Raw genomic sequence first — 54,382 nt, 5'->3', positions numbered from 1 at the left:
TTGCTGGAGATGGCGACGCCTTCCGGGCCCGCGTACCCCTTGCCGAACCCGGCCTTGTCGATCAGCCACGCCGCGCTGACCTTCACCGCGCCGTCGGCGCCCGGCCAGTGCGGCGGCTGCCCCAGGTCGGCGGCGCGTTCCCGCACCTGCTCGAACACCTCGCCCGGCAGCACCGGGTTGGTGAAGAACGAGCCCACCGACCAGGTGTCCGGGTCGGCCGCGTCGAGCACCATGCCCTTGCCGGCGCGCAGCTTGCGCACCGTGGCGCGGGCGTCGGCGAGCGGCACCCGGTCACCGACCTCGACGCCGAGCGCCCGGGCCAGTTCGGCGTAGCGGACCGGGCCGGAGCGCGGGGACCGGGTGAGCCGGAAGTCGACGGTGAGCACCACCCAGCGGTCGCTGTACTTGAAGATGCTGCCCCGGTAGACGAACCCGCAGTCGGCCGCCGGGATCCGCACCACCTCGCGGCGGGTCCGGTCGTACGCCTCGACGGCGACGATCGTCTCGGCGACCTCCTGGCCGTACGCGCCGACGTTCTGGATCGGGGTCGCGCCGGCCGAGCCGGGGATGCCGGAGAGGCACTCCAGCCCGGACCAGCCGTGCTCGACGGTGGCGGCGACGAGGTCGTCCCACGGCTCGCCGGCTTCGACACGTACCGTGACGGTGTCGCCGTCCTCGGCGACGACCTGGAAGCCCCGGGAGCGGACGAGCACGACCGTGCCGGGGAAGCCCTGATCGCCGATGACGACGTTGCTGCCGCCCGCCAGCACCAGTACGGCCTGATCCCGGGCTTCCGCTTCCTGCACTTTTAGTACGATCTGGGCGGCGTTTCCGGCGATCTCCAGCCGCCCGGCGGGGCCACCGAGCCGGAGCGTGGTGTAGCGCGCCAGGGTGGCCGGGTCGGTCGGGTCACCGGCAGTCGCCGGTTCGGCGTAGACGTCTGACACGCCTTTCACCCTAGGCTGAGGGGTAGCCGGAGCACCCACTGGTGGCCCGGTCACCCCCGGGAGGATGGCGATGAGCAGACTGCACCACACGAAGGACTTCTGGATCGGCGCGCTGCGCACGGAGGGCCCCGCCTTCGCCGCGGCGGTGGCGGAGGCGCCGCCCGAGACACCCGTGCTGTCCTGTCCCGGCTGGACGGTGACCGATCTCGCTCATCACCTGACCCGCACGTACGCCTGGGCGGGCACCGTGCTGACCGCGGGCATCGCGACCCGCCCGGAACGGCACGACCCGGAGCCGCCCGCGGGCCTGACCGCGGCGCAGTGGTACACGCAGGAGTACGAGCGGATCAGCGCGCTGCTGGAGGCGACGGATCCGGAGGCGCCGGCCTGGAACTTCGCCCCCCAGCCGAAGAAGGCGGCCTTCTGGCCGCGCCGGCTCGCGCACGAGACCGCCGTGCACCGGTGGGACGCCCAGCTCGCGATCGGTGCGGGTGATCCGATCGAGGCGAAGCTCGCGGCCGACGGGGTGAGCGAGGTGCTGGACACGTGGTTGCCGGCGGGACGGCGGGTGCATCCCGGGCAGTGGCGCGGCGTGGTGCAGCTGAACGCGACCGATGCCGCGCAGGAGTGGTACCTGCGGTTGCGGGGCGAGGGGGTCGCGCTGCTGGACACCGCGACGATCCTCGACCACGACGACCACCACGCGCGGGCGCAGGTGGCCGGCACGGCGAGCGATCTGCTGCTGGCGCTGATGGGCCGGATCAGCTTCGACACGCTGGACGTGGCGGGCGACCGTTCCCTGCTGGGCGGCCTGCGGGTCGGCTGACGAACGGCACCGGACGGAGAGGGGCGGCCACCGCCCCTCTCCTTCTTTTCGGACACCTCTGAGAGCGCTCTCTTGACAAGGTCCACGCCCCTCCACCACGCTGTCGTGAGAGCGCTCTCTCAGTTCCGGAACCGCCTTCCACCACCCGTTACGACGACCCGAGAGGTCAGGACAGCATGCTCACCTTCACGCGCCGCCGCCTGGCGGCGGTTGCAGTGGTCGCCGCCACCGCGCTGCTCGGCACCACCGCCTGCGGCGGCGGCGACGATGCCGCCGCCGACGGTCCGATAACGCTCACCGTCGACGTCTTCGGCCAGTTCGGTTACGCCGATCTCTACCAGGAGTACATGGCCAGCCACCCCGGCGTGAAGATCGTCGAGCGCGGCACCGGCGGCAACCTCGACGAGTACTCCCCGAAGCTCACCCAGTGGCTCGCCGCGGGCAAGGGCGCCGGTGACGTGGTCGCCATCGAGGAGGGCCTGCTCGTCGAGTACAAGGCCAACCCGCAGAACTTCGTCAACCTGCTCGACCACGGCGCGGCCGACCTGAAGGGCAACTTCCTCGACTGGAAGTGGAACCAGGGGCTCACCGCCGACGGCAAGCAGCTCATCGGCCTCGGCACGGACGTCGGCGGCATGGCGATGTGCTACCGGACCGACCTGTTCGCGAAGGCCGGTCTGCCCACCGACCGGGAGGCCGTGTCCAAGCTCTGGCCCACCTGGCAGGACTACATCAAGGTCGGCGAGCAGTTCACCGCGAAGAAGACCGGCGCCTCGTTCCTGGACGCGGCGACGAACACCTTCAACACGATCCTGCTGCAGACCGCCGGCAACAGCAGCGGCTACAGCTACTACGACACCAGTAACAACCTGGTCGTGGGCAGCAACCCGGCGGTGAAGGAGGCGTACGACACCACGATGGACATCATCGACTCGGGGCTGTCCGGCAAGTACGGCTCCTGGTCCGAGGAGTGGGTGTCGGCGTTCAAGCAGTCGAAGTTCGCCACCATCGCCTGCCCGGCCTGGATGACCGGCGTGATCGAGGGCAACGCCGGCGCGGGTGCCAAGGGCAAGTGGGACATCGCCCAGATCCCCGGCAACGGCGGCAACTGGGGTGGCTCGTTCCTCGCCGTGCCGAAGCAGAGCAAGCACCAGGCCGAGGCGATCGAGCTGGCCAAGTTCCTGACCAGCGCCAAGGGTCAGATCGGCGCGTTCAAGGCGAAGGGCCCGCTGCCGTCGTCCCCGCAGGCGCTGGAGGACCCGGCCATCACCGACTCGAAGAACGCCTACTTCTCGGAGGCGCCGGTCGGGAAGATCTTCGCCGAGGGCGCCAAGAGCCTGAAGCCGGTCTACATGGGACCGAAGAACCAGGCCGTACGCACCGAGGTCGAGAACGCCGTCCGCTCGGTGGAGCTGGGCAAGCGCTCACCGGAGCAGGGCTGGACCGACGCGGTCGCCAACGCCGAGAAGGCCGCCGCCAAGTAACCCGAGCAGCGCGTGCGGGCGGCCACCCGGCCACGGGGGCCGCCCGCACGGCGGAAAGGAGTCCCGGGTCATGGCCGTCCAGCTCGACGCCCGCCCGCCGGTCGCACCGGCACCCCGCCCCACCCGTCCCGGCCTGGGCAACCGGCTCAGCCGGATCGACACCAAGTACTCGCCGTACCTCTTCATCGCCCCGTTCTTCCTGCTGTTCGGCGTCTTCGGGGCGTACCCGCTGGCGTACACGTTCTGGGTCTCGCTGCACGACTGGGACCTGCTCGGCGCCGAGCACCCGTTCATCGGCTTCGACAACTACACCCAGTTGCTCGCCGACTCCGACTTCTGGCACTCGGTGGTCAACACGCTGGGCATCTTCGTGATCTCCACGGTCCCCCAACTGCTCGCCGCGCTCTGGCTGGCCAACCTGCTGAACCGGCAGCTCCGCGCCCGTACCACCTGGCGGATGGCGGTGCTGATCCCGAACGTCACCTCGACCGCCGCGGTGGCGATCGTGTTCGCGGTGCTGTTCGGCCGCGACTTCGGCATGATCAACTGGCTGCTCGACCACGTCGGGATCAACGCGATCGACTGGAAGGCGAACCGGTTCGCCGCCTGGGTCGCCATCTCCACCATGGTCGACTGGCGCTGGACCGGCTACAACGCGCTGATCTTCCTGGCCGCCATGCAGGCCATCCCCCGCGACCTGTACGAGTCGGCGGCGATCGACGGCGCCGGCCGGGCCCGGCAGTTCTGGTCCATCACGGTGCCGCTGCTCAAGCCGACGATCATCTTCGCGGTCATCATCTCCACCATCGGCGGCCTCCAGCTCTTCACCGAGCCGCGGATGTTCAACTCCGGCACCAACGCGATCCGCGGCGGACCGCTGCGGGAGTCGCAGACGGTGACCATGTACATGTTCGAGAACGCCTTCGCGCCGCACTACAACTTCGGCTACGGCTCGGCGGTCGCCTGGCTGCTGTTCGCCCTGATCGCCGTGGTCGCCGCGATAAACGTCCTGCTCCTGCGCCGGCTCGGCGGCGGCTCCCGCAAGGAGGTCTCCCGATGACCCGCCTCTGGTCGGCCAGCCGGCTCACCTACCTGGCGCTGACGCTCTCGGCCGTCCTGTCGATCTTCCCGATCTACTGGATGTTCGTGGTGGCCAGCCGGACCAGCGACACGATGGGACAGGTGCCGCCGCCGCTCACCCCCGGCGGCAACCTCGGCGCCAACATCGCCCGGCTGTTCGACAACACCGACGCGTACTTCCTGACCGGCCTGATCAACTCGGCGATCGTGGCCACCACGGTGACGATCTCGGTGGTGTTCTTCTCCACGCTGGCCGGGTTCGCGTTCGCCAAGCTGCGCTTCCGTGGACGCAACGCGCTGCTGCTGGTCATCGTCGCCACCATGATGGTCCCCACCCAGCTCGGCGTGATCCCGCTCTACCTGCTGATGACGAAGCTGAACTGGAACGATCGGCTGCCCGCCGTGATCGTGCCGGCGCTGGTCACCGGCTTCGGCGTGTTCATGATGCGCCAGTACGCGGGCCAGGCGGTCAGCACCGAGCTGATCGAGGCGGCCCGGATGGACGGCTGCAACACCGCGCGGATCTACTGGAACGTGGTGCTGCCCGCGCTGCGCCCGGCCGCCGCCGTCCTCGGCCTGCTCACGTTCATGACCACCTGGAACGACTTCCTGTGGCCGTACGCGGTGCTGAACGACCCGGAGAACCCGACGGTGCAGCTGTCGCTGCGGGCCCTCTCCGACGGGTACTACCAGGACATGTCGCAGGTGTTCACCGGCACGGCCATCGCCACGCTGCCGCTGCTGCTGGTGTTCGTCGTCTTCGGCCGCCAGATCATCGGCGGCATCATGGAAGGTGCGGTCAAGGCATGAGCAACGTCCGATTCCCGGAGGGCTTCGTCTGGGGCGGGGCCACCGCCGCGTACCAGATCGAGGGCGCCGCCCGCGAGGACGGTCGCGGCCCGTCGATCTGGGACACCTTCAGCCGTACGCCGGGCGCGGTGTTCCAGGGACACACCGGCGACGTGGCCTGCGACCATTACCACCGGTACGCCGAGGACGTCGCGCTGATGGCCGAGCTGGGACTGCGGGCGTACCGGTTCTCGGTGTCCTGGCCCCGCGTGCGGCCGGACGGCACCGGCCCGGTCGAGCCGCGCGGGCTCGACTTCTACGACCGGCTGACCGACGCGCTGCTGGCCGCCGGCATCGACCCGATCGTCACGCTCTACCACTGGGACCTGCCGCAGGCGCTGGAGGACCGGGGCGGCTGGACGGTCCGGGAGACCGCCGAACACTTCGCCGAGTACGCGCTCGCCGTGCACGGCCGGCTCGGCGACCGGGTCCGCACCTGGACCACGCTCAACGAGCCGTGGTGCTCGGCCTACCTCGGGTACGGCTCCGGGGTGCACGCGCCGGGGCGCCGCGACGCCGGTGACGCGTTCCGGGCCGTACACCATCTGCTGCTCGCTCACGGCCTGGCGGCGCGGGCGCTGCGCGCGGCCGGCGCGGAGACGCTCGGGATCACGCTCAACCTGGCCGACGTGCAGCCGGCGGACGCGGGCAGCGCCGCGGACGCCGAGGCGGTCCGGCTGGTCGACGGCCTGCACAACCGGATCTTCCTGGACCCGCTCACCGGCGGCGGCTACCCGGCGGACGTGCTGGCCCACGTCAGCCGGATCGTCGCGCCGGACTTCGTCAGGGACGGGGACGAGAAGCTGATCGCCGCGCCGCTGGACCTGCTCGGCCTGAACTACTACGCGCCCACCTACGTGGCCGGGCGGGCCGACGGCGCGGGCGGCGGCGCGTACCCGGGCACCGCCGGGGCGGTCGAGTTCCTGCCGCCGGCCGGGCCGCTGACCGAGATGGGCTGGTCGATCGAGCCGGCCGGGCTGACCCGGCTGCTGGAACGCGTGGCGGCCGACCATCCCGGGCTGCCGTTGATGATCACCGAGAACGGCGGGGCGTTCCCGGACACCGGCCTCGACGAGCGGGGCGAGGTGGCCGACGCGGACCGGGTCGCCTACCTCGACGGGCACCTGCGCGCGGCGCACGAAGCCATCGCCCGCGGCGTGGACCTGCGCGGTTATCTCGTATGGTCGGTGCTGGACAACTTCGAATGGGCCGAGGGTTACCGGAAGCGGTTCGGGATCGTCCACGTCGACTACCTGACCCAGCGGCGCACACCCAAGCGCAGCGCCCGCTGGTACCAGGAGGTGATCGCCCGGAACGGGCTGTGACGAGGTGGTGGTTACGGGGATGACGACGGCACAGCGACCGACCCTGGAGGCGGTGGCCCGGCTGGCCGGCGTGTCCCGGGCCACCGTCTCCCGGGTGGTGAACGGCTCGACCACAGTCGCGGAGCCGATCCGGCAGGCGGTACGCCGGGCGGTCGAGGAACTCGGGTACGTCCCGAACCTCGCCGCCCGCAGCCTGGTCACCCAGCGGACCGACTCGGTCGCGCTGGTGCTGCCCGAGGCGGCCACCCGGGTCTTCTCCGACGACCAGGTGTTCCCGGGCATCATCCGGGGCGCGGCGCAGGAACTGGAGGCGGCGGACAAGCAGCTCGTACTGATGCTCGCCGGTTCGCCGGCCGGGCACGAACGGGTCGAGCGGTACACCACCGGCCGGCACGTCGACGGCGTGCTGTTCGCCTCGCTGCACGGCGAGGACCCGCTGCCCGGCCGGCTCGCCCGGCTCGGCATCCCGGTGGTGTGCAGCGGACGGCCGCTCGACGGCGCCGACGTGCCGTACGTCGACGTCGACCACACCGGCGGCGTGAGCACAGCGGTCCAGCACCTGATCGCGAGCGGACGGCGGCGGATCGCCACCATCGCCGGCCCGCAGGACATGGTCGCCGGGATCGAGCGGCTGATCGGCTACCGCAGCGCGATCACCGGCGCCGGGCTGCCGGAGCTGGTCGCGTACGGCGACTTCACCCGGGAGTCCGGCACCGCGGCGATGCGCGAACTGCTCGCCGCCGACCCGGAACTGGACGCCGTCTTCGCCGCCTCCGACCTGATGGCCCACGCCGCCCTGCGGACGCTGCGGGAGGCCGGGCGGCGGGTGCCCGAGGACGTGGCGGTGATCGGGTTCGACGACATCGAGACCGCCGCGTACACCGAGCCGCCGCTGACCACGGTGCGGCAGCCGATAGTGGAGCTGGGCCGGTCGATGACCCGGCAACTGCTGCGGATCGCGGCGGGCGAGGAGGTCGAGCAGGCGCTGGTGCTGCCGACCGAGCTGGTGCTGCGCGAGTCCGCCTGACAACCGGTCGCGCTGATTATCCGGTCGCGGCGCGGGCGGCGACGGGTCTAGGGTCCGCCGAATGAGTGGATCCGTGATCCGTCCTGCCCGTGCCGAGGACGCGCCCGCCGTGGTGGCGTTGCGCGCGCTCGTCTACCCCTACCTGGTGCGCGGCGTCGAGTCGACCCGCCGCATGATCGCCGAACCGCCGCCCGGCGAGGACTGGGCGGCCTGGGTCGCCGAGACGGACGGGCAGGTCGTGGGCTGGGTGTCGGCGTACCGCAACACACAGACGTCGACGCCCGGCGTGGGCGAGATCGCCACGCTGCACGTGCACCCGGAGCACCGGCGCCGGGGCACCGGCACCGCGCTGTTCGACACCGCGCTCGGTCACCTGCGGACGCTCGGGACCACCCGGGTGCTCACCCACGCGCGTACCGAGTCGCTGCCGTTCGCACAGCGGCACGGCTTCACGCCCAGCCGGGAGGTGCGCTACTCGGCGCTGGACCTGAGCACGCCCCCGCCGATGCCGCAGCCGCCGCCGGGCGTACGGCTGGTGTCCGCCGCCGGGCTCGACCCGCGTCTGGTGCACCGCGTCGACGCCGAGTCGTCCCGGGACGAGCCGGGGGACGTGCCGACGGACTCGCTCGGCTTCGACCTGTGGCGGCACGAGTGCTGGGACAACCCGGGGCTGGACCGGGAGGCGAGCACGCTCGCCGAGGTGGACGGCGAACTGGTCGCGCTCAGCCTGGTGAAGCGCGACGGCGACCGGATGTGGTCGGACTTCACCGGCACGCTTCCCGCGTACCGGGGGCGAGGGCTGGCCCGGCTGGCCAAGCAGGCCGCGCTGCACGCCGCCGCGGCACGTGGGGTACGCACCGCGTACACCTCGAACGACGAGGCGAACGCGCCGATGCTGGCGGTGAACGAGCGGCTCGGCTACCGGCCGGTGGACAGCCAGTGGTCGTGCCGGCGCAAGCTCAGTTGAGCCCGGCGGCGACCCGCACCGCCGTGGCGTACGTGTCCGCGCCGAACAGCACCAGCCGGGCCTCGGTGACGTGCGCCGGGGTGGCCGCGTGCAGCACGGTGAGCGCCTGCGCCACCGCGTCGTCGACCGGCCAGCCGTAGATCCCGGCGGAGATCAGCGGGAACGCGATCCCGGTCGCGCCCAGCCCGTCGGCGACACGCAGGCTGTTGGCGTAGCAGTCGCGCAGCAGCGCCGAGCGGTCCTCGCGCGGCGAGAAGACCGGCCCGACGGTGTGCACCACCCAGCGCGCGGGCAGGTTGCCTGCGGTGGTGGCGACCGCCTGGCCGGTGGGCAGCCCGCGCCCGTAGCGGGAGGCGCGCAGCGCCCGGCACTCCTCCAGGATCGCCGGGCCGCCGCGCCGGTGGATCGCGCCGTCCACTCCCCCGCCGCCCAGCAGCGACGAGTTGGCGGCGTTGACGATCGCGTCGACCTGCTGCGCGGTGATGTCCCCCTCGATCAGGACGGTGTCCATCTCAGCTCTCCTCGATCGGCTGGCCCAGCGAGCGGCGGGCCAGCAGCGCGGCCCCGGCGACGGCGGCCGGCATGACCAGCACCGCGCCGAGCGGGATCAGGAAGCACAGGAAGACCGCCACCCCGAAACCGAGCGCGGCCGGCCGGTCGGCCCGCAGCCGCGCCCGCCGGTCCGGCAGCCGCATTCCCCGCCGGTAGAACGGCGCGCCGACCAGCTCCAGCGCCAGGAACCAGCCACCCACTCCGGCGCCGACCACCGGCACCACCGTCTGTCCCACCACCGGGATGAAACCGGCCGCGAACAGGGGTACGCCGATCAGCGCGGACAGCGCCACCAGGCGCAGCGAGTCGGCGAGGCTGCGCCGCAGCGACGACCAGAACGGCACGTCCACGGCGCCGGGGGTGCCGCCCAGGCGGTCCTCGACCCGCTCGGAGATCGCCTCGTAGAACGGGTCACCGATGACCAGCGTGACGGCGGTGAAGGTGAGCACCCCGACCAGCCCGGCGACCCCGACCACCGCCAGCCCGGCGGCGACCCGCAGCAGCCCGCGCCAGGGCGACGACCAGTCGTCGGCGAACGGGGTGAGCCAGGCGGCCAGGTCGTCCACGAAGTAGAGCAGGGCGGCGAACAGGGCCACGTAGAGCGCGCCGGTGATCAGCGCCGGGATCACGCCGAGCAGCATCAGTTTCGGGCTGCGGACGTACATGCCGAAGCCGCGCAGCAGCAGCCCGGCGCCGCCGAGGAAGCGGGTGGCCGCGCCGGTGACCGGCGCGACGGTACGGGAGGCGTTCACGACGGCACAGCCTAATCTCCCGGTGCACCACAATGGGCCTGTGCGTGCGTCCCGGCTGATCTCGCTTGTGCTGCTGCTCCAGTCCCGGGAGACGATGACCGCCGCCGAACTGGCCCGCGAGCTTGAGGTGTCCGAGCGCACCGTCTACCGGGACGTGCTGGCGCTCTCCGCCGCCGGTGTCCCGGTGTACGCGGACCGGGGCCGGGCCGGCGGCTACCGGCTGCTCGGCGGCTACCGCACCCGGCTGACCGGGCTGAGCCGGGACGAGGCCGAGGCGCTGTTCCTGGCCGGGCTGCCCGGGCCGGCCGGGGACATGGGACTGGCCGACTCGGTGGCCGCCGCCGAGCTGAAGGTGCTCGCCGCGCTGCCGCCGAGCCTGCGGGACGCGCCCGCCCGTACCGGGCAGCGGTTCCACCTGGACGTGCCCGGCTGGTTCCGGGAGACCGCGCCGCCGCCGGCGCTCGCCGAGCTGGCCCGGGCGGTCTGGCGCGACCGGATGGTGGAGCTGCGCTACCGGCGCGGGGACCGGGAGGTGACCCGCACGCTGGCGCCGTACGGGCTGGTGCTGAAGAACGGGGTCTGGTACCTGGTGGGCCGGGTCGGCGACGCGTGGCGGACGTACCGGGTGGACCGGGTGGTCGCGGTCGACGTGGGCGCCGACGGCTTCGACCGGGACGAGGACTTCGACCTCGGGGCGTACTGGCGGGAGCAGGCGGGCGCGTTCCTTCGCGGGCTGCTGCGGGAGCGGGTGACAGTGCGGCTCGGGCCGGCCGGGCTGCGAGGGCTGCGGCACCTGGTGGACGCGCCGTTCGTCTACACCGAGGCGGTGGACGCGGCGGGGCCGCCGGACGAGCAGGGGCGGCTGGTGCTGCGGCTGCCGGTCGAGTCGGTGGACGTCGCGTACACCCAGTTGCTGGCGCTCGGCCCGGAGGTGGAGGTGCTGGCGCCGCCGCGGTTGCGGGCACGCTTCGCCGAGGCGGCCCGCCGCGCGGCGGCGCTCTACACCGATCCGCCGTCGGGTCAGCGGTAGCCGTCGGGGTCGGCCGGCTTGCCCGGCTTGACCACCTCCTCGTAGTAGCGGGCCCAGTGCGGGCGGCTGCCGTCGACATCGGTGAAGCCGTACACCTGGGCCAGGCCGCCGCTGTCGAGCGACTGCCCGTTCCAGCGGGCCCGGTCCGGGTCGGCGGCCAGGGCGGCCACCGCGCGCCCGACGAGCGCCGGCGTCTCCGACATGACGAAGTGCGGCTCGGTCTTCGCGGCGTCGCGCCAGGTGGCCTCGGTGACGCCGTAGTGTTCGAGCATCGCCTCCGAGCGCAGCCAGCCGGGCGTCAGCGAGACGGCGGTGCAGCCGTGCGGGGCCAGTTCGTGCGCCTGGCTGAAGCCGAGCCGGTTCACCGACACCTTGGCCAGGTCGTAGAAGACCGACAGGCGGTACTCCCGGTCGTTGTGCTCCTTGGTGCCGTCGCCGATCTCGACCACCAGGCCGCCCGGGTTGCGGATCAGCAGTGGCAACGCGAAGTGGCTGGTGATGATGTGCGTGTCGACCGCCAGCCGCAGCATGCGGAAACCGGCGTCGAGCGGCTGCTCCCAGACCGGCTTCTCCCAGGTGATCAGCGGATCGCCACCCCAGACGTCGTTCACCAGCACGTCGAGGCGGCCCTGCTCGGCGTCGATCCGCTCGACCAGGCCGCGCACCTGCTCGGGGTCGAGGTGGTCGACAGCGACGGCGATCCCGGTGCCCCCGGCGGCGGTGACCAGCTCGGCGGTCTCCTCGATGGTCTCCGGCCGGTCCATCTCGGAGCGGCGCTCGCGGGTGGTGCGGCCGGTGGCGTAGACGGTGGCCCCGGCGGCGCCGAGCTGCACGGCGATCTGCCGGCCGGCGCCCCGGGTCGCGCCCGCGACGAGCGCGACAGTTCCGGTCAGTGGTGAGTTCATGGGATCACCGTGTCACCGATACCTGACAGTGGAAGTCCGGTTTCCCGGAAGATCCGGATGGGCGATCATCACCGGTATGCACCTGCTGCTGTCCGGGATCGTCGGCTCGGTCGCGTACGGGCTGGCCGGACCCGGCTCGGACACCGACCGGATCGGCGTGTTCGCCGCGCCCACGGTCGCCTTCCACGGCCTGCGCCCGCCCCGCGAGTCGGTGGTCACCACCGACCCGGACGTCACGCTGCACGAGGCCCGCAAGTACGCGCTGCTGGCGCTGAGCGGCAACCCGACCGCCGCCGAGCTGATGTGGCTGCCCGACGACTGCTACGAGACCCGTACCCGGTTCGGCGAGGAGCTGATCGCCGTCAGGTCGGCGTTCCTCAGCGCGCCCCGGGTCCGCGACGCCTACCTCGGGTACGCCTCGCAGCAGTTCCGCAAGCTCGCCGCCGCACCCGCCGACAGTGGCGGGCGGCGGCGCTCGGCGAAGCACGCCCGGCATCTGGCCCGGCTGCTGCACCAGGGCCGGGTCCTGTACGCCACGGGCGTGCTGGAGATCCGCCTCGCCGACCCGGACTGGTTTCGCGCGTTCGGCGAGCGGGTCGCCGGTGGCGCGCTGGACGAGGCGCAGGCCCTGGTGGCGACCGCCGAGGCGGAGTTCGGCCGGACCCGCTCGCCGCTGCCGGAACGCCCGGACGAGGAGACAGTGGAACGCTGGCTGCTCGCCGTCCGGGCGGCCCACCTGCCGCGCTGATCGGGGGTCACTGCACGTCGAACTCGTTGCCCTCCGGGTCGGCCATCGTGGTGTGCTCGCTGCCCCGGTCGGCGACCTCGGCCAGCACCGTCGCGCCGAGCGCGGTCAGCCGCTTCACCTCGGCCGCCCGCCCCTCCGGCCCGACGTGCAGGTCGACGTGGAGGCGGTTCTTCACCCGCTTGGGCTCGGGGACGGCCTGGAACAGGAACCGCCGGCCCAGCCCGGTGCCGCTGGCCGGGTCGACCGGGTCGTCCGGGTGGCGTACCGCCGCCAGCTCGCGCCACGCCTTGCGGCCGTCCAGCTCGACGTACGCCTCCGGCGGCACCGCACCGGCGGCGGCCAGCCGCTCGATCAGCACGCTGTTGTCCTCGACCTGGTAGCCGAGCGCCTCGGCCCAGAAGCGGGCCAGCCCGATCGGGTCCGCACAGTCGATGACGAGTTTCCAGTCCCGCGCCATATGTCCTCCGTGGTCAGCTGGTGTAACCACTTATAGTGGTTACGTGACGAACGGCGCAAGCGGACTCACCCTGATCAGTCCCGAAGGCACCCGGTACCGCTTCGACCCGGGGGCGCTCTGCCTGGAGCTGCTGACCACCGGCGGCCCGGGGGCGTTCGCCCGCTACGAGGTGCTGCACCGCCCGGACGACCTGGCGGACTGGCTGGCCGCGTCCCGGCTGCGGCTCGACCCCGCCGCCGTCACCGTCGACGCGGACGACCTGGCCGCCGCCCGTCGACTGCGCGACGCGCTCTGGCGGGTGGCGCGGGCGCGTACCCGTGACGAGACCCCACCCACCGCGGACCTGGCGGTGGTGAACGACGCGGCGGCCGGGCTGCCGCTGATCCCCCAGGCCGGCCGCGACGGCAGCCGGTCCTGGCGTACGCCGCTGACCGGCGCGCAGGTGGTCGCGACGTTCGCCCGGGACGCGGTCGACCTGCTCACCGGCCCGTACACGGCCCGGATCCGGGAGTGCGGTGCGCACGACTGCCACCTGGTCTTCGTGGACACCTCGCGGCCTGGGCAGCGCCGCTGGTGCGCGATGGAGCGCTGCGGCAACCGGCAGAAGGCGCGCGCGCTGAGGTCCCGGCGCGCGCCCGGGTGACTCAGTCCGCCAGGCGCACGCGTACCCGGCGGTTGGCCCGTCCCTTGCTCTCCACCTTGACCACCTGGACCTTGCCGATCTGGGCGGTGGAGGCGACGTGCGTGCCGCCGTCGGCCTGCACGTCCAGCCCGACGATGTCGACGATCCGCACCTCCTGCTCCTCCGGCGGGATCAGGTTCGACTGGATACGGATGATGTCCGGCAGCGCGAGCGCCTCGGCGCGCGGCAGCACCCGTACGGCCACCGAGCGGTCGGCGGCCACCTCGGCGTTCACCAGCTCCTCGATGCGGGTCTTGAAGTCCGGCGGCACCTCGGGGAGGTTGAAGTCCATCCGCGCCTCGCCCGGCTCCATGTTGCCGCCGGTGACGAGCGCGCCGAAGTCGCGGAACACCACGCCGCAGAGCACGTGCAGCCCGGAGTGGGTCCGCATCAGCATGCTCCGGCGGGCGTCCTCCACCGCGCCGACCACCTCGGTGCCGACCGGCGGCACCGGGTCACCCTCGGCCGGGATCAGCCACAGGTCGTCGCTCTTGCGGGTGCCGACGATCCGGGTCTGTACGCCCTGCCAGAGCAGCACCCCGTGATCCGGCGGCTGCCCGCCGCCGCCGGGGTAGAACGCGGACCGGTCCAGCACGATGCCCTGCTCGGGATCGGCCGCCAGCACCCGGCACGTCCACTCGCGCAGGGTCGGGTCGGCGAGGTCGAGCCGGTGCGTACGGCCGTGGTGTGTGACGCCCATGGACGGCGACGTTACCCGTTCAGGAACTCCGAGACGCGCTCCCGCAGGTCGGCGCGCTCGGTCCAGAGCACGCCGGGCCGGTCGTACACGTGCAGTGTGGCGTTCGGGAGCACGGCGGCGAGCCGTTCGGCGACGGCGACCGGGTGCAGGTCGTCGTCGGCGGCGGCGATGACCAGGGCCGGCGCGGTGACGGTGGCGAGTGACCCGGCGTCGTCGAGCGCGACCTGGCCGGGCAGGTCGGCCAGCCCCGGCGCGAGCCCGTCGCGCAGCAGCTGGTCGAGCCGCTGCCGCAGGTACGCCCAGCCGGCCGGGGTGTTGCGCACCGACGGCGGCAGCTCCAGCGACACCGCGTCGGCCAGCGCCGACGCGTCGCCCTCGGCCACCGCGTCGAGCAGGCCGGTGAGCCGGGCGCGCGCCACCTCGCCGCGCGGCGTGTCCAGCGCGGCGGGCAGGAAGAAGACGAGTTTCTCGAAGCGTTCCGGGCTCTCCGCGAGCAGCCGGCAGAGCGCGCCCGCGCCGAGGCTGGCGCCGAACGCCCGGGTCGCGCCGCTCAGGTCCGCCATCGCGCGCAGGTCACGGGCGAGGTCCAGGTAGCTCCACGGGCCGGGCGGGGAGTCGGAGCGGCCGTGCCCGCGGAACTGGAAGAAGATGCGCCGCCCGGTGACGCCGCTGCCGAACGGGCGGGTGGTGGCGATGCCGCTGCCGAGCCCGTGCGCGAACACGGTGACCGGGTCACCGGTGCCGGTGACCAGCCGTTCCAGGCTCACCCCGTGCGGGGTGGCGACCAGCTCCGTCTCCGGCTCGGGCAGCGCGGGACGCCCGGTGCGGGGCGCGCCGGGGCCAGGGCCCCAGGTGCGGGGACCGCCGTCCGGTGGCGGAGGCCAGCGGAAACCTCTCACCAGGACCCTCGGCCGTCGTGCAGGTCCCGCAGGCCGGGCCGCACGTCGAGCAGGTAGATGAGACCGGCCGCGATGCCGATCAGTCCGAACAGGCTGATCGGACCGAAGCCGAGCAGGGTCAGCAGCAGGCAGACCGCCAGGATGGCGACCCAGCCGCCCTTGGGCAGCGTGCCGAGCGCGGCGAAACCGTCGCCGCGCTGGGTGACCGCGTGCACCAGCGCCACTCCCTGTACGACCAGGGCGAAGACGAGCAGGATCAGCTGGATCACGTCTTGGACTGCGAACGCGAAGATCGGCGCGGCGATGGCCATGGGGGCAAGCTTATGCCGAGACCCCGGAAACGTCCGACAAGACGTTGTCCGGGGTCTCGGTGGAGCTTCGGGTCACTCGGCGGCCGGGCGGGTCCGCTTCGTGGTCTTCGGCAGCTTCGCGGACGGGGTGGCCGGCTTGGCGGCGGTCGTCTTCGTGGCGGCCTTGGTCGCGGTCGCCTTGGTGGCGCGGGTGCGCTTCACCGCGGCCGGCTTGGCGGCCACCGCCTCGGCCACCTCGGCCGGGGTGGGCACCTCGGTCGTCGCGGCGGCGGTCTCCGGCTTCGGGGTCACCTCGGTCGTCGGGGCGACCTCGGTGCCGGTGGCCTCGGTGGCCTCGATGTCCGCGTTCACCGTGTCGGCGGCCTCCAGCACGCCGGCGCCGACGACGCGCTCACCACGGGCGACCAGCTCGGCGTACGCGGCCAGCGCGCGCTCCTGCGCGGCGTGCGCCCCGGCCACCACGACGGCGGCGTTGCGGGTGGCGGCCTCGCGGAGCTTGTCCAGGGTGGCGGCCTCGCGCAGCTTCTCCAGGTTGGCGGCCTCGCGGAGCTGGTCGAGGTCGGTGGCGACGGCCCGCTCGCGCAGCCCGGTGGCGGTCTGGTTGGCGGTCTTCAGCGTCTCGGTGGCCTTCTGGCGCAGCTCGAAGCCGGTGACGACGGCCTTGCCGCCGAGGTCGGTCACCACGGTCGGCAGCTTGCGCAGCTGCTCCAGGGCCAGCTCACCGGCGCCGGCGGCGGCGTAGAGGGGTGCGGGGATGCGGTTGGTCTTCGGCTGGGTGGTCATGACTGCTCCTCCTCGGCCGCACCGGCGGCCTTCCGGGCCGCCCGGCGGGCGGCCGTCTGCTCAGGGGCGGCGGTGGTCGGGGCGGGCGCGCCGCCCGCTTCGGTGACGGCTACGGATTCGAGGACCGCCTCGGTCGGGGTGCCCTCGGGCGTCACCGGACCGGTGGCGGCCGGCGCGACGGTGGCCGGGGCCTCAGTCGCGGTGGCCGTCCCGGTGGTCTCGGCCGTGGCGGCTGCTTCCGTCGTGGTGGCTGCCTCGGTGGCCTCGGCCAGGCGGGCGTTCTCGCGCCGGAACGTCTCGTAGATCTGGGTGAGTGACTGCTTCTGGGCCATGGTCAGCTCGGAGTCGACGGCGATCGCCGCGAGCACGCCCTGACCCTCCTTGTCGTCCAGCAGCCCGGCACGCAGGTACATCGCCGGGGTGGAGACGCGCAGCGCGCTGGCGAGCTGCTGGAGCACCTCGGCACTCGGCTTGCGCAGCCCGCGCTCGATCTGGCTCAGGTAGGGATTGCTGACGCCCGCCTGCTCGGCGAGCTGGCGCAGTGAGATCTTCGCGTTGCGCCGCAGGTCGCGAATGAACCCGCCGACATCGGGAAGGTCCTTGCTGGTGGCCATGACTCAACGCTAGCTCGGGCCGCTAGCTCCTGCAAGCAAAACGCTAGCCAGAGTTAGCAGGGTCACTGAAGCAGGTTGCGGAGCCCATGTCCGGTCCGTACCGTTCTCCCCCGTGACCAAGATCGATATCAACGGCGCCCAGCTCGCGTACGACGAGAGCGGCACCGGCACCGCCGTGGTGTTGCTGCACGCGGGCATCGCCGACCGGCGGATGTGGCGCGGGCAGATCCCGGCGCTCGCGCAGCGACACCGGGTGATCGCGCTGGACCTGCGCGGCTACGGCGACTCGGAGCTGCCGCCCGCGCCGTTCGCCCACCACGACGACGTGATCGGACTGCTCGACGCGCTGGGCATCGAGCGGGCCGCGCTCGTCGGGTGCTCGTTCGGTGGCCGGGTCGCGGTGGACACCGCACTCGCCCACCCGGAGCGGGTCTCGGCGCTGGCGCTGTTCGGCGCGCCGGTCTCCGGCAACGAGTGGTCCGAGGAGACCGAGCAGCTCTGGGAGGAGCTGGTCGGTGACGTGGACCCGGAGGACTTCACCGCCACCGCCGCCGGCGAGGTGCGGTTCTGGGTGGTCGGCCCGACCCGCCGTCCGGAGGACGTCGACCCGGAGCTGATCCGGTTCGCCGAGGAGATGGACCGCCGGGCGCTCGCCGCCGAGCAGGCGCTGAGCGCGATCGAGGTGGGCGAGCTGGACCCGCCGGCCATCGACCGGCTGGGCGAGCTGCGCGTACCGGTGCTCGTCGGCACCGGCGCGGACGACCTGGCCGACATCCGCCGCCTGGCCGAACGCATCGCCGACGAAGCCCCGAACGGCAAACGCCTCCCCGACGTCCCCGACGCGGCACACCTGCTCCCCCTGGAGCGCCCCGCCGAGGTCAACACCGCCCTCCTGTCCTTCCTCCCCTGACCCACCCTCCCCCCTCCCCCCTCCCCTCCCTTCGCGATCTTGCGGTTGCGGCCCTCGGCACGCCTGGAATGCGCGCTTTGTCAGGGCGGTAAGTGCAAGATCGCCGGGGGTTCGAGCGAGGGCGGAGGGGCCGGGGCGGGGTTACCAGGTGGGGCGGACGGCGCCTACCGGGAGGCCGCCGCCGAGCAGGGGTGGCTCGGCGTACTCGGTGAGGATGGGGGCGCGCACGTTCAGGCGTGCCAGGGCCGAGGTCAGGACCGGTGTGCGGGCTCTGGCGGCGCCGTCGTCGATCTTCAGGGCCACGGCGCCGACCTCCGGGACCGCCGCCGCGATCACGCCCTCCGCGCCGATCTTGGCGAGCAGACCGGGTACGCCGCGCATCAGCCGCGTGTCCTCCGCCTGGGTGCCGCCGACCAGTTCCGGGTACGCCCGCATCGCGTCCGCCACCGTCCGCTCGACGGTCCCCGGCTCGGCGCCGACCATCCGCAGGAACGCCCGGGCCAGCCCGGTCAGCGAGACGGCGAGCACCGGCGCGCCGCAGCCGTCCACCCCGACCGCCGCCGCCCGCTCGCCGGTGAACTCCTCGATCGTGGCGGTCAGGCACTGCTGGAGCGGGTGCTCCGGGCGCCAGTAGCCGTCCAGCGGCCAGCCGGCGGCCAGGCAGGTGCGCACCATGCCGGCGTGCTTGCCGGAGCAGTTCATCAGCACCCGGGCCGGGCCGCCGCCGGCCCGCAGCACCGCCTCCCGGGCGGCCTCGCCGAACGGCAGGTCCGGCGGGCAGTGCAACGCCTCCTCGGTCAGGCCGGCGTCGCGCAGCAGCGCGGTCACCCGCTCGACGTGGAATTCCTCGCCCGCGTGGCTGGCCGCGACCAGCGCCACGTCGGCCGGATCGGTGAGCGGCAGCCCGGCCCGGAGCATCCCGATCGCCTGCATCGGCTTGTTCGACGAGCGGGGGAAGATCGGCGAGGTCACGTCACCGGCCCCGGCGACCGGCTCACCGGCGGCGTCGAGCACCACCACGGAACCCCGGTGGACGCCCTCCACGAAACCGGACCGGACCACCTCGGCGAGCGGCACGCCGCCCTCGTACGTTGTTCCCACGGTATGGACCGTACCGAGGGGACGGACCCGGTCGGCGGCGGGGTGACCTGCGACGTCGACCGAGTCGGTACGGGGTCGCCGCCGGGTGCGCCGCTTACCGGGCGGTACCCGGGACGCCGAGCAGCGTACGGGCCTCGGCGGTGGTCAGCGGAGGACGCTGGGCCAGCTGGGCGAAGCCGACCGCCCGCGCGACGAGCTGCATGTTGGACTCCACCGGGCGCCCCTTGGCGTACGTGACCGTGTCCTCCATGCCGACGCGCAGGTGACCGCCGGCCGACAGCGAGGCGAGCATCACCGGGATGGTGCTGCGCCCGATGCCGGTGGCCGAGAACGTGGTGCCCTCGGGCAGGTCGCGCACCATCTGCTGGGCCGCCACGAGCGTGGCCGTGGTGCCCGGCATGCCGCCCGGCACGCCCATCACGAAGTCGACGTGCACGTGTCCGCCGTGCGGCAGGCCGTACTTGCCGAGCAGCCGCTGCAACGCGGTGAGGTGGCCCAGGTCGAAGATCTCGTACTCGGGGACGACGCCGCGCTCCTGCATCCGGGTGTGCAGGTCGACGATGAACTCCCACCGGTTGAGGAACACGTCGTCGCCGAAGTTGACGGTGCCCATGGTGCAGGAGGCCATGTCCGGCGCGGCGTCGAGCACCGCCAGCCGGGCGGACTCCGGGTCGGTCACCGCGCCGCCGGAGGAGAGTTGGACGATCAGGTCGGTGTTCTCCCGCAGCGCGGCCACGGTGTCGCGCAGCCGCCCCTGGTCGAGCGTGGGCCGCGCGTCGTCGTCCCGGATGTGGACGTGGATCACGGCGGCGCCGAGCGCCTCGCACTCCTTGGCGGTCAGCAGCAGCTCGTCGAGCGTCACCGGCAGCGCCGGCACCTCCGCCTTCGCCGACTCCGCGCCGGTGGGGGCAACCGTGATCAACGTCCCTGTCGTCATGCCCCGGATCCTAGACCGGTCCCCGGCACCGGGTCGACCGGAGAATTTCCGGTGCGAGCGGCATAAGGAAGGGATCCTTCCGCCGACGGAGGCGTTGCGAAGGGGCCCTTCCTTACACGTCGATCGCGGCGGCGCTGTCACCGACCAGCAGGCGGGCGTCGTCGGGCGTGTTGCGCTTCAGGACGGCGAGCGCCACCTGGCCCAGCTCGTAGTGCTGCACGGCGGTGCCCACGAAGCCGACGGTCCGGCCGTCGAGCGTCACCGGCGTACCGGCGACGGGCGGCTGGTCGCTCGCCACGCCGTCGAGGTGCAGCAGGACGAGCCGGCGGGGCGGCTTGCCCAGGTTGTGCACCCGGGCCACCGTCTCCTGCCCCCGGTAGCAGCCCTTGTCCAGGTGCACGGCCGGTGCGATCAGGTCCACCTCGGCCGGGATCGTCCGGTGGTCGGTGTCCACACCGGCCCGGGCCCGCTTGGCGGCCACCCGGATCGCCTCGTACGCCCACAGCCCGGCCACCGGCACCCCGGCGCCGCGCAGCTCCGCCGCCACCTCGTCCATCGCGGCCCGGGGCACCAGCAGGTCGACGCCGAGCGCCACCCGCCGGGCCCAGCCGCCGACCGGGAGCGGCTTGACGTCGTACACCACCGAGGGCCGCGCGGGCAGCTCGCCGGAACGGAACTTCGGACCCGGCACCGCGGCCACGTCGGGAGCGGCCAGCCCGGTGACGCCGAGCGTGTCCAGCGCGCTTGCCGCCTCCGGCCCGACCAGCGACAGCAGCGCGTGGTCGGCGGTGGCGTCGCGCGGGTCGACCTTGCTGAAGAACCGCATCTTCTCCAGGTATGACAAGAGGCCCTCGGTCATCCCCGGCTCGGTGTCCAGCCAGGTGGTCTCGCCGTCGTCGGCGACCATCGCGTGCTGCTCGACGTGCCCGTGCGGGGAGAGCACCAGCAGCTCGGTGCCCTGCCACGGTGCCAGCGCGGCCAGGTGCTGGCTGGTGAGCGTGTGCAGCCAGCCGATCCGCTCCTCACCGGGCACCGCGACCACGCCCCGGTGCGAGCGGTCGACCAGGCCCACGCCGGTGGCCAGGAGCCGCTGCTCGCGCATCGGGTCGCCGTAGTGGGCGGCCACCGGGCCGACCCCGGCCGCCCGGTGGGCCGGCTCCGGCTGGTCCCGGGTCTGCTCGTCGATGGCGTCGGTGGTCACCGCGCCCGCGATGTCGATCATGTGCGTTCCCCGTTCTGTGCGCAGCGGCCGCAGACCCCGAAGAGCGCGACATGCCCGATGTCGACCTTGAACCCGCGCTGCTCGTCCAACTGGTCGGCGAGCGGGCGAAGCATCTCCGGGGCGATCTCGTCGATCGCCCCGCATTCCCGGCACACCAGGTGGACGTGCTGGTGCTCACCCGCCGCGTGGTAGGTCGGCGAACCGTGCGACAGGTGCGTGTGCGTCACCAGGCCGAGCCGTTCCAGCAGCTCCAGCGTGCGGTAGATGGTGGTGATGTTGACTCCGGCCGCCACCTCGCGGACCGCGGTGTGCACCTGCTCCGGGGTGGCGTGCCCCAGATCCAGGACGGCCTGGAGCACCAGCTGCCGCTGCGCCGTCAGCCGCAGCCCGCGCGAGCGGAGCATTTCCGCGAGGGAGGATTCGGACACCCTTCGATCATAGTTCGGCCGCCGCGCCGGCCGGTCCGCCGCCGGGGTACGCCACTACGCTGCGCCGGTGGGTACGACACGGGTGGCGATGCTCGGCCGGGGCCTCGTGCCGGCGGGTGAGCCGGTGCTGCGCGGCGACGACCGGGGCGTCCTGCACGGCGACGGCCTGTTCGAGACGCTGCACCTGCGCGACGGCCGCCCCTGGCTGCGCGAGGCCCACCTGGCCCGGCTGCGGGCCGGCGCGGCGGCGATCGACCTGCCGCTGCCACCGGACGCCGCGCTCGTCGAGCTGCTGGACGCGGTCTGCGCCGGCTGGCCCGCGCAGACCGAGGGCGCGTTGCGGCTGGTCTGCACCCGGGGGCCGGAGAGCGGTGGGCCGCCCACGGTGTACGCCACGCTCGGCGAGGTGCCCGCGTCCGCCCGCCTGGCCCGCCGGGACGGGGTGACTGTGGCCACGCTGCCGCTCGGGGTGGCCGCCCGGTCCCGCCCGGAGCTGGGGTGGCTGCCGAGCGGCGTGAAGTCCACCTCGTACGCGCTCAGCACCGCCGCCCGGCGGTGGGCGCAGCGGACCGGCGTGGACGACGTGCTCTGGGTCTCGACCGACGGCTACGTGCTGGAGGGGCCCACCGCGAACGTGGTGTGGCTGCAGGACGGCACCCTCGCCGCGGTCCCGGCGGCCCAGACCGGCATCCTGCCCGGCGTGACCGCGAACCACCTGCTGGAACGGGCGGCAGAGCTCGGCCTGACCACCGCCGAACACCTGCCCACCGTGACCGACCTGCACGAGGCCGAGGCCGTCTGGCTGACCAGCTCCCTACGCGGCGTAGCCGAGATCACGGCCCTCAACGGAACCCCCCGTCCCGGATCCCCGCTCACTCCCCGCCTGCAGACCCTCCTGAACTTCCCCCCACCCTCACCGTCACCCCCACCCCGTCGACCATGAAGTTGGCGGCGTCGGGTGCCCGATTTGTCGCCGCCAACTTCATGATCGACGAGAACAGGAGGCCGGGTCAGCCGGCTACGCGGGTCAGGCGGGCGGAGAGGTGCGGGCTCAGGGGCTGGCCCACGGCGGCCATCTCCTGGGCGTAGAGCAGGGCACCCTCGACGATGCCGAACAGGCGGGCACCGGCGGTGACCTCCTTCGCCGTCGCGGTACGCACGACCGCGTCGGTGGCGAACTCGATCTGGGTGCCCTTGCGCTTGCCGATGTGCAGCTCCATCACGCCGGTCGGCGTGGTCATCAGCGCCTCCAGCTCGTCGGTCACCCGCTCACCGTCGAGCACCGGACGCCACCAGCCCACCTCACGGCCGGCGGGGCGGACCGGGCGGCTCTGCTCGTCCAGGATCCAGGCCCGCGACTCGTAGAACAGGAACGGCCGGCCGTCGTGGCTGATCCGGATCTCCTGCGCGTAGTCGAAGTCCTCGATCGTCGGGAACCCACCCCGGCCCCGGCCACGCCACACCCCGACGTACGGCAGCAGGCCGTCCAGGCTCGGGTGCAGCTTCGGGCCGACGCGCAGGTCGTGGCTCTCCTCGTACGGGTACGGGTCGACCGGCGGCGCGTTCAACCACGGCGGCTGAAGCGGATTCTCACTCACAGATTCACCTTCGTTCGCGACTGCGGGGCTCGCAAAACCGGCTCACTCCTCGCGCTCACCAGGGCCACCTTCGTTCGCGACTGCGGGGCTCGCAAAACCGGCTCACTCCTCGCGCTCACCATTTACCTCTAGCTATGCGGACCGCGACGTACACCAGGCCACCGGCGAGCGCGCCCAGGCCGGCGACCAGCAGGCTGACGAACCCGATCTCGGTAACCATCCGGGCCATCCTATGCTGGCGTCATGGCGCGCACTCTCGTCGTCAAGGCCACCGCCGGCGCGGACTCCCCGGAACGCTGCGCCCAGGCGTTCACAGTCGCCTCCACCGCGGCCGCGGCCGGGGTGGACGTCTCGCTCTGGCTCACCGGCGAGTCCACCTGGTTCGCGCTCCCCGGACGGGCGGAGACGTTCGAGCTGCCGCACTCCGCGCCGCTCGGCGAACTGCTGCACGTGGTCCTGACCACGGGCCGGGTGACCGCCTGCACCCAGTGCGCGGCCCGGCGGGACATCGGCCCGGACGACGTCATCCCGGGCGTACGCATCGCGGGTGCCGCGGTGTTCGTCGAGGAAGCGATGGCCGAGGGCGCGCAGGCGCTGGTCTACTGAGCAACCCGCACGGGCTGTCCACTCTGCCCGGTGCGCCGATCCTGGCTCGACATGTCCGGATTGCGCCTACCATGTGAACGTGAGTGAGGCCATCCGACAGTTCTTCGCGTCGCTGCCGGCGCGCGCCGCGTCAGTGCTGAACAGCCCGATCGGCGGCACGCTCCAGATCGACCTGGCCGACGGCAACCGCACCGAACACTGGTACGTGACGCTGGCCCCCGGATCGGCCCAGGTGACCCAGGAGGAGCAGCGGCAGGCCGACGGCGTGCTCACGCTCTCCAGCGAACTGTTCGAGAAACTGGTCACCGGCCGGGAGGCCGGCATGGCCGCGGTGCTGCGCAACGAGGCCACGTTCAGCGGGCACGTGGTGCTGTTCCTGGCGTTCCGCCGGTTCCTGCCGGCCCGGCCCGACGTACGGGATCCGCGGGACGCCGCCCGCGAACACGTCCGGCGGCTGGCGTGAAGGACCGGGTCAGCATCCTCGACGGCAACACGTTCCTGGTCAGCGACGATCGCGGCAACATCCAGCCGTCGTACGACTTCCCCACCGGGCTGTTCTCCTTCGACACCCGGTTCCTGTCCACCTGGATCCTCACCCTCGACGGGGAACCCCTGCACGCGCTCTCCATCGACGACTCGCTGTCGTACAAGACGCGGTTCTTCCTGGTCCCCGGCGAGCCGACGCACTACCTGGACGCGAAGGTCTCGGTCATCCGCAGCCGCGCGATCGGCGGCAGCCTGGACGAGGAACTGACCCTGCTCAACCACTCCGAGCAGGAGACGGAGTTCCGGCTCCGGCTGGAGATCGGGTCCGACTTCGCCGACCTCCTGGAGATCAAGAACCAGCGCGACAAGAAGGGACACACGCTGCCCACGGTGGAGACGAACGCGCTGCGGCTGACCTACCGCCGGCAGGCGTTCCACCGCGAGACGCTGGTGACCAGCAGCGCGCCGGCCGAGGTCGACGAGAGCGGGATGACGTTCCGGGTCCGGGTCGGCCCGCACGGCGAGTGGACCAACCGGCTGCACGTCGACACGGTCATCTACGGCGCCCGGGGCGAGGACATCCGGGCCATCCTGCCGCTGGGCGGCCAGCGCACGGCGGCCGACATCGAGGCGGAGCAGAGCGAGCTGATCAGCCGCGCGCCGAAGCTGGGCTGCGACTGCGAGCCGCTGGCCGGGGCGTACCGGCGCAGCCTCAACGACCTGGCCGCCCTCCGGTACGAGTCGATCACGCTCGGCGTCCGGCTGCTCGCCGCCGGCCTGCCCTGGTTCATGACACTGTTCGGCCGGGACAGCATCTTCACCTCGCTCCAGGTGCTGCCGTTCCTGCCCGAGCTGGTCAAGCCCACTATCGTCATGCTCGCCGGCCTCCAGGGCAGCCGGGTCGACGACTTCCGGGACGAGGAACCCGGGAAGATCCTGCACGAGCTGCGCTACGGCGAGAGCGCCGGGTTCGAGGAGCAGCCGCACTCGCCGTACTACGGCGCGGCCGACACCACACCGCTGTTCGTGATCCTGCTCGACGAGTACGAGAGGTGGACCGGTGACGCCGACCTGGTCCGCAAGCTGGAACACGAGACCCGGGCAGCGCTGACCTGGCTGGACACGTACGGCGATCTGCTCGGCACCGGTTACGTCTGGTACATGTCCCGCAACCCGGAGACCGGGCTGCCCAACCAGTGCTGGAAGGACTCGCCGGACGCCATCTCCTACGCCGACGGGCGACTGCCCGAGTTCCCCCGGGCCACGTGCGAACTCCAGGGGTACGCGTACGACGCGAAGCTGCGCGGCGCCCGCCTGGCCCGCACCTACTGGAACGACCCGACGTACGCCGACCGGCTGGAACACGAGGCGGCGGCGCTGAAGGAGCGGTTCAACCGCGACTTCTGGATCCCGGACCGGGAGTACTACGCGCTGGCGCTCGACCCGAGGGGCCGCCAGGTGGACGCGCTCACCTCCAACATCGGCCACCTGCTGTGGAGCGGCATCGTCGACGAGTCCCGGGCCCCCGCCGTCGCCGCCCACCTGCTCGGCCCGCGCCTGTTCTCCGGCTGGGGCGTGCGGACGCTCGCCGACGACCAGGGCCGGTACAACCCGGTCGGCTACCACGTCGGCACGGTGTGGCCGTTCGACAACTCGATCATCGCCTGGGGCCTGTGGCGGTACGGCTTCCGGCAGGAGGCCGGCCGGATCTGCAACGCCCTGCTCAGCGCGTCGCACTACTTCGACGGTCGGCTGCCCGAGGTGTTCGCCGGCTACGAACGCGCCCTCACCGACTACCCGGTGGAGTACCCCACCGCGTGCAGCCCGCAGGCGTGGTCCGCCGGCACACCGCTGCTGCTGCTACGGGTGATCCTGGGCCTGGAACCGCAGGGCGATCACCTGATCATCGACCCGGCCGTGCCGCCCGGGATGGGCCGGGTGGAACTGCTCGACATCCCGGGCCGCTGGGGCCGGGTGGACGCGCTGGGCCGCAGCCGGGGGCCGCACGATGAACAGCCGGCGCCACCGGCGCTCACCCTGCCCGCCGGCTGACGTCAAGCAGGGCAGGGCTTGGTCACCGCGACCCGGACCCGCTCCCCGGCCCGCTGCGCCAGCACCGCCGGGTCGCCCGGGCGCGCGTACGCGTCTGCCGAGTCCACCACCGGCGCGGCGCCGCCGCCGAACGCGGCGGCCAGCGACTGATCGGCCGGCGCGGCCGCCTCGGACCGGGCGGTGCGGGCGGTCCCGCCGCCCGGGCAGGGCGCGGCGAGCACCTGGACCGGCCCGGTGGCCCCGCCCCACCGGCCCAGCGCCGACGCCAGCACCGCCGACTCGGCGGCGGCGTCGGCGGACGGTGCCCGGTAGCCGGAACCCGTCGGGCGGCAGCCGGTGGCCGCGGTGAGCAGCACCCGGCCCGGGCCACCGGAGCGGCCCTCGACCGTGACGAACTCACCCGCGTCGGCGCGCAGCAGCGGCTCGCCGTCGAGCGTCGACACGCCGGCCCGCCAGCCCGGCGGCAGCCGGTCGGCGATGCCGCGCAGCACCTCGCGTACGTCGTCGCCGCCGATCGCCACCTCGACGCCGCGCTCCAGCGTGGCGCCGTCGTCCATCGGCGTGATCCGGCAGCCGCGCTCCAGACGGTCCGGCAGGAGCGCCGGTACGCCCGCGGCGCCGACCGCGGCGGTCAGCTCACCGATCGCCCGGTCCACCACCGGGCCGGCCTGGTCCAGCGACCGCTGCTCCTTGACCGTCGGCGCGTCGGTGCGTACCGACCACCAGGTCAGACCCGCGAGCAGCACGGCCCACGCCGCGGTGGCGGCCGTCAGCCGGCGCAGCCGGCGTCGGCCACCGGGGCCGGGCCGGCCGGGCGGGGTGGGCGGGGCGTAGCCCGTCTCGACGGCAGTCACCCGGCCATGGTGTCACGGACCGGCGAGCTTCCAGGCCGCGCCTCGGCACCCTCGCTCAGACCGGCACCGACCGGCGGGACAGCAGCCACAGGAGGTAGAAGGGGCGCTGCCGTAGCTCGCCGCGACGGTCGGCGTACTGGTCGGCGGCGAGCACGGCGGAGAAGAACCCGCCCGCGCCCAGCATGCCGAGCACCGGCGCCAGATGCGTGCCCTCGACCGCCACCAGGGTCGCCGCGACCGTCGCCACCGCCGCTCCGGCGGCCTGCACAGCCGAGCGCCGGGACACCCGGGCGACCTCGGCGCGGGCCGCCCGCACCCCCTCCTGGATCTCCGCGTCGAGCTTTGCGAGCTGCACGAGCGCTCGGTCCGGATCGGTGTCGACCTCCAGCATCCGGCCCCGCAGGTACGCCTGGGTCGCGGCGAGCGCGTCGCTCTCCTGGGTCAGGATGGCGCAGTAGTCCCGCAGCGAGGTGCCCTCCAGCATCGGCAGGTCGAGCTGGAGCAGCGGGGTCACCAGCCGCGCCTTCACCGGATCCCCGCTCGGCACGTCGACGACCCGGTGCCCCTTGACGATCAGGTCGAGCGTGCGGTCCGGGTTGTCGCCCAGCTCGATCCGGCCCGCTGTGTCGAACAGCGAGGAGGTGGACTGGGCGTCCGGCGCGCGCGACTCCAGGTGGCTGCGGCGGAAGGTCTGCGGGAAGTAGACGAGCTGACCCAGCTCCAGCAGCGGCGCGCAGTCCCGCAGGTACGCGCCGAGGCGGCCCAGGTCGTCGCATTCGGCGTAGAGCTCGTCGATCCGGATGTCCCCGTACCGGCAGCCCGGGCCGCAGTGATCCGGATCCTTGCCGCACCTCTTGCAGATCTCCCGGTGGGCCAGATAGCAGCGCTCGCCGCCCGGCTGGGAGAGGATCAGCTTGGCGGTGACGAGCGTGGCCCGCTTGGTGAGGAACGACAGGTCGGTGTCGAGGCCGGCGACCGAGACGTCGAACGGGCGCGACCGGCCGGGCCCGCCCGTGCGCCGGAGTTCGCGGACGATCTCCTCGCCCCGGTTGCCGTCGATGAAGTCGACCAGATAGCGGCGGGCGTGGGCAGCGGCGTCGTCGGGCACCTGATCCCCCTCCGGCGCGTCCGGGGCGCGCCGCCGTCCAGCCTGCCAGTCACGGGCAAGCCGCACAGTCGCCGGAACGGCTCGTGGCCCGCCACCCGGGTGGGGCGGCGGGCCACGATCTCCAGCGTGGGTCAGGCGGCGACCGAGACGGTCACCTCGTTGATCCCGCGGGACGCGGCCACGGCGGTGTCGCCGTTGCCGTGGCGGGACAGCGCCCGCAGCGTCCACGAGCCCGGCGCGGCGAAGAACCGGAACTGCCCGGCCGCCGACGTCACCACCTCGGCGGTGAACTCGCCGGTCGAGTCGAGCAGCCGCACGTACGCGCCCGGCACGACCTCACCGGACTCGGCCAGCACGCGGCCGGTGATCACGGTTTCCTTCTCCAGGTCCAGGCTCGCCGGGAGGGGGGCGGACTGGTCCGGCGCGGCGCAGCCGGCGGCAGCCGTCGAGGCGGCGGAGGCGGCGGTCATCAGGCCTCCCCCGGCTCGTCGCCGAGCGCCACCGGCACGCCGACGAGCGAGCCGTACTCGGTCCAGGAACCGTCGTAGTTCTTCACGTTGCGGTGCCCGAGCAGCTCCTGGAGCACGAACCAGCTGTGCGAGGAGCGCTCGCCGATCCGGCAGTACGCGATCGTCTCCTTGCCGTCGTCCAGCCCGGCGTCGGCGTAGATCTTGCGCAGTTCGTCGTCGGACTTGAACGTGCCGTCCTCGTTGGCCGCCTTCGACCACGGGACGCTGATCGCGGTCGGGATGTGGCCGGCCCGCTGCGCCTGCTCCTGCGGCAGGTGGGCGGGGGCGAGCAGCCGACCGGCGAACTCGTCGGGGCTGCGCACGTCGACCAGGTTCTTGGTGCCGATGGCGGCGACCACCTCGTCGCGGAACGCGCGGATCGAGGTGTCCGGCTCCTGCGCGACGTACTGCGTCTTCGGCCGCTCCACCGTGTCGGTGACGAGCGGGCGGGCGTCCAGCTCCCACTTCTTGCGGCCACCGTCGAGCAGCTTGACGTCGCCGTGGCCGTAGAGCTTGAAGTACCAGTACGCGTACGCGGCGAACCAGTTGTTGTTGCCGCCGTACAGGATCACGGTGTCGTCGTTGGCGATGCCCCGGTCGGACAGCAGCGCCTCGAACTGGCTCTTGTTCACGAAGTCCCGGCGGACCTGGTCCTGGAGGTCGGTGCGCCAGTCGAGCTTGACGGCGCCGGCGATGTGCCCGGTCTCGTAGGCCGAGGTGTCCTCGTCGACCTCGACGAAGACGACGCCCGGGGCGCCGAGGTTCTTCTCGGCCCACTCGGCCGAGACGAGTGCGGTGTCGCGACTCATCAGATCACTCCCTGGTGAGGATGGTTTGGTGAGTCTGCGCGTGGAAATCGATGCCGATGGTTGTCGCACCACACGCGGACCCTGAGCTAGGAACGGATCACGGGTACGTGCGACGGCGCCGCTGCCGGGCGTTGGGGAGGGGGAACCGGGGAAGGTTCGTGGACCCTGGTGACCGCCGTTCAGGCGGCCGGAGACAGCCCCGCCGTCAGATGACGGGGCGACACAGGCAGGTGGCCACGCGGCACAGGTCGACCGCGCGCCGTTTGGTGAGGAGGGTCCCCATGGGCAGGGAGATTACCAGCCGGGACGACAGCTGCCACCAGGCCGACCAGCATCCGGGACGGCCGGTCCGCCTTCCGGCCGGCAGGCCGGCCTGTCAGCCGGCGGAGTTGACGGCAGGCCGGCCTGTCAGCCGGCGGAGTTGACGGCAGGCCGGCCTGTCAGCCGGCGGAGTTGACGGCAGGCCGGCCTGTCAGCCGGCGGAGTTGACGGCAGGCCGGCCTGTCAGCCGGCGGAGTTGACGGCAGGCCGGCCTGTCAGCCGGCGGAGTTGATCGGCACGTTCGCCGCATCCGCCGTGACCACCAGACCCTCCGGCTTCGGCTCCACCTTGCGCAGGTTGAGCTGGAACGGCAGCTCCGGCAGCGGCACGTCGATCGAGATGCCCTGCGCGTACCGGGTCAGCGCGGCCCGGGCCAGCGGCACGTTCGGCAGACCGTCGGCGGTGAGGTCGTTGAAGCGCAACGCCACCTTGTTGCCGGCCACCGTGACGTCGGCCGTGCCGTTGACGGTGAGCTTGATGCCGAGGACGTCCACCGGGGCGGTGACGGCGAGCTTGCCGTTGCGCTCGCCCAGCGTCAGCCCGGGACGGTCCAGCAGCTTGGCCAGGCTCTCGTAGGTGACGGTGCCCCGCCCGTCCACGCTCTCGGCCACCACGTCGCCCCGGCCGGAGCGCAGCGTGTCCAGCGAGGCGGTCACGTTGCGCGCGTCCACGTCCAGCCTCGGCACCTCGACCGCGTCGCCCTGCACGTCGCCGCGCACGTCGGTGAGCTGGATCGAGATGCGCTCGTACCGGCCGTCGAGCACCTGGGTGAGGAACGGGAAGCCACCCACCTCGACCTGCGGCGCGGCGGACTGCGCGTCCTGCTTGGCGATCTCCTGCCGGACCTGGTCGGCGATGGCGCGCTCGGCCACGCCGGCCGCGACCCGGTCGGCGACGACGAGCAGACCGGCCAGAACCAGCAGCAGGACGAGGAAGCCGATCAGCACCTTCCGGCCCCGTCGCCGGGGTCGGCCCTCCGCCGGATACGCCTCTGCCACGCCGCCTCCAGTCCTCGCCGCCGTCACCGCGCCTCGCGGCGCAACCGTACTTACCCGAGGCGAATCCTCCCCAACCGCGTCAGAGGAACAGCACGCACATGGCGTACGCGGCGGGCGCGGCCAGCGCGAACCCGCCCAGCGGACCCTGCATGTGCCGGGCCACCCACATCGTCGGCGGTTCACCGGCCATCAGCCGGCCCGCCTCGGCGTACCCCACCGCGAGGTCGGCCAGGACGGCGGTGGCCGCGCTGACCACTCCGACCAGGGCGGCGCTCGTCGGGGTGAAACCGACCAGGTAGCTGCCGAGCACGGCGCTGGTGAGCGTGCCGAGCATGGCGCCGACGACCACGCCCGCCGCGCCGCGCGGCACCTGCGGGGCGAGCCGGGGCCACGGCGCCACCGCGTCGGTGAGCCGGGCGACGAGCAACGCCACCCCGGCGGCGGTGAGGCAGACCGTGATCGCCTGGGTGCCCTTGGGGATCCGGCTGAGCACGACGAGCGTGCCGAAGGCGACCACGCCCACCACGATGAGCAGGGTGCCGCCGAGCGAGTCGGTCACCCGGACCCGGTCCACCCGCCGGACGAGCTGCCCCAGCACGGCGAGCAGGAATCCGGCTGCGGCGGCGTAGCCGAGCGGGGCCAGGCCGGCGATGTCCGACTGCACGGCGGCGACGTCGGCGATCGCCGCCGTCGCGGCGCTGACGAGCGCGACGACGAGCAGCGCGGGCGGCCGCATGGCCATCGTCCAGGCCAGCACGAACAGCAGTTGTACGCCGAAGATGATCGCGGCGAACGGCAGCCGGTGCCCCGGGCCCGAGGTCTGCGCGCCGAGCACCAGGCCGACGCCGAGCAGCGCGGCGAAGCCGGCGACGGTGAGCGCCAGCGGGCGGCGGACCGGGACCGGAGGCACCTCCTCCTCGGGCTCCTCGTCGGACTCGTCGTCGGGACGCCGGCCGGGGCCGCCCTTGCGCAGCCGGCGCGGACCCTTGCGTTCCGGCCGGTCACCCTCCTCGTCCGCGGGGCCGGTGCGCGGGGCGGGCGGGTGGCCACGGGCGGGGGCGGACGACCCGGTGGGCGGCTCGTCGGCCCACGAGTCACGACCGGTGTCGCGCGAGGTGGAGGGAAACACGCCCCGATCGTGCCAGACCCGGGCGGCTCGGCGGAGGTCCCGGTTTCGGCGACGTTAAAACCTGCGCCGCGATCGAGGGCAGAAAGGGCAAACGGTAAATCGCACGAAGGTGACGGCCGGTCCATCGGTTACGCTCAGGCCGTTACCCGCCCGTCGACGACGCCGGGACCCACGCAAGTTCACAGTGCCGCCCGCACCCGGGCGTGTCGCTGGTCGCGCGCGGCCGGAGGGCCGCCGGGACGGAGGTGATCGTGGAGCTCCTGCTGCTCGTGACCGCGCGGGCCGGCGAGCCGTCGGCGGTGCTGCCGGCACTCGACCTGCTGCCGCACTCGGTTCGCACCGCACCCCGCGACGTCCGCACGCTGGTCTCCGGCCCGACCCCGGACGCCGTCCTGGTCGACGCCCGTTCCGAGCTGAGCGAGGCGCGCGCCACCTGCCGGATGCTGCACGCCACCGGGCTCGGTGTGCCGCTCGTCGCGGTCGTCACCGAGGCCGGGCTGATCGCGCTCAACGCGGACTGGGGCGTCGACGACGTGATCCTGGCCGGCGCCGGGCCGGCCGAGGTGGAGGCCCGGCTGCGGCTCGCCGTGGGCCGGCTCAGCAACGCCACCGCGGGCGCCGGCGGCTCGATCCGGGCCGGCGAGCTGAACATCGACCCGGACACGTACGCCGCCAAGCTGAAGGGCCGGCCGCTCGACCTCACGTACAAGGAGTTCGAGCTGTTGAAGTTCCTGGCCCAGCACCCGGGGCGGGTGTTCACCCGGGACCAACTGCTGCGCGAGGTCTGGGGCTACGACTACTTCGGCGGCACCCGCACGGTGGACGTGCACGTGCGGCGGCTGCGCGCCAAGCTCGGCTCGGAGTACGAGTCGATGATCGGCACCGTCCGCCAGGTGGGCTACAAGTTCGTCGTCCCGCCGTCGCGCTCACTGCCGGAGTCGGAGCCCGCCCCGCTCCCGGTCTGACCGCCCCCACCCCACCCCGCTAGAGGGCATTTCTCGCGTATGCCCTTTTTGCCCGATCAGTCAGCCATATCCTGGCTGCCGGAATTGTCGGGCTAAGGGGGCGACGGTGCGCGCGGTGAACACGGGGGCGACGAACGGCCGGTGCCGCTGATGCGAGGCTCGACGCTACGCGCCGCCGGGCTCGTGACCGTCGTACTGGCCGGTCTGCTCGGTTCGGCGTTCGCGCTGGGCCGCAGCCTGGTGCCGGAACAGCCCCCGTCGAACGCCGGCGCCACCACGGCGCTCAACGGGCCCCGCTACGCCGACCAACCGCCCAGCACGGACTTCCCCGGGGGCCGGGCCAGCGCCCGGCCGAGCCCCGACGCCGCGCCGGACGCCGCCCCGGTCGAGCCCGACGGAGACGGTCCGTACGGCAGCCTGGTCGTCACCGGCTCGTCCCGGGTCGCGCTGACCTTCGACGACGGACCCGATCCCCGCTGGACGCCGCAGGTGCTCGCGCTGCTGGCGCAGTACGGCGTGAAGGCGACGTTCTGCGTCGTCGGCGAGAACGCCGAAGCCCATCCGGACCTGGTCCGGTCGATCGTTGCCGAGGGCCACACCCTGTGCAACCACTCCTGGGAGCACGACGTCGACCTGGGCAAGCGGTCCCCCGCGACGATCCGGGCCGACATCCTGCGCACGAACGACGCGATCCTGGCCGCCGCGCCGGACGCGCGGATCGCGTACTACCGCCAGCCGGGCGGGGCCTGGACGCGCCCGGTGATCTCGGCCTGCGCCGACCTGGGCCTCACCCCGCTGCACTGGAGCGTGGACCCGTCGGACTGGCGGGCGCCGGGCGCGCTCGCCATCGAGACGAGGATCCGCACCCAGATGGGGCCGGGGGCGATCGTCCTCATGCACGACGCGGGCGGGGACCGTTCCGGCACCGTCAGCGCGTTGCAGCAACTCCTGCCCGAACTGCTGACCCGGTTCGAGTTGGAGCCGATGCCCGTCGGCACCCCGTGACGAGCGCCACCGATCGCCGTCGCCGTCCGGCGCGAACCGGGGCCCGCCGACCGCTACCGTGACTCAGATGAGCAGCACCGAGCCGACGAGTGGTCCCGCGGCCGACGGGATCGACCGGGCGGACCGGCTGACGCCGGGCGAGGTCGCCGAGGTGCTGGCGCTGGCCCGCGCCGCCGGAGACGCCGACGGCGCCGACCCGCTCGACGAGCACGTGCTGCTGCGGCTGCGCGACCCCGAGGCGCCCGCCGTGCACCTCACCGCCCGGACCACCGAGGGCACTCTCACCGGGTACGCGCACCTCGACACCACCGCCCCGGCCGAGGGCGTCGGCGTGGAGATGGTCGTGCACCCGGCGTACCGGCGGCGGGGTTCCGGCCGTGCGCTGGCCCGTGACGTGGTGGCCGCCGCGCCCGGACCGCTGCGCGCCTGGGCGCACGGCGACCACCCGTCGGCCGCCGCGCTCGCCGTCGACCTGGGCTTCTCCCGGGCGCGCGTGCTCTGGCAGATGCGCCGTCCACTCACCGCCGAACTGCCGGCGCCGGTCGTGCCGGACGGCGTGACGCTGCGCGCGTTCCGTCCCGGCGAGGACGACGAGGCCTGGCTGGCGGTGAACAACGCCGCCTTCGCCCAGCATCCCGAGCAGGGCAGGTGGACGCTGGACGATCTGCGGGTCCGCATCGCCGAACCGTGGTTCGACCCGGCCGGGTTCCTGCTCGCCGTCGACTCCGCCACCGGGCGGCTGCTCGGCTTCCACTGGACCAAGGTGCACGAACGGCCGGGCTCGGCCGGCATCGGCGAGGTCTACGTGCTCGGTGTCGACCCGTCCGCGCACCGGGGCGGCCTCGGCCGGGTGCTCACCGCCGCCGGCCTGACCCACCTGCGCGACCAGCGCGGGCTGGACCGGGTGATGCTCTACGTGGACGAGAGCAACAGCGCCGCGGTCGCGCTCTACGAGCGGCTGGGCTTCGCACGCTGGTCCGCGCACGTCAACTACCAGCTCGGCTGAGCGCTCACCTACCCGGGAAAATCGCCACAAAGGCGATGCCGGGCTGCTAGTTCACGAAATGGACAGCCCTTCCTCAGCGTACGGCCACCTCGTCGGCTGAACGTGTTCACCGCGCGTTCACTTGCGTCCGGCGAACCGTCCACCTGGCCCTCCTACCTTTCGTGTCAGCCGGTCAGCGCCGGCCCCCGGCACTCCGGGCGACCTGACCAAAGACGTGAAGGGAAACCCCTGAAGTGAAGCTCCAGCGGCACGGCGCCATCGCCTGTCTCGCTCTTACCGCGGTTCTCGGTCTCAGCGCCTGCGGCTCGGACAACAACGAGCCGGCCGGCGCCTCCGGTTCCACCGCCGCGGTGGACTGCGCGACAGGCACGCTGAACGCGCAGGGCTCCTCCGCCCAGAAGAACGCCATGGCCGAGTGGATCAAGGCGTACCAGCAGAAGTGCGCCGGCACCACGATCAACTACGAGCCCAGCGGCTCGGGCGCCGGCATCCAGGCGTTCATCGCCGGCACCGCCGACTTCGCCGGCTCGGACTCCGCCCTCAAGCCGGAGGAGCAGCCGCAGGCCGACACCAAGTGCACCGGCGGCCAGGCGCTCAACCTGCCCATGGTCATCGGCCCGGTCGCTGTCGTCTACAACGTCAGCGGCGCGGACAACCTCCAGTTCAGCCCGGCCACCCTGGCGAAGATCTTCGCCGGCAAGGTGACCAAGTGGGACGACCCGGCGATCAAGGCCGACAACCCGGACGCCAAGCTGCCGTCGACCGCGATCCAGGCGGTGCACCGCTCCGACGAGTCGGGCACCACCGACAACTTCACCAAGTACCTCTCCAAGACCGCCGAGGCGGACTGGACGCTCGGCAACTCCAAGGCGTGGAAGGCCCCGGGCGGCGTCGGCGCTGCCAAGTCCGACGGTGTGGCCAGCAAGGTCAAGAGCACCGACGGCACCATCAGCTACGTCGAGTGGTCGTACGCCGAGAACTCCGACCTGAAGATGGCGAAGATCAAGAACGGCAACGGCGAGTTCGTCGAGCTGACCGGCGACTCGGCCGGCAAGACCATCGCCGGCGCCAAGTTCGAGGGTCAGGGCAACGACCTGAAGATGTCGATCGACTACAACACCAAGGAGGCCGGGGCGTACCCGATCGTCCTGGCGACCTACGAGATCGTCTGCAGCAAGGGCCTCGCCGCCGACAAGCTGCCGCTGGTCAAGGGCCTGCTCGGCCACGCCGCCAGCGCCGAGGGGCAGCAGGAGCTCGTCGAGCTGGGCTACGCGCCGCTGCCCGAGACCGTCCGCACCAAGGTCGAGGCCGCGGTCAAGAGCCTCTCCTGACGCTCTGACCGACACCTCCTCAACACGAAGCGAGCGAGCAGATGGGTGACACCCCTCACCGCTCGGCCCACGCCGGCACCGGCGGGAACCCCGTGACCACGAGTCACGAGCGACCCGCCGGTGCCTCGGCGCGTGTGGCCGAGCGCCCCGGTAACCCGGGCCGCCCCGACGGTGGCCTCGGCGGCGGCGGTGCCCTCCCCCGGGCCCGCGCCTTCGGCGCGGAACGGGCGTTCCGCGGCCTGACCCTGGCGGCCGGCACCACGGTCCTGGTGGTCATCGCGGCCATCGCGATCTTCCTGATCGCCAAGGCCGTCCCGGCGCTGCGGGCCAACACCGAGTCGTTCTGGACGTTCGAGGGCTGGTTCCCGAACGACGACCCGCCGCAGTTCGGCATCGGCGCGCTCGCCTTCGGCACCGTCCTGAGCTCGCTGCTGGCGTTGCTCATGGCGGTGCCGGTCGCGCTGGGCATCGCCCTGTACCTGTCGCACTACGCGCCCCGGCGGCTCGGCAACGCCCTGGGCTTCCTGATCGACCTGCTCGCAGCCGTGCCGAGCGTGGTCTTCGGCCTCTGGGGCCGGGACTACTTCGCCCAGCCGGTGGCCGACCTGTCCGCCTGGCTGAACAGGTACTTCGGCTGGATCCCGATCTTCGGCGACGGCCCGTACGGCAACTCGATCCTGCTCGGCTCGGTGGTGCTCGCCATCATGGTGCTGCCGATCGTCACCTCGCTGTCCCGCGAGGTGTTCCGGCAGACCCCGACCGCGAACGAGGAGGCAGCGCTCGCGCTCGGCGCCACCCGCTGGGAGATGATCCGCACCGCGGTCCTGCCGTACGGGCGGCCGGGAGTCATCGCCGCGGTGATGCTCGGCCTGGGCCGGGCACTGGGCGAGACCATCGCGCTGGCGCTCACGCTCGGCTCGACGTACGCCATCTCGTTCAACATCCTGCAGAGTGGCGGCAACTCGATCGCCGCCAACATCGCCAACCGGTTCGCCGAGGCGAACGACACCGGCCGGGGCGCACTCATCGCCTCCGGCCTGGTGCTGTTCGCGATCACGCTGATCGTCAACATCACCGCGCGGGCGATCATCTACCGGCGGCGCGAGTTCACGGAGTCGGCCGCATGACCACCACCCACACCCCCCGCCGCCCGCGCCCGCCGGCCCAGCCGGCCACGCTGCGGGCGAGGCGACTTCCCGCGTACGCCGCTCCGGTCATCGCCGTCGCGGCGCTGCTGATCGCGGCGGCCCTGGTGTACGGCGCCGGCATCGGCGGCCCGGTCCTGGTCGTGGTGGTCGGCGCGTTGCTCTACCTGGCCGGTCTCTTCGTCGCGGCGAACGCGGTGGAGGGCCGCCGGTCGGCCCGCAACCGCACCTGGAGCGCGCTGATCCACTCCGCGTTCGTGCTCGCCGTGCTGCCGCTCGCGTCGGTGGTCTGGACGCTGGTCAGCAAGGGCTCCGAGCGACTGGACGCGAACTTCTTCGGCACCTCGATGAACAACATCGGGTCGCGGGACGCCAACGGCGGCGCGTACCACGCGATCGTCGGCACGTTGCAGCAGGTCGGCATCGCCACGCTGATCACGGTGCCGCTGGGCGTGCTCTGCGCGATCTACATCGTCGAGTACGGCCGGGGCCGGTTCGCGTTCACCATCCGCTTCTTCGTGGACGTCATGACCGGCATCCCGTCGATCGTCACCGGCCTGTTCGTGCTGGCCTTCTGGGTGCTGATCGTGTCGCCGTGGTTCAACGACGGCCGACCGGGCTTCTCCGGCTTCGCCGCCGCGCTGGCGCTGAGCGTGCTGATGCTGCCCACAGTGGTCCGCTCCACCGAGGAGATGCTCCGGCTGGTGCCCGCACCGCTGCGCGAGGGCGCGTACGCCCTGGGCGTACCGAAGTGGAAGACCATCCTGCGGGTCGTGCTGCCGACCGCGCTGCCCGGCATCGTCACCGGCATCATGCTCGCCATCGCGCGGGCCGCCGGTGAGACGGCGCCGGTGCTGCTCGTCGCCGGCGGCGGCGCGGCGATCAACTTCAACCCGTTCGAGAACAACCAGTCGTCGCTGGCCCTCTTCGTCTACCAGCAGGCCGGTGAGGCGTCGAAGTACTCGCCGGCACGGGCGTGGACCGCGGCGCTGACCCTGGTCGCCCTCGTCCTCGTCCTCACCGTCGCGGCGAAGCTGCTGGCCCGTCGTAACCGGCTCGCCCGATGAACCCCGGAGGTACCGCCACCATGGCCAAGCGCATCGAAGCCACGAACGTGACCGCCTACTACGGCGGGTTCAAGGCGATCGAGAACATCAACCTGACCGTCGAGCCGAAGACCGTCACCGCCCTGATCGGGCCGTCCGGCTGCGGCAAGTCCACGTTCCTGCGGTCGATCAACCGGATGCACGAGGTGCTGCCCGGCGCCCGGGTCGAGGGCAGCCTCACCATCGACGACCAGGACATCTACGACCGCGACGTGGACGTCACGGCGGTCCGCCGGATGATCGGCATGGTCTTCCAGCGGCCGAACCCGTTCCCCACCATGAGCATCTTCGAGAACGTGGTGGCGGGCCTGCGACTCAACGGCGTCCGGCGCAAGACGATCCTGGAGGAGGCGGCCGAGAAGGCGCTCCGCTCGGCGAACCTGTGGGACGAGGTGAAGGACCGCCTCGGCAAGCCCGGCGCGGGTCTGTCCGGCGGTCAGCAACAGCGGCTCTGCATCGCCCGCACCATCGCTGTCGAGCCGCAGGTGGTGCTGATGGACGAGCCGTGCTCAGCGCTGGACCCGATCTCGACGCTGGCCATCGAGGATCTGATGTTCCAGCTCAAGGACAAGTTCACCATCATCATCGTCACGCACAACATGCAGCAGGCCGCCCGTGTGTCGGACCGGACCGCCTTCTTCTCGATCGAGAAGACCGGTGACCCGGGCCGCCTGATCGAGTACGACAACACTCAGAAGATCTTCAGCAACCCGGCCCAGAAGAAGACCGAGGACTACATCACCGGCCGCTTCGGCTGAGCGGCGTCAGCGCAGCAGGAAGCGCGGCTCGGCGCCGTCCAGTCCCTCGATGTACGGCAGGATCGGCGTACCCGGGTCGCGCTCTGCCGCATCCCGCGCCACGCCGTCGAGGTCGCCCGCGGCGGCGACCTCGGCGAGCGTCACCATGGTCGGCGGCAGCATGGTCAGCTCGCCGGCCTCCGCGCGGGCCAGCGCGTCCGCCGGGCGCAGCCACAGCGTGTGGTCGGCCTCGCCGGAGACGTCCCGGGTCCGCTGCCCCTCGGGCAGCAGGGCGACGAAGAAGTACGTGTCGAAGCGGCGCGGCTCGAACTCCGGGGTGATCCACCGGCTCCACGGCAGCAGCAGGTCGGACCGGAGCGTGAGGCCCCTCCCGGCCAGCAGGTCCGCGAAGCCGACGCGCCGTCCCTCCAGATCCTGCCGGGCCGTCTCCCAGTCGTAGCCGCTCACGTCGCCGACCACCGTGCCGGGGTCCGGGCCGGCGAGCAGCACGCCCGCCTCCTCGAAGACCTCGCGGGCGGCGGCGCAGACCACCGCCTGCGCGGCGGCCGGGTCGAGCCGGAGCCGCTCCCCCCACGCCGCCGGGTCCGGGCCGGCCCAGCCGAGATGCGCCTCCGAGTCGGAGCGGTCCACCCCGCCGCCGGGGAATGCGTACATGCCGCCGAAGGTCATCGCCGCCACCCGGCGGATCATGTAGACCTCGAACCCGTCGCCGGCCGGGCGGAGCAGGAGCACGGTGGCGGCGACCCGGGGCACGGCCGGTACGGCGCCCTCGGACCGGAATCGGCGGGCGTGCTCCACCAGGGCGGGGGGTGCGGCGAAGCCGTCGATCGTCATGCGCCCGAGCCTAGTGCCGTAACGGGCGACGCCGCCCCGCCGCCCGATGCCGCCGCCCTCCTCCGGGATGGCGTGCCGGGCATGGAGACGGTCGGCAGTCCGGTCGTGCTCGCCGGCACACGCGGGATCCGCGCCCCACAAGCGGGCGGTCGATCACCCTGTGTAGTTTTCTCGCCCGACCAGGAGACACTCCTCCGCCGCCTTTGCTCTGCAGCCGAATCCGCAACGGTCACCCTCCGCAGGCGGTGCGCCAGAGGCTGCAGAGCAAAGGGGGCCGAGGGGAACCCATTGAGCCGAGAGCAGGGCGGGCTTATGTCCGGTTAGTCCCTTATGGACACTTGACTCTGACGAGTGGACGGACAACCGCCGTGACGGTGTGCAATCTGCACACTCCGTGTTCGCCGTCCGACGTCAGGTGGACGGTTCGAAGGGATCAGCGGCAGGGACCGTGGGAGGCACCCCTCCCCGCACGGGGCTACGGCGGCCGGCCACGCCTGGCAGGGTGGTGACCTGTGATCGACGACTTCGCGAAGCAGTATCTGCACAACGACCTGCGCCAGATCCGCGAGGCGATGCTGTGGAAGCTCGACGGACTGTCCGAGTACGACGTGCGCCGTCCCCTGACCGCGTCCGGCACCAACCTGCTCGGCCTGGTCAAGCACCTGTCGTTCGGCGAGGCCCGGTACTTCGGCGAGGTGTTCGGCAGGCCGTTCCCGGAGCCGCTGCCCCGGTGGGACGACCCGGATCCGGACGGCACCGACATGTGGGCGACCGAGCACGAGACCCGCGAGGAGGTGATCGGCCGCTACCGGCGGGCGGCCGAGCACGCGGACGCGACGATCGACGCCCTCGCCATCGACGCTCCCGGCCACGTGCCGTGGTGGCCCCGCCCGGACGTCAAGCTGTTCAACGTCATGGTCCACGTGCTGACCGAAACCAGCCGGCACGCGGGGCACGCCGACGTCCTACGGGAGGAGCTCGACGGCTCGACCGGGGCCTGGGCAGAGTACGCGCACCTGGAACCCGACCAGCCGACGCTGACGGCGCGGCGGGCGATGATCGAGCGGGCCGCCCGCGCCGCCGGGGCGTACCGCTGAGTCGTCCCGACGGGTGGATCACCCTGCCGGTCCCGAAGCGGCAGGGGATAGCGTGCCGGGCATGACGCGTTGGGGAATCCTGGCCACCGGAAACATCGCCGCCCGCTTCGCCGAGGACCTGCGGCTGGTGCCGGACGCCGAACTGGTCGCCGTCGGCTCGCGTACCCGGGAGAGCGCCGAACTGTTCGCGCGCCGGCACGACGTGCCGCGGGCGTACGCCTCGTGGGCGGACCTGGCCGCGGACCCGGACCTGGACGCGATCTACGTGGCCACCCCGCACGCGGCGCACCACGAGGCGGCGCTGGCGTGCCTGGCCGGTGACAAGGCCGTGCTGGTGGAGAAGCCGTGCACGCTGGACCTGCCGACCACCACCGAACTGGTGGAGACAGCCCGCGCCCGGGGTCTGTTCCTCATGGAGGCCATGTGGATGCGGACGAACCCGCTGATCCTGCGGGTGCTGGAGCTGATCCGGGACGGCGCGATCGGTGAGGTGACGCACGTACGGGCGGACTTCGGCGTGGCCGGGCCGTTCCCGCCGGAGCACCGGATGCGGGCTCGTACGCTCGGCGGCGGCGCGCTGCTCGACCTCGGCGTCTATCCGCTGAGCCTGGCCCACCTGGTGCTGGGCGTGCCGCAGCACGTGCAGGCGTGGGCGAAGCTGACCCCGGAGGCGGTGGACGAGAACACCGGCATGGTGCTCGGATGGGACTCCGGCGCGGTGGCGACGCTCAGCTGCGGCATGGTCGGCGCAACCGCGATCACCGCGTCGACCACCGGCACGACCGGCCGGATCGACCTGCCCGAGCTGTTCTTCCGGCCCGCGCACGTGGTGCTGCACCGGGCCGGCGCCGAGCCGGAGACCATCCCGGCGGACCTGACCGGCGGCGGCTACCAGTACGAGGCGATCGAGGTGCAGCGCTGCCTGGCGGCCGGGCTGACCGAGAGCCCGCTGGTGCCGCACGCCGCCACGCTCGAGGTGATGGGCCTGATCGACGACATCAAGGCCCGGATCGGCGTCTCCTACGCGTGAGGGGTTCCCCGCCGCGGCGGGGAACCCCTCGACGTCAGCGCGCGGAGATCAGAACAGGGGCCGGACCAGCAGGTACGCGAGGCAGGCGATCGCGGCGGCGGCCGGGAACGTGATGATCCAGGCGATCACGATGTTGCCCGCCACGTTCCACCGCACCGCGGAGAGCCGTTTCGTCGCGCCCACACCCATGATCGCCGAGGTGATCGTGTGCGTGGTGGAGATCGGCGCCTTCAGCACCAGCGCGTTGAAGTAGAGCACCGCGCTGGCCACGGTCTCGGCCGCGAAGCCCTCCGCCGGGCCGAGGTCGATGATCTTCCGGCCGAGCGTCCGGATGATCCGCCAGCCGCCCGCGTACGTGCCCGCCGCCAGCATCGCGGCGGAGGTCCAGAAGACCCAGCCCGGGATGTGCGTCTTGCTCTCCTGGAAACCGCCCGTGTAGAGCGCGAGCACGATGATGCCCATGGTCTTGGCGGCGTCCTGCATGCCGTGGCCGACCGACATGGCGGCGGCGGACGCGGTCTGCGCCCACCGGAAGCCGCGGCTGAGCTTGCCGGGCTGCCCCTTCCGGAACAGCCACATGATCGCCAGCATCACCAGGAAGCCGAGGATCAGGCCGACCACCGGCGAGAGCACCATCGGGACGAGGACCTTCTCGATGATGGTGCCCCACTGGACGATGCCGTCGGCGGCGAACAGGGTCGCGCCGACCAGGCCGCCGAAGAGGGCGTGCGAGGACGAGGACGGCAGGCCGAAGTACCAGGTGATCAGGTTCCAGATGATCGCGCCGAGCACGCCGGCGAAGACCACGCCGAGGCTCTCCACCCCGGTCGGCAACGTCACCAGCCCGTCGCCGACCGTCTTGGCCACCCCGGCGCCGAAGTGCGCGCCGACGAAGTTGCCGACGGCGGCCAGCGCGAGCGCGATCCGGGGGGTCAGCGCCCGCGTCGAGATGCTGGTGGCGATCGCGTTGGCCGCGTCATGGAAGCCGTTCGTGTAGTCGAACGCCATGGCGACCGCGATCACCGCCAGCACGGCGATGAGTTCGGGTGTCACTGGATCAGGACTCCTTGACCGCGATGGTCTCGACGGTGTTGGCCACGTGCTCGAAGGCGTCGCAGGCGGCCTCCAGCTCGTCGGCCACCTCCTTCATCTTCAGCACCGTGAGCGCGTCGTACTCACCGGAGAAGAGGCGTACCAGCAGCATCCGGTACGCCTGGTCGCCGTCGTTCTCGAGCCGGTTGCACTCGATCCAGTAGTCCTCGAGATCCTTCATCGACTTCAGCCGGGGCATCGCCTCGGCGGTGAGCTTGGCCTGCAGGTCGAGCACGTTCACCAGCTCGTGCAGCTCACGGGGCAGCGACGGGAGCTTGGTCAGGCCGTACAGGTAGAGCAGGTTGCCGACCGCCTCCAGGTGGTCCATCACGTCGTCGAGCAGCGAGCCCAGCCGGTAGATGTCCTCCCGGTCGAACGGCGTGATGAAGGTGGAGTTGATCTTCTTGTACAGCTCGTGCGTGATCTGGTCGCTGTCGTGCTCGATGTCGGTCAGCCGCTCGCTGATCGACTGCACGTCGGCGCCGGGCAGACCCAGCTCGTTGAGCAGGTCGGTCCCCTTCACCAGGTTCTGCGCAGCCCTGGTGAAGAGCTCGTAGAAGGCGCCCTCGGTGGGACGGAAGGAAAACTTCACAGCACGGACCTCGTCGTGTCGGTGGAAGGGTGGCCGTCGCCCCCCGGGCGTCTGCTCTGCGCATGCTAGGGACCGCGCCGAACCCACTTTCGATCGGCCCACCCCTGGTCAGGCCCGATTCACCGCTCGTTCACCTTCCGTTCACCTGATCACTGACGGCGCTGGCTCCGTAACCGGTCACGCTCCCGTTCGACGTCGAAATCGGCAGGCGGATACCCCAGATCCAACCCGTCGAACGTCTCCCGCAGCAGGTGGGCGACCGCCCAGTCCCGGTACCACTTGCGGTCCGCCGGCACCACGAACCAGGGCGCGGCGTCCGTGCCGCAACGCTCCAGAGCCTCGGCGTACGCGGCCTGGTAGTCGCCCCAGCGTCCCCGGGTGTCCAGATCGCTCACGTTGTACTTCCAGAACTTCGTCGGGTCGGTGAGCCGCTCCATCAGTCGCTCGCCCTGCTCGTCGTACGAGATGTGCAGCATGACCTTCACCACTGTGACCGCCTGCTCGGTCAGTTCCCGCTCGAAGTCGTTGATGATCGCGTACCGGGATCGCCAGGTCGCCTCGTCGACCAGCCCTTCGACGCGGGCGATCAGCACGTCCTCATAGTGCGAGCGGTTGAACACGCCCACGTACCCGGGTGGCGGCAGCGCACGGCGTACCCGCCACAGGAAGTCGTGCCGCAACTCCTCCTCGGTCGGCGGCCCGAACGAGCGGATGTGCAGCCCGAGCGGGTTCATCGCGCCGGCCACCCGCTTGACCGTGCCGTCCTTGCCGCCGCAGTCCATCGCCTGGAGCACCAGCAGCACCCGGCGCGGCCGGTCACCGCCGAGCCCGGCGTCCGCCTGCGCCGGCGCGCTGGTGGCGCTGCCCGGTCCGGCGGCGCCCTGCGCCGAGGCGTACAGCATCTCCTGCTGTCGCCCCAGTTCCGCGCCGACCAGCTCGACCTGGGCCCGCGCCCACTCCTTACGCGCCGGCCCGCGCCCGGCCGCCGCCGGCAGCCCTGGCGTCGACCGGGGGTCGATCGCCTCCAGATCCACCGCCCCGGACGCCACCCGAAGCAACTCGCGCATCGACCCGCCCGCGGGCCCCACCACCTCACTCATCCCCCGATCCTCACCCCCGGAGCCCGTCCCCGCTCGCCCCGCCGTCCCACCTCGGCCCGCTGATCTTGCGGTTCCGGTCCCCGGTACGCCCGGAAAGCACCGTTCGCCGGGGCGGCAAGTGCAAGATCAGCGAGGGTGGGCGGGGTGCCGTGACGGGCTCGGGGGCGGGAGAATGGGTGAGTGGAGGAGCTTGCGGGGGAGTTCGAGGCGGAACGAGGGCGTCTCCTGGCGGTGGCGCAGCGGATGCTGGGCAGCCGCAGCGAGGCCGAGGACGCGGTGCAGGAGACCTGGCTGCGCTTCTCCGGCGCGCTGAGCGACCCGGGGGAGCGCGCCCGCGTACGCGATCTGCGGGGCTGGCTCATCACCACCTGCTCCCGGATCTGCCTGGACGTGCTCCGCTCCGCGCGGGTGCGCCGGGAGGCGTACCCCGGTCAGTGGCTCCCCGAGCCGATGGTGACCGCGGTGCCGGCGGCGGACGGGTTCGCGCCCGACCCGGCCGAGCGGGCGGTACGGGCCGATCAGCTCGGCACCGCGCTGCTGGTGGTGCTGGAACGGCTGACGCCGGAGCAGCGGGTCGCGTTCGTGCTGCACGACGTGTTCGCGGTGCCGTTCTCCGACGTGGCCGACGTGCTCGCGGTGACGCCGGAGGCGGCCCGTCAGCTGGCGTCGCGCGCCCGCCGGGCGGTGCACGGGCCGGACGCGCCCCGGCACAGCGCCGACGTCGCCGAGCAGCGGCGGGTGCTCGCCGCGTTCGCCGCCGCGGTGGAGTCGGGTGAGCTGGAGCAGTTGGTCCGCGTGCTCGCCCCGGACGTCGTGTCGATCGGCGACGCCGGCGGTCACTTCCCGGCCGGGCGCCGGCCGGTGGTCGGCGTCGACTCGGTCGCCCGCCTGCTCCTCGGCCTGTACGGCCAGGCCCGGCAGCGGGGTGGCCTGCGCGGCCGGCCGGTCCTGGTGGACGGGACGCTGGGATGGCAGACGGAGTTCTTCCACCGGGACGGACGGGCCATCCGCATGGTCACCTCGTTCGCGGTCCACGAGGGGCGGGTCACCGGCGTGTTCAACCAGCTCAACCCGGACAAGGTGAGCGACCTGCCGCCGCTGGGGCCGGAGGCCGTCTGGCCGCCGCGCTGGTGAGGCCGGCTCAGACCACCAGCGCCAGCCACTTCCGGTACGACGTGGCGAACGGCTCGGTGCCGTCGCCGAGCGCGCCGAGCAGCCAGCGGGACGCGGCCTCGGCCTCGGTGACCACGTCCTCCGGGTAGCCCCAGCGGGCCCGGTGCACGGCGAACTCGTCCTCGTCGCGCAGCTCGACCAGGCCGGTCTCGCGGCGGCGCACCACGTCCAGGTCGAGGTCGATCAGGTGGACGGTCTCCTCGCCGTCCCAGCGGGCCGGGGTGGCGATGTCGCAGTAGACCTCGCTGGTGCGCGGCGGCGGGTTGAACATGCCGGTCCACCAGCCGTGGTGCGGCACCAGCAGGACGAACGGGATCTGCTCGACCGACGGGCGGCCGTGGTAGACGGATTCGGTGCCGGCGGGGACGCCGAGCCAGACGCCGAGGTCGTCCTCGGCGAGCCGGCGGGCCGGGTAGTCGCGGTGGGCGCTGCCGTCGTACTTGCGGTAGATCACGCGGACCACGTCGCTCGGCATGCCTGGCACCCTAACCGATTCCGGCCACGCCACGCGATCGGGAGGTAACCGGACGCGACCCGCCGTCCCGCCACGCCGCCGGAGCGGCCGGACCCCCGTCGGTGCCGGCGGGTACGGTCGCACGGTGACACCGTCCCGCACCGCCACCGGCCCGGCCGTCCCGAAGAAGCGCCGCAGTGGCCGCGCCGGTGCCGGGGAGCTGCTGACCGCCGCGGTGGGCGCGGTACCGGGCGGCGCGGCCCGGCCGGGTCAGCAGCAGATGGCCGAGGCGATCGAGCGCAGCATCGCCACCGGTGAGCACCTGCTGGTGCAGGCCGGTACGGGCACCGGCAAGTCCCTGGCCTACCTCGCTCCGGCCCTGACCGTGGACGGGCCGGTGGTGGTCTCCACCGCCACGCTGGCGTTGCAGTCCCAGCTCGTCGAGCACGACCTGCCGAGGCTGGCCGACGCGGTCGAGCCGGTGCTGGGCCGCCGTCCCACCTTCGCCGTGCTGAAGGGGCGCCACCACTACCTGTGCCTGGCCCGGCTGGACAGCTCGGTCGAGGACGAGCCGGACGACGCGCTGTTCGACGCGCCCCGCTCCGGCAACGGGGGCACCAAGTGGCTCGGCGAGGCGGGCCGCCTGGGCAAGCAGGTGCAGCGGCTGCGCGACTGGGCCGAGGAGACCGCCACCGGCGACCGCGACGAGCTGGATCCGGGCGTGGACGACCAGGTGTGGCGCAGCGTGTCCATGCCGGCGCGGGAGTGCGTCGGCGCGAGCCGCTGCCCGTTCGGGCAGGAGTGCTTCGCGGAGGCGTCCCGGGCCCGCGCCCGCGAGGCCGACATCGTGGTCACCAACCACAGCCTGCTCGCCGTCGACATGCTCGCCGGGCGGCACATCGTGCCGCCGCACAAGCTGCTCGTGGTGGACGAGGCGCACGAGCTGGCCGACCGGGTCTCGTCGGCCGCCCAGGCCGAGCTGGTGCCGGAGCTGATCGACAGGTCCACCCGGCGGGCCCGGCCGCTGCTGCGCCCCGACGTGGCCGAACGGCTCACCGAGGCCGGTGACGCGCTCGCCGTGGGGCTGGCCGAGGCGCCGGCCGGTCGGCTCACCGCCGGTCTGCCACCCGCGCTGCGCGAGGCGTGCACGCTGCTGGACTCGGCGACCCGGGCCGCGCTGGAGGCGATCGGCGACGTGAAGGCCGACGACCCCGACCCGGTACGCAAGCAGCAGGCCAAGGCGGTGCTGGACGAGCTGTCCACCACCGCCCAGCGGCTGCTGGAGGAGGCCGACCACGACGTCGCCTGGGTCGAGAAGCCGGACAACGGCAGTCGCCGGGCGCTCGTGGTGGCGCCGCTGTCGGTGGCGGGCACGCTCGCCACCCATCTGTACGACGAGCGCACGGTGGTCGCCACCTCGGCGACGCTGGCGCTGGGCGGGCGCTTCGACACGGTGGCCCGGGCGCTGGGGCTGGACGCGCCGCCGCCCGCCCCGCCGTCCCCGGCCGCCGCCGCGCTGGCCACCGCTGCCGCCGCGGGCCGCGCCCCGGTCACGCCGGTGGCCGCCACCGAGGGCAGCCGGGCGGCGATCGGCACCGTGCCGGCGACCGAGGGGCCGGGCTGGAGCTCGCTCGACGTCGGCTCGCCGTTCGACTACGCCCGGCAGGGCATCCTGTACGTGGCGGCGCACCTGCCCCGCCCCAGCGTCTCCGGGCTGCCCGGACCGGCCGGTGAGGAGCTGCTGGCGCTGGTCGGGGCGCTCGGTGGTCGTACCCTCGGGCTCTTCTCGTCGCGACGGGCCGCGCAGCAGGCGGCGGAGCTGGTCCGCGCGCGGACCGACCTGCCGGTGCTGCTCCAGGGCGAGGAGGCGCTGCCGCTGCTGGTGCGCCGGTTCCGCGAGGTACGGGAGAGCTGCCTGTTCGGGGTGATGTCGCTCTGGCAGGGGGTGGACGTGCCGGGCGACGCCTGCCAGCTCGTGGTGATCGACAGGTTGCCGTTCCCCCGCCCGGACGAGCCGCTCGCGGCGGCGCGGGCGGCGGCGGTGGACGCCGGTGGCGGCTCGGGTTTCGCGGCGGTGAGCGTCCCCATCGCGGCGGTCCGGCTGGCCCAGGGCGTCGGCCGGCTGATCCGGGCCACCGGCGACCGGGGCGTGGTGGCGGTGCTCGACTCGCGGCTGGAGACGGCCCGCGGGTACGGCCCGTTCCTGCGCCGTTCGCTGCCGCCGTTCTGGTACACCACCCGGCCGGAGGTGGCCCGGGGCGCGCTGGAACGGCTCGCCAAGAGCTGACGCCCGCGCCTCCCCGGGCGGGGTGACGCGGGCGCCGGCGGTCCTGCCGGGTCAGGGCGCCTGGGAGGCGACCACCACCGCGTCCGGCGGGGTGTCCGGCACGGTACGCGCGGCGAGCCGCCGCACCGCGGTGTTGAGTACGGCGATCAGCGGCACCGCGACGAGCGCGCCGGCGATGCCGGCGAGCACCACGCCGGCGGCGATGCCGATGATCACGGCGAGCGGGTGGATGGCCACCGCGCGGCCCATGATCAGCGGCTGGAGCACGTGGCCCTCGACCTGCTGTACGCCGATCACCGCGCCCAGGATGATCAGGGCGGTCACCGGGCCGCTGTCGACCAGCGCCACCAGCACGGCCACCACGCCGGACAGGAACGCGCCGACGATCGGGATGAACGCGCCCAGGAAGACCAGTGCGGCCAGCGGGAACGCGAACGGGATGTCGAACAGCACCAGGAAGATGCCGATGCCGACCGCGTCGATGAAGGCCACGAGCACTGTGGCCCGCACGTAGGCACCGAGCGTCGCCCAGGACGCGCGACCGGCGTCGTCGACCTTCCAGCGGGCGGCCACCGGCAGCAGCCGGACCAGGAACCGCCAGATGTTGTTGCCGTCGCGCAGGAAGAAGAACGTGGCGAACAGGACCAGCACGGTGCCGGTGAGCACCTCGGCGAGCGTGGCGGCGGTGCTGATCGCACCGCTGGTGAACCGCTCGGTGTTGCCGTTGATCCAGTTCTGCGCCTCGTTGATGTAGCGGTCGAGCTGGCTGTCGGACAGGTGCAGCGGCCCGGTCTTGAACCAGTCCTGGATCTGCCGGACGCCCTCGGAGGACTTCTGGCTCAGCTCCGGTACGCCCTTGATGAACTCGTTCACCACGAGCGTCAGCGTGCCGACCACCGCGGCCAGGCCGCCGACCAGCACCACGGCGGTCGCCAGCGAGCGGGGAAGCCGGGCCCTGAGCAGCCAGCCGACCGCCGGTGCGAGCAGCGCGGAGAGCAGCAGCGCGACGGTCAGCGGGATGATCACGATGCTGATCGTGCCGATTATCTTGAGCAGGGCCCAGGTGACGATGCCGATCACGATCAGGCGCCAGCACCACGCGGCGGCGATCCGCAGCGCGTGCGGCACCTCCGTGTCGTCCCGGCTCACCGTCGAGGAGTGCAACGCCGCCGGCGACCCGGCGCCCACCACCATCGCCTCCGGCGACGCGGGCGGCCCCGGCGCGGCGGGCGAGGCCACTCCGGCGTCCTCCGCCTCCGCGGTGGCCCGCCGGGTCCGGGCCGTCTCCCGGCCCGACTCGTACGCGCGGCGGAGCCGTCCGCGCATCCGCTCGAAGCGGCTCAAGCGCACCTCCGGCAAAATCAGCCCCACCAGGTCGCAGGGGGCACAGGATACGTCCGTACGCCCCACCCTAGGGCGACTCGGCCACACATTGCCCGCCCGCCGCTCTCGCCAACCACACCGGGATCGACCGACGGCCACGCGGTAGCGTCTTCGCGTGACCGCCGACCAGAGTCTCGACGCCGGGCTGCCGATCCGCCTGCTGCACGACCGCGTGCTGGTGCGTACCGAGGGTGGCGAGGGGGAACGCCGCTCCACCGCCGGCATCGTGATCCCCGCGACGGCAGCCGTGGGCAAGCGGCTGGCCTGGGCCACAGCGGTGGGTGTCGGGCCGAACGTCCGCGCGATCGTGGCCGGCGACCGGGTGCTGTTCGACCCGGACGACCGCTCCGAGGTCGAGTTGCACGGGCGGGCGTACGTGCTGCTGCGCGAGCGGGACGTGCACGCCGTGGCGGCCGAGCGGGTGGAGACCGCCGCCGCCGGCTCCACCGGTCTCTACCTGTAGCTGCGCGGCGGCACCGGCAGCTCTGCGGCGGCGCCGTTTGCGGCGCTGCCCGGCGGGAAGCCCAGGCACCTCAGCGCGCCCTGGGGAGGGACACCATGCCGGTAGTGATCAAGAAGATCCTCGCCTGGGGATTCCTCGCGTTCCTGATCTACTTCATGGCGTTCCGGCCGGACGGTGCGGCGCAGGTGTTCAAGGGCATCGGGGCCGCGCTGATGGCCATCGCCCAGGGGCTCGGCGACTTCCTGACCGGCTTGATGAGCTGACCGGGCCGCGCACGAGCCCCCGCCGGCGTCAGCGTCCGGGGTGCCAGGGCGCGCCCGGGTCGTGCCAGCCGCCCGGGCCGTGCCCGGCACCCGGTCCCCCGTGCCAGCCACCCGGCCCGTGACCGCTCGGGCCGTAGCCGACCTGCGGGAAGGCGGGTGGCGGGGCCAGCACCACCGGGATGGGCACCACCGGGTCGTCCGGCGCCTCGACCGGGCGCTGCGAACCGTCCGGGAACCGCAGGTGGTAGCGCTGACCGTCCCAGACCCCGACCGGCGACTGCGGGTCACGACCGGTGAAGAACGACCGGTACGCGGTGATCGCGTCCAGCAACTCCCGTTCCTCCCGCGCCGTCCGCTCCCGCTCGGCGGGCTTGTGATCGAGTCCCCGGCGCATCCCGTCGCGCAGCAGAGCCAGCCGGGTCGCGGCGAACTGGTAGCCGCGCATCGCGCGTACCCCGCCCTCACCGGCGACCCGCCGGGCCCAGGTACGCGCCGCGTGCCGCCGGCCCAGGCTGCCCAGCGCCGCCACCTCGGGCGGGGTGAGCCAGCCCGCGCGTACGTAGTCGGGCAGCGTCCGCTCGGTGAGCCGGCCCTCCCAGGCGCGCAGCCAGATCGCCAGCCCCACCATCGCGAAGAAGATCGGCATCATCAGGCCGATGAAGCCGTAGAGCGCGATCACCGGCTGCCCGATGGCCTGGGCCAGCGTCGGCAGCAGGTTCCAGGTGCCGTGCAGGATCATCGCCACGAGCAGCCCGGCGAGCGGCGCGAGCACCCGTACCCGCCGGTCGGCGGTACGCGCCGCGATACCGAGCCCGACGCCGGTCATCGAGGTGAACAGCGGGTGGGCGAAGCCGAACAGCAGGATCCGGCCGATGAACAACGCGATCACCAGCTGCGTGCCGGTGGCCGGGCCGTACTGCTCCACGCCGGTGCGGTAGCCGTAGCCACCCAGGTAGAGGATGTTCTCCACCATGGCGAAGCCGACCGCGGAGAGCCCGCAGTAGACCAGGCCGTCGGTGATCCCGGAGAACTCGCGGCGCCGGAAGATCAGCAGCAGGAGCGGGCCGGCCGCCTTGGTCAGCTCCTCGATGAACGGGGCGACGAGCACCGCGGTGAGCGCGGCGGGCAACCCCAGGTCGTCGAAGATCTGCGCGCCGGTCTGGTTGACCTTCAGCGAGATGGCGGTGGAGACGAAGGCGCCCCAGGCGAAGCAGAAGACCAGGTAGGGCAGCGGCTCGGGCTCGTATCGGTCGAGCCACAGGAGGCACGCGACCAGCACCGGCACCGGCAGGACCGCCGCCACCGCGCCCACCAGGAGCGCCTCCGCGCCCAGGCTCTCACTCAGCTGGTAGACCATGTAGAGCGCGCCGGCCGCGATCAGCAGCACCACCCCGGCCAGCACCAGCGCCCGTCGCCAGCCGAACCGGCGCGACGGCATCCCGGGCGTCGGCGCCCCCGCGGGCGGGGCGGCGGGCGCGTGCGGTGGCGGCGGTGCTGCGCCGGGCGGGGTGTCGGCCATGCGGTCAGCGTAGTCACCCGCGACCCACTGGTCCGGTCGCATCGTCACGGCTATGCTCCGGACAGGTCACGAGCGCCAGCGTCAAGCCCCGGCTTGCTGGCCGGCAACCCTCGTCGAGGTTCGCGGTGGGGTGCCCCGGGTGATGACCGGGCCCGGTGCCGCTCCGCGTGCCGGGCAAGCGCGGACCCCGTCCACGGCACCACCTGGGGTCCCCTGTGACCCGGAGGCTCCGGCATGACCGTCACTCTCGTACCCCCGCTGCCCGTGCTGCCCGCGCCGGCCCGGCCCGACCCGCTCGGGGTGCTCGGCGTACCGGGGCAGATCAACCTGGACCACGCCGCCAGCGCGCCGTGCACGCGGGCCGCGGCCGACGCGGTGGCCGAGCTTCTTCCCTGGTACGCGAGTGTGCACCGCGGCGCGGGAGCGCTGTCGCGGCGCTGCACGCTGGCCTACGAGCGGGCCCGGCAGACCGTCGGTGACTTCCTCGGCGCCCGCCCCGACGATCACGTGATCTTCACCCGGAACACCACCGACGCGCTGAACCTGCTGGCCCGGGCGCTGCCCGCCGGGACCACGGTGATCACGTTCGGCGGCGAGCACCACGCCAACCTGCTGCCCTGGCCGCGCGGCTCGGTACGGCTGCCGGTGCCGGACAGCCCGGCCGGGGCGGTCCGCTCCCTCGCGGCGGCGCTCGGCGAACTCGCCCGCGACGCCCGGCCGGGCCTGCCCGTGCTGGTCGCGGTCACCGGCGCCGGCAACGTCACCGGCGAGTGCTGGCCGGTCGCCGAGCTGGCCCGGGTGGCACACCGGCACGGCGCCCGCATCCTGGTCGACGCCGCACAGCTCGCCCCGCACGCACCGGTCGACCTGACCGCGCTGGACGTGGACTACGTGGCGCTGTCCGGGCACAAGCTGTACGCCCCGTTCGGCGCGGGCGTGCTGGCCGGGCGCGCGGACTGGCTGGACGCGGCCCCGCCGTACCTGGCCGGAGGCGGCGCCACCAGCCACGTCGGCGCCGCGACGCACGAGGTGCGCTGGACGACCGGCCCGGCCCGGCACGAGGCTGGCACCCCGAACCTGCTCGGCGCGGTGGCGCTCGCCGCGGTCTGCGGGGCGCTCGGCGCGGCCGACCGGGACGCGCTGCACGCCCGGGAACAGGCGCTGCTGGCCCGGCTGCGTACCGGGCTGGCCGCGCTGCCGGACGTGGTGGAGCTGCGCGTGTTCGGCCCGGACGCGCCCCGGGTGGGCATCGTCAGCTTCGTGGTCGCCGGGCGGGACTCCGCCGAGGTGGCCGCCCACCTGGCGAGCCGGCACCGGATCGGGGTACGCGACGGCCTGTTCTGTGCGCACCCGCTGACCCGGCGCCTGCTGGCCGAGGCCGCCGCCCGTACCGGCCGCACCGACCTGCCCCCGACGGCCCTACGAGCCAGCCTCGGCCTCGGCACCACCGAGGCGCAGGTGGACACCCTCCTGACCGCCCTGACCCACCTCCCCTAGCCCTCTCCCTTTCCCTCCCCGGCCCCGCACCCTCCCTCGCCCCGTCGATCATGAAGTTGACCGCCCCGCAAAGCGCTTCCCCGCCCGCCAACTTCATGATCACCGCACCAGGACCCGATCCAGCACACCTCGAGCGGTGATCAAGGAGTTTGCGCACTAGTTGATCTCCTCGGAGTCCGCTAATTCCTTGATCAACGCGGCAGGGCGGGGGGCGGGGGGGTGTCCCTATGGGTTTCGTCAAGCGGGGACGGGGCTGGTGGGGCGTGGTTGGTAGGG

Annotated in this window: 59 protein-coding genes and 1 riboswitch (1 of these 60 cut by a window edge); of the genes, 29 read left to right on the top strand and 30 right to left on the bottom strand. The window is 72.9% G+C overall.

Annotation, left to right across the window (positions count from 1 at the left end; genetic code table 11):
* On the bottom strand, positions 1–947 hold the 5' portion of the coding sequence (locus V6U82_RS27085; RefSeq protein WP_334465968.1) for a UDP-N-acetylmuramate dehydrogenase. 145 nt of this gene lie to the left of the window's left edge; only the first 947 of its 1,092 coding nucleotides appear in the window; the start codon lies at positions 945–947; the stop codon falls past the left edge of the window.
* A 70-nt stretch (positions 948–1,017) separates the two neighbouring features.
* On the opposite strand from V6U82_RS27085, the gene V6U82_RS27080 reads away from it, so the two are divergent.
* The 7 genes from V6U82_RS27080 to V6U82_RS27050 all read left to right on the top strand — a co-directional run bounded on the left by V6U82_RS27080 (position 1,018) and on the right by V6U82_RS27050 (position 8,505).
* Positions 1,018–1,773 (top strand): maleylpyruvate isomerase family mycothiol-dependent enzyme, encoded by a 756-nt coding sequence (locus tag V6U82_RS27080; protein ID WP_334465965.1) that lies wholly within the window; start codon positions 1,018–1,020, stop codon positions 1,771–1,773.
* 176 nt (positions 1,774–1,949) lie between these two features.
* Positions 1,950–3,257, top strand: a complete 1,308-nt coding sequence (locus V6U82_RS27075; protein ID WP_128136793.1) for an ABC transporter substrate-binding protein — start codon at positions 1,950–1,952, stop codon at positions 3,255–3,257.
* Positions 3,258–3,327: 70 nt separating this feature from the next.
* Positions 3,328–4,317 carry a carbohydrate ABC transporter permease gene (locus V6U82_RS27070; protein ID WP_282311568.1) on the top strand — a complete coding sequence of 330 codons (990 nt, stop codon included), beginning with the start codon at positions 3,328–3,330 and terminating at the stop codon, positions 4,315–4,317.
* Positions 4,314–5,147, top strand: coding sequence for a carbohydrate ABC transporter permease (locus V6U82_RS27065; protein WP_121683310.1), 834 nt, complete (start codon positions 4,314–4,316; stop codon positions 5,145–5,147). Before V6U82_RS27070 ends, V6U82_RS27065 begins: the two co-directional genes overlap by 4 nt.
* On the top strand, positions 5,144–6,511 hold the full coding sequence (locus V6U82_RS27060; protein ID WP_334465953.1) for a GH1 family beta-glucosidase: 1,368 nt from the start codon (positions 5,144–5,146) through the stop codon (positions 6,509–6,511). The genes V6U82_RS27065 and V6U82_RS27060 overlap by 4 nt, the downstream gene beginning before the upstream one ends.
* Before the next feature lie 19 nt (positions 6,512–6,530).
* Positions 6,531–7,538 (top strand): LacI family DNA-binding transcriptional regulator, encoded by a 1,008-nt coding sequence (locus tag V6U82_RS27055; RefSeq protein WP_128136790.1) that lies wholly within the window; start codon positions 6,531–6,533, stop codon positions 7,536–7,538.
* A gap of 61 nt (positions 7,539–7,599) precedes the next feature.
* Positions 7,600–8,505, top strand: a complete 906-nt coding sequence (locus tag V6U82_RS27050; RefSeq protein ID WP_334465949.1) for a GNAT family N-acetyltransferase — start codon at positions 7,600–7,602, stop codon at positions 8,503–8,505.
* On the opposite strand, the gene V6U82_RS27045 is transcribed toward V6U82_RS27050, so the two are convergent.
* Together V6U82_RS27045 and V6U82_RS27040 are read right to left on the bottom strand one after the other, a co-directional pair.
* A complete protein-coding gene (locus tag V6U82_RS27045; protein WP_334465947.1) occupies positions 8,498–9,016 on the bottom strand; it encodes an O-acetyl-ADP-ribose deacetylase in 519 nt (172 codons plus the stop codon). The two genes, V6U82_RS27050 and V6U82_RS27045, sit on opposite strands and share 8 nt — an antisense overlap.
* 1 nt (position 9,017) lies before the next feature.
* A complete protein-coding gene (locus V6U82_RS27040) occupies positions 9,018–9,809 on the bottom strand; it encodes an EI24 domain-containing protein (RefSeq protein WP_334465944.1) in 792 nt (263 codons plus the stop codon).
* Between the two features lie 40 nt (positions 9,810–9,849).
* Between V6U82_RS27040 and V6U82_RS27035 the strand changes: the two genes are divergently transcribed.
* Positions 9,850–10,839, top strand: a complete 990-nt coding sequence (locus V6U82_RS27035; RefSeq protein WP_334465941.1) for a helix-turn-helix transcriptional regulator — start codon at positions 9,850–9,852, stop codon at positions 10,837–10,839.
* Here the strand turns inward: V6U82_RS27035 and V6U82_RS27030 are convergent.
* A complete protein-coding gene (locus V6U82_RS27030; protein ID WP_128136785.1) occupies positions 10,830–11,744 on the bottom strand; it encodes an SDR family oxidoreductase in 915 nt (304 codons plus the stop codon). The genes V6U82_RS27035 and V6U82_RS27030 overlap by 10 nt on opposite strands.
* A 76-nt stretch (positions 11,745–11,820) precedes the next feature.
* Here V6U82_RS27030 and V6U82_RS27025 point away from each other — a divergent pair, with 76 nt between their 5' ends.
* Positions 11,821–12,492, top strand: a complete 672-nt coding sequence (locus tag V6U82_RS27025; RefSeq protein ID WP_334465937.1) for a nucleotidyltransferase domain-containing protein — start codon at positions 11,821–11,823, stop codon at positions 12,490–12,492.
* 7 nt (positions 12,493–12,499) lie between these two features.
* On the opposite strand, the gene V6U82_RS27020 is transcribed toward V6U82_RS27025, so the two are convergent.
* Positions 12,500–12,949 carry a VOC family protein gene (locus V6U82_RS27020; RefSeq protein WP_128136783.1) on the bottom strand — a complete coding sequence of 150 codons (450 nt, stop codon included), beginning with the start codon at positions 12,947–12,949 and terminating at the stop codon, positions 12,500–12,502.
* Between the two features lie 43 nt (positions 12,950–12,992).
* Here V6U82_RS27020 and V6U82_RS27015 point away from each other — a divergent pair, with 43 nt between their 5' ends.
* Positions 12,993–13,592, top strand: a complete 600-nt coding sequence (locus tag V6U82_RS27015) for a CGNR zinc finger domain-containing protein (protein WP_334465933.1) — start codon at positions 12,993–12,995, stop codon at positions 13,590–13,592.
* A gap of 1 nt (position 13,593) precedes the next feature.
* Here V6U82_RS27015 and V6U82_RS27010 read toward each other — a convergent pair whose 3' ends face one another.
* The 5 genes from V6U82_RS27010 to V6U82_RS26990 all read right to left on the bottom strand — a co-directional run bounded on the left by V6U82_RS27010 (position 13,594) and on the right by V6U82_RS26990 (position 16,938).
* Positions 13,594–14,331 (bottom strand): alanyl-tRNA editing protein, encoded by a 738-nt coding sequence (locus tag V6U82_RS27010; protein ID WP_334465930.1) that lies wholly within the window; start codon positions 14,329–14,331, stop codon positions 13,594–13,596.
* Between the two features lie 11 nt (positions 14,332–14,342).
* Positions 14,343–15,230, bottom strand: coding sequence for an alpha/beta fold hydrolase (locus tag V6U82_RS27005; protein WP_334465928.1), 888 nt, complete (start codon positions 15,228–15,230; stop codon positions 14,343–14,345).
* The gene (locus tag V6U82_RS27000) at positions 15,227–15,541 is read right to left on the bottom strand and encodes a DUF2516 family protein (protein WP_013288803.1); all 315 of its coding nucleotides are present in this window, start codon (positions 15,539–15,541) and stop codon (positions 15,227–15,229) included. Before V6U82_RS27000 ends, V6U82_RS27005 begins: the two co-directional genes overlap by 4 nt.
* 72 nt (positions 15,542–15,613) lie before the next feature.
* Positions 15,614–16,324: a hypothetical protein gene (locus tag V6U82_RS26995; RefSeq protein WP_334465922.1), complete on the bottom strand. Its 711-nt coding sequence runs from the start codon at positions 16,322–16,324 to the stop codon at positions 15,614–15,616.
* Positions 16,321–16,938, bottom strand: coding sequence for a helix-turn-helix domain-containing protein (locus V6U82_RS26990; RefSeq protein WP_334465919.1), 618 nt, complete (start codon positions 16,936–16,938; stop codon positions 16,321–16,323). Before V6U82_RS26990 ends, V6U82_RS26995 begins: the two co-directional genes overlap by 4 nt.
* Positions 16,939–17,050: 112 nt before the next feature.
* Between V6U82_RS26990 and V6U82_RS26985 the strand changes: the two genes are divergently transcribed.
* The gene (locus V6U82_RS26985) at positions 17,051–17,848 is read left to right on the top strand and encodes an alpha/beta fold hydrolase (RefSeq protein ID WP_334465916.1); all 798 of its coding nucleotides are present in this window, start codon (positions 17,051–17,053) and stop codon (positions 17,846–17,848) included.
* 141 nt (positions 17,849–17,989) lie between these two features.
* On the opposite strand, the gene V6U82_RS26980 is transcribed toward V6U82_RS26985, so the two are convergent.
* The 4 genes from V6U82_RS26980 to V6U82_RS26965 form a co-directional block, all read right to left on the bottom strand.
* Positions 17,990–18,949, bottom strand: coding sequence for an asparaginase (locus tag V6U82_RS26980; protein WP_334465913.1), 960 nt, complete (start codon positions 18,947–18,949; stop codon positions 17,990–17,992).
* 94 nt (positions 18,950–19,043) lie between these two features.
* Complete coding sequence (locus V6U82_RS26975) at positions 19,044–19,886, bottom strand: 3-keto-5-aminohexanoate cleavage protein (RefSeq protein ID WP_128137824.1); 843 nt, start codon at positions 19,884–19,886, stop codon at positions 19,044–19,046.
* A 112-nt stretch (positions 19,887–19,998) separates the two neighbouring features.
* A complete protein-coding gene (ygfZ, locus tag V6U82_RS26970; protein WP_128137823.1) occupies positions 19,999–21,108 on the bottom strand; it encodes a CAF17-like 4Fe-4S cluster assembly/insertion protein YgfZ in 1,110 nt (369 codons plus the stop codon).
* Positions 21,105–21,512: a Fur family transcriptional regulator gene (locus V6U82_RS26965; RefSeq protein WP_128137825.1), complete on the bottom strand. Its 408-nt coding sequence runs from the start codon at positions 21,510–21,512 to the stop codon at positions 21,105–21,107. The genes ygfZ and V6U82_RS26965 overlap by 4 nt, the downstream gene beginning before the upstream one ends.
* Positions 21,513–21,624: 112 nt before the next feature.
* Here V6U82_RS26965 and V6U82_RS26960 point away from each other — a divergent pair, with 112 nt between their 5' ends.
* Positions 21,625–22,479, top strand: a complete 855-nt coding sequence (locus V6U82_RS26960; protein ID WP_442933473.1) for an aminotransferase class IV — start codon at positions 21,625–21,627, stop codon at positions 22,477–22,479.
* A gap of 67 nt (positions 22,480–22,546) precedes the next feature.
* Here V6U82_RS26960 and V6U82_RS26955 read toward each other — a convergent pair whose 3' ends face one another.
* Positions 22,547–23,134 carry an FABP family protein gene (locus V6U82_RS26955; protein WP_121686553.1) on the bottom strand — a complete coding sequence of 196 codons (588 nt, stop codon included), beginning with the start codon at positions 23,132–23,134 and terminating at the stop codon, positions 22,547–22,549.
* Positions 23,135–23,249: 115 nt separating this feature from the next.
* Positions 23,250–23,354, bottom strand: coding sequence for a small membrane protein MtfM (gene mtfM / locus V6U82_RS26950; RefSeq protein WP_013288813.1), 105 nt, complete (start codon positions 23,352–23,354; stop codon positions 23,250–23,252).
* 23 nt (positions 23,355–23,377) lie between these two features.
* Between mtfM and V6U82_RS26945 the strand changes: the two genes are divergently transcribed.
* The 3 genes from V6U82_RS26945 (at position 23,378) to V6U82_RS26935 (ending at position 26,278) form a co-directional block, all read left to right on the top strand.
* On the top strand, positions 23,378–23,740 hold the full coding sequence (locus V6U82_RS26945) for a DsrE family protein (RefSeq protein WP_121686554.1): 363 nt from the start codon (positions 23,378–23,380) through the stop codon (positions 23,738–23,740).
* Positions 23,741–23,813: 73 nt separating this feature from the next.
* Complete coding sequence (locus tag V6U82_RS26940; protein WP_121686555.1) at positions 23,814–24,203, top strand: SCP2 sterol-binding domain-containing protein; 390 nt, start codon at positions 23,814–23,816, stop codon at positions 24,201–24,203.
* Positions 24,200–26,278 carry an amylo-alpha-1,6-glucosidase gene (locus V6U82_RS26935; RefSeq protein ID WP_334465902.1) on the top strand — a complete coding sequence of 693 codons (2,079 nt, stop codon included), beginning with the start codon at positions 24,200–24,202 and terminating at the stop codon, positions 26,276–26,278. The genes V6U82_RS26940 and V6U82_RS26935 overlap by 4 nt, the downstream gene beginning before the upstream one ends.
* Positions 26,279–26,280: 2 nt before the next feature.
* Here the strand turns inward: V6U82_RS26935 and V6U82_RS26930 are convergent, their stop codons facing one another.
* The 7 genes from V6U82_RS26930 to V6U82_RS26900 form a co-directional block, all read right to left on the bottom strand.
* Positions 26,281–27,132 carry a hypothetical protein gene (locus tag V6U82_RS26930; RefSeq protein WP_334465900.1) on the bottom strand — a complete coding sequence of 284 codons (852 nt, stop codon included), beginning with the start codon at positions 27,130–27,132 and terminating at the stop codon, positions 26,281–26,283.
* Positions 27,133–27,187: 55 nt separating this feature from the next.
* Positions 27,188–28,240, bottom strand: coding sequence for a hypothetical protein (locus V6U82_RS26925; RefSeq protein ID WP_334465898.1), 1,053 nt, complete (start codon positions 28,238–28,240; stop codon positions 27,188–27,190).
* A 131-nt stretch (positions 28,241–28,371) separates the two neighbouring features.
* Positions 28,372–28,710: a DUF1416 domain-containing protein gene (locus V6U82_RS26920; RefSeq protein WP_128136579.1), complete on the bottom strand. Its 339-nt coding sequence runs from the start codon at positions 28,708–28,710 to the stop codon at positions 28,372–28,374.
* Positions 28,710–29,558, bottom strand: coding sequence for a sulfurtransferase (locus V6U82_RS26915; RefSeq protein WP_128136578.1), 849 nt, complete (start codon positions 29,556–29,558; stop codon positions 28,710–28,712). Before V6U82_RS26915 ends, V6U82_RS26920 begins: the two co-directional genes overlap by 1 nt.
* 205 nt (positions 29,559–29,763) lie before the next feature.
* Positions 29,764–29,841 carry an Ms5788A family Cys-rich leader peptide gene (locus V6U82_RS26910; protein ID WP_311202345.1) on the bottom strand — a complete coding sequence of 26 codons (78 nt, stop codon included), beginning with the start codon at positions 29,839–29,841 and terminating at the stop codon, positions 29,764–29,766.
* Positions 29,842–30,094: 253 nt separating this feature from the next.
* Positions 30,095–30,877, bottom strand: a complete 783-nt coding sequence (locus V6U82_RS26905; RefSeq protein ID WP_334465895.1) for an LmeA family phospholipid-binding protein — start codon at positions 30,875–30,877, stop codon at positions 30,095–30,097.
* 79 nt (positions 30,878–30,956) lie between these two features.
* Positions 30,957–32,006: a hypothetical protein gene (locus V6U82_RS26900; protein ID WP_128136576.1), complete on the bottom strand. Its 1,050-nt coding sequence runs from the start codon at positions 32,004–32,006 to the stop codon at positions 30,957–30,959.
* Positions 32,007–32,251: 245 nt separating this feature from the next.
* Here V6U82_RS26900 and V6U82_RS26895 point away from each other — a divergent pair, with 245 nt between their 5' ends.
* The 7 genes from V6U82_RS26895 to pstB all read left to right on the top strand — a co-directional run bounded on the left by V6U82_RS26895 (position 32,252) and on the right by pstB (position 39,322).
* Positions 32,252–32,971, top strand: a complete 720-nt coding sequence (locus V6U82_RS26895) for a winged helix-turn-helix transcriptional regulator (protein WP_176722767.1) — start codon at positions 32,252–32,254, stop codon at positions 32,969–32,971.
* Between the two features lie 150 nt (positions 32,972–33,121).
* Entirely contained in the window at positions 33,122–33,976 is an 855-nt protein-coding gene (locus V6U82_RS26890) for a polysaccharide deacetylase family protein (protein ID WP_334466003.1), read from the top strand.
* A 67-nt stretch (positions 33,977–34,043) separates the two neighbouring features.
* On the top strand, positions 34,044–34,982 hold the full coding sequence (mshD, locus tag V6U82_RS26885) for a mycothiol synthase (RefSeq protein WP_334465886.1): 939 nt from the start codon (positions 34,044–34,046) through the stop codon (positions 34,980–34,982).
* A gap of 233 nt (positions 34,983–35,215) precedes the next feature.
* Positions 35,216–36,313 carry a phosphate ABC transporter substrate-binding protein PstS gene (pstS, locus tag V6U82_RS26880; protein WP_334465883.1) on the top strand — a complete coding sequence of 366 codons (1,098 nt, stop codon included), beginning with the start codon at positions 35,216–35,218 and terminating at the stop codon, positions 36,311–36,313.
* A 41-nt stretch (positions 36,314–36,354) separates the two neighbouring features.
* Positions 36,355–37,440 (top strand): phosphate ABC transporter permease subunit PstC, encoded by a 1,086-nt coding sequence (gene pstC, locus V6U82_RS26875; protein ID WP_128136574.1) that lies wholly within the window; start codon positions 36,355–36,357, stop codon positions 37,438–37,440.
* Positions 37,437–38,525 carry a phosphate ABC transporter permease PstA gene (gene pstA / locus V6U82_RS26870; RefSeq protein WP_128136573.1) on the top strand — a complete coding sequence of 363 codons (1,089 nt, stop codon included), beginning with the start codon at positions 37,437–37,439 and terminating at the stop codon, positions 38,523–38,525. The genes pstC and pstA overlap by 4 nt, the downstream gene beginning before the upstream one ends.
* Positions 38,526–38,545: 20 nt before the next feature.
* Positions 38,546–39,322, top strand: coding sequence for a phosphate ABC transporter ATP-binding protein PstB (gene pstB / locus V6U82_RS26865; RefSeq protein WP_334465880.1), 777 nt, complete (start codon positions 38,546–38,548; stop codon positions 39,320–39,322).
* Positions 39,323–39,328: 6 nt separating this feature from the next.
* Here the strand turns inward: pstB and V6U82_RS26860 are convergent, their stop codons facing one another.
* The gene (locus tag V6U82_RS26860) at positions 39,329–40,156 is read right to left on the bottom strand and encodes an NUDIX hydrolase (RefSeq protein WP_334465877.1); all 828 of its coding nucleotides are present in this window, start codon (positions 40,154–40,156) and stop codon (positions 39,329–39,331) included.
* A 512-nt stretch (positions 40,157–40,668) separates the two neighbouring features.
* On the opposite strand from V6U82_RS26860, the gene V6U82_RS26855 reads away from it, so the two are divergent.
* Positions 40,669–41,253, top strand: a complete 585-nt coding sequence (locus V6U82_RS26855; RefSeq protein ID WP_334465875.1) for a DinB family protein — start codon at positions 40,669–40,671, stop codon at positions 41,251–41,253.
* Between the two features lie 61 nt (positions 41,254–41,314).
* The gene (locus V6U82_RS26850; protein WP_334465872.1) at positions 41,315–42,283 is read left to right on the top strand and encodes a Gfo/Idh/MocA family protein; all 969 of its coding nucleotides are present in this window, start codon (positions 41,315–41,317) and stop codon (positions 42,281–42,283) included.
* A gap of 48 nt (positions 42,284–42,331) precedes the next feature.
* Here the strand turns inward: V6U82_RS26850 and V6U82_RS26845 are convergent, their stop codons facing one another.
* The 3 genes from V6U82_RS26845 to V6U82_RS26835 all read right to left on the bottom strand — a co-directional run bounded on the left by V6U82_RS26845 (position 42,332) and on the right by V6U82_RS26835 (position 45,067).
* The gene (locus tag V6U82_RS26845; protein ID WP_128136568.1) at positions 42,332–43,336 is read right to left on the bottom strand and encodes an inorganic phosphate transporter; all 1,005 of its coding nucleotides are present in this window, start codon (positions 43,334–43,336) and stop codon (positions 42,332–42,334) included.
* A gap of 4 nt (positions 43,337–43,340) precedes the next feature.
* Positions 43,341–43,967, bottom strand: a complete 627-nt coding sequence (locus V6U82_RS26840) for a DUF47 domain-containing protein (protein WP_030504473.1) — start codon at positions 43,965–43,967, stop codon at positions 43,341–43,343.
* Between the two features lie 149 nt (positions 43,968–44,116).
* Positions 44,117–45,067 carry a PPK2 family polyphosphate kinase gene (locus V6U82_RS26835; RefSeq protein WP_334465864.1) on the bottom strand — a complete coding sequence of 317 codons (951 nt, stop codon included), beginning with the start codon at positions 45,065–45,067 and terminating at the stop codon, positions 44,117–44,119.
* Between the two features lie 180 nt (positions 45,068–45,247).
* Between V6U82_RS26835 and sigJ the strand changes: the two genes are divergently transcribed.
* On the top strand, positions 45,248–46,201 hold the full coding sequence (gene sigJ / locus V6U82_RS26830) for an RNA polymerase sigma factor SigJ (RefSeq protein ID WP_334465860.1): 954 nt from the start codon (positions 45,248–45,250) through the stop codon (positions 46,199–46,201).
* A 7-nt stretch (positions 46,202–46,208) separates the two neighbouring features.
* Here sigJ and V6U82_RS26825 read toward each other — a convergent pair whose 3' ends face one another.
* Complete coding sequence (locus V6U82_RS26825) at positions 46,209–46,715, bottom strand: DUF402 domain-containing protein (protein ID WP_128136565.1); 507 nt, start codon at positions 46,713–46,715, stop codon at positions 46,209–46,211.
* 124 nt (positions 46,716–46,839) lie between these two features.
* Here V6U82_RS26825 and V6U82_RS26820 point away from each other — a divergent pair, with 124 nt between their 5' ends.
* Positions 46,840–48,981 carry an ATP-dependent DNA helicase gene (locus V6U82_RS26820; protein ID WP_334465856.1) on the top strand — a complete coding sequence of 714 codons (2,142 nt, stop codon included), beginning with the start codon at positions 46,840–46,842 and terminating at the stop codon, positions 48,979–48,981.
* Positions 48,982–49,032: 51 nt separating this feature from the next.
* On the opposite strand, the gene V6U82_RS26815 is transcribed toward V6U82_RS26820, so the two are convergent.
* Positions 49,033–50,307 (bottom strand): AI-2E family transporter, encoded by a 1,275-nt coding sequence (locus V6U82_RS26815; RefSeq protein ID WP_318273167.1) that lies wholly within the window; start codon positions 50,305–50,307, stop codon positions 49,033–49,035.
* A gap of 172 nt (positions 50,308–50,479) precedes the next feature.
* On the opposite strand from V6U82_RS26815, the gene V6U82_RS26810 reads away from it, so the two are divergent.
* Together V6U82_RS26810 and V6U82_RS26805 are read left to right on the top strand one after the other, a co-directional pair.
* The gene (locus V6U82_RS26810) at positions 50,480–50,827 is read left to right on the top strand and encodes a GroES family chaperonin (RefSeq protein ID WP_128138515.1); all 348 of its coding nucleotides are present in this window, start codon (positions 50,480–50,482) and stop codon (positions 50,825–50,827) included.
* Positions 50,828–50,922: 95 nt separating this feature from the next.
* Positions 50,923–51,090 carry a hypothetical protein gene (locus V6U82_RS26805; RefSeq protein WP_167796936.1) on the top strand — a complete coding sequence of 56 codons (168 nt, stop codon included), beginning with the start codon at positions 50,923–50,925 and terminating at the stop codon, positions 51,088–51,090.
* Positions 51,091–51,118: 28 nt separating this feature from the next.
* Here V6U82_RS26805 and V6U82_RS26800 read toward each other — a convergent pair whose 3' ends face one another.
* Entirely contained in the window at positions 51,119–52,651 is a 1,533-nt protein-coding gene (locus V6U82_RS26800; protein WP_334466000.1) for a PrsW family intramembrane metalloprotease, read from the bottom strand.
* A 22-nt stretch (positions 52,652–52,673) separates the two neighbouring features.
* Positions 52,674–52,796, top strand: a riboswitch (SAM riboswitch).
* 47 nt (positions 52,797–52,843) lie between these two features.
* Here V6U82_RS26800 and V6U82_RS26795 point away from each other — a divergent pair.
* Positions 52,844–54,106, top strand: a complete 1,263-nt coding sequence (locus V6U82_RS26795) for an aminotransferase class V-fold PLP-dependent enzyme (RefSeq protein WP_334465848.1) — start codon at positions 52,844–52,846, stop codon at positions 54,104–54,106.
* Positions 54,107–54,382 lie beyond the last annotated feature (276 nt).

This window comes from Micromonospora sp. CPCC 205554, assembly GCF_036902745.1.
Taxonomy (GTDB): Bacteria; Actinomycetota; Actinomycetes; order Mycobacteriales; family Micromonosporaceae; genus Micromonospora; species Micromonospora tulbaghiae.
This window is presented reverse-complemented; position numbering and strand designations above follow the sequence as displayed.

Bases quoted from the DNA above. Each gene is read 5' to 3' on its own strand.
- V6U82_RS27070 (WP_282311568.1), top strand. From the start codon at position 3,328: ATGGCCGTCCAGCTCGACGCCCGCCCGCCGGTCGCACCGGCACCCCGC.
- V6U82_RS26890 (WP_334466003.1), top strand. From the start codon at position 33,122: ATGCGAGGCTCGACGCTACGCGCCGCCGGGCTCGTGACCGTCGTACTG.
- V6U82_RS26960 (WP_442933473.1), top strand. From the start codon at position 21,625: ATGCTCGGCCGGGGCCTCGTGCCGGCGGGTGAGCCGGTGCTGCGCGGC.
- V6U82_RS26975 (WP_128137824.1), bottom strand. From the start codon at position 19,886: ATGACGACAGGGACGTTGATCACGGTTGCCCCCACCGGCGCGGAGTCG.
- V6U82_RS27065 (WP_121683310.1), top strand. From the start codon at position 4,314: ATGACCCGCCTCTGGTCGGCCAGCCGGCTCACCTACCTGGCGCTGACG.
- V6U82_RS26915 (WP_128136578.1), bottom strand. From the start codon at position 29,558: ATGAGTCGCGACACCGCACTCGTCTCGGCCGAGTGGGCCGAGAAGAAC.
- mtfM (WP_013288813.1), bottom strand. From the start codon at position 23,354: ATGGTTACCGAGATCGGGTTCGTCAGCCTGCTGGTCGCCGGCCTGGGC.
- V6U82_RS26825 (WP_128136565.1), bottom strand. From the start codon at position 46,715: ATGCCGAGCGACGTGGTCCGCGTGATCTACCGCAAGTACGACGGCAGC.
- ygfZ (WP_128137823.1), bottom strand. From the start codon at position 21,108: ATGATCGACATCGCGGGCGCGGTGACCACCGACGCCATCGACGAGCAG.
- V6U82_RS26995 (WP_334465922.1), bottom strand. From the start codon at position 16,324: ATGACCACCCAGCCGAAGACCAACCGCATCCCCGCACCCCTCTACGCC.
- V6U82_RS26795 (WP_334465848.1), top strand. From the start codon at position 52,844: ATGACCGTCACTCTCGTACCCCCGCTGCCCGTGCTGCCCGCGCCGGCC.
- V6U82_RS26945 (WP_121686554.1), top strand. From the start codon at position 23,378: ATGGCGCGCACTCTCGTCGTCAAGGCCACCGCCGGCGCGGACTCCCCG.
- V6U82_RS27075 (WP_128136793.1), top strand. From the start codon at position 1,950: ATGCTCACCTTCACGCGCCGCCGCCTGGCGGCGGTTGCAGTGGTCGCC.
- V6U82_RS26920 (WP_128136579.1), bottom strand. From the start codon at position 28,710: ATGACCGCCGCCTCCGCCGCCTCGACGGCTGCCGCCGGCTGCGCCGCG.
- pstC (WP_128136574.1), top strand. From the start codon at position 36,355: ATGGGTGACACCCCTCACCGCTCGGCCCACGCCGGCACCGGCGGGAAC.
- V6U82_RS27010 (WP_334465930.1), bottom strand. From the start codon at position 14,331: ATGGGCGTCACACACCACGGCCGTACGCACCGGCTCGACCTCGCCGAC.
- V6U82_RS27080 (WP_334465965.1), top strand. From the start codon at position 1,018: ATGAGCAGACTGCACCACACGAAGGACTTCTGGATCGGCGCGCTGCGC.
- V6U82_RS27045 (WP_334465947.1), bottom strand. From the start codon at position 9,016: ATGGACACCGTCCTGATCGAGGGGGACATCACCGCGCAGCAGGTCGAC.
- V6U82_RS26850 (WP_334465872.1), top strand. From the start codon at position 41,315: ATGACGCGTTGGGGAATCCTGGCCACCGGAAACATCGCCGCCCGCTTC.
- mshD (WP_334465886.1), top strand. From the start codon at position 34,044: ATGAGCAGCACCGAGCCGACGAGTGGTCCCGCGGCCGACGGGATCGAC.
- V6U82_RS26910 (WP_311202345.1), bottom strand. From the start codon at position 29,841: ATGGGGACCCTCCTCACCAAACGGCGCGCGGTCGACCTGTGCCGCGTG.
- V6U82_RS27060 (WP_334465953.1), top strand. From the start codon at position 5,144: ATGAGCAACGTCCGATTCCCGGAGGGCTTCGTCTGGGGCGGGGCCACC.
- pstB (WP_334465880.1), top strand. From the start codon at position 38,546: ATGGCCAAGCGCATCGAAGCCACGAACGTGACCGCCTACTACGGCGGG.
- V6U82_RS27055 (WP_128136790.1), top strand. From the start codon at position 6,531: ATGACGACGGCACAGCGACCGACCCTGGAGGCGGTGGCCCGGCTGGCC.
- V6U82_RS27000 (WP_013288803.1), bottom strand. From the start codon at position 15,541: ATGGCCATCGCCGCGCCGATCTTCGCGTTCGCAGTCCAAGACGTGATC.
- V6U82_RS27030 (WP_128136785.1), bottom strand. From the start codon at position 11,744: ATGAACTCACCACTGACCGGAACTGTCGCGCTCGTCGCGGGCGCGACC.
- V6U82_RS26800 (WP_334466000.1), bottom strand. From the start codon at position 52,651: ATGCGACCGGACCAGTGGGTCGCGGGTGACTACGCTGACCGCATGGCC.
- V6U82_RS27025 (WP_334465937.1), top strand. From the start codon at position 11,821: ATGCACCTGCTGCTGTCCGGGATCGTCGGCTCGGTCGCGTACGGGCTG.
- V6U82_RS26815 (WP_318273167.1), bottom strand. From the start codon at position 50,307: ATGCGCGGACGGCTCCGCCGCGCGTACGAGTCGGGCCGGGAGACGGCC.
- V6U82_RS26860 (WP_334465877.1), bottom strand. From the start codon at position 40,156: ATGACGATCGACGGCTTCGCCGCACCCCCCGCCCTGGTGGAGCACGCC.
- pstA (WP_128136573.1), top strand. From the start codon at position 37,437: ATGACCACCACCCACACCCCCCGCCGCCCGCGCCCGCCGGCCCAGCCG.
- V6U82_RS26965 (WP_128137825.1), bottom strand. From the start codon at position 21,512: ATGCTCCGCTCGCGCGGGCTGCGGCTGACGGCGCAGCGGCAGCTGGTG.
- V6U82_RS26805 (WP_167796936.1), top strand. From the start codon at position 50,923: ATGCCGGTAGTGATCAAGAAGATCCTCGCCTGGGGATTCCTCGCGTTC.
- V6U82_RS26990 (WP_334465919.1), bottom strand. From the start codon at position 16,938: ATGGCCACCAGCAAGGACCTTCCCGATGTCGGCGGGTTCATTCGCGAC.
- V6U82_RS27020 (WP_128136783.1), bottom strand. From the start codon at position 12,949: ATGGCGCGGGACTGGAAACTCGTCATCGACTGTGCGGACCCGATCGGG.
- V6U82_RS27050 (WP_334465949.1), top strand. From the start codon at position 7,600: ATGAGTGGATCCGTGATCCGTCCTGCCCGTGCCGAGGACGCGCCCGCC.
- V6U82_RS26835 (WP_334465864.1), bottom strand. From the start codon at position 45,067: ATGAGTGAGGTGGTGGGGCCCGCGGGCGGGTCGATGCGCGAGTTGCTT.